Below are 57,671 nucleotides of genomic sequence, written 5' to 3'. Positions count from 1 at the left end.
AGGTATTCATGATCTTTACTTGGAGCCAGTTGATCTGCCAGAAGTGAAATCTAGTGATGTAGCTTTCTTACAATTATCAGGCGGAACGACAGGGTTATCTAAATTAATTCCAAGAACACATGATGACTATATTTATAGTTTAAGAGTGAGTGCTGAAATTTGTAAACTGGATCAAGAAAGTGTGTATCTTGCTGTCCTTCCAGTTGCACATAACTATCCACTTAGTTCGCCAGGGGTTCTCGGAACACTTTATGCTGGAGGTAGAGTTGTTCTATCCTCTGGAGGGAGTCCTGATGAAGCATTTTCTCTTATTGAGAAGGAACGTGTCACAATTACAGCTCTTGTTCCACCTCTTGCGCTGGTGTGGCTTGATGCCAAAGCATCACGTACTAATGATTTATCAAGTCTTGAAGTCATACAAGTAGGTGGCGCGAAATTTAGCGCTGAAGTTGCTAAACGTGTACGTCCTACATTCGGTTGTACACTGCAACAAGTATTTGGTATGGCAGAAGGACTTGTAAATTACACAAGACTTGATGATCCAGAAGAAATTATTATTCATACGCAAGGAAGACCAATGTCAGAGTTTGATGAAATTCGTGTCGTTGATGAAGATGATAATGATGTGGAGCCAGGACAAGTTGGAAGTTTATTAACTCGTGGGCCATATACAATCCGTGGATATTACAAAGCTGAAGAACATAATGCGAAATCCTTTACTTCGGATGGTTTTTACCGCACAGGTGATCTTGTCAAAATAAATGGGCAAGGATATTTAGTGGTTGAAGGACGCGATAAGGATCAGATTAATCGTGGTGGAGAGAAAGTTGCAGCTGAAGAAGTTGAAAATCATCTGTTAGCTCATGTAGCGGTACATGATGTAGCAATTGTATCTATGCCAGACGATTATTTAGGAGAGCGTACTTGTGCATTTGTAATCGCGCGCGGGCAAGCACCAACTGTTGGGGATTTGAAAATGTTTTTAAGAAATCGAGGAATTGCAGCATATAAAATCCCAGATCGTATTGAATTTATTGAATCGTTCCCACAGACCGGTGTTGGTAAAGTGAGCAAGAAAGAATTGCGGAAGGCAATTACTGAAAAACTTAAATCTATTATGAAGTAATGCATCATAAATAAATATTCTTAACAATTCGGAAGGAAGTGATTAGATGGCGATTCCAGCTATCTCAGTATATCCAATGCCATTAGAGGCAGATTTACCAAACAATAAAGTAACGTGGAAGCCTGATCCAAAGCGTGCAGTTCTTCTTATTCATGACATGCAGGAGTACTTTCTGGATGCATATCATGCAGAGGAATCACCAAGAGTAGAACTGGTTTCAAATATTCAATCTATCAGAAAAACATGTAAGGAACTCGGTGTTCCTGTCGTTTATACGGCACAACCGGGTGGACAAACGCTAGAGCAAAGAGGATTATTACAGGATTTCTGGGGATCGGGCATTCCTGAGGGGCCTCATAAGCAAAAAATTGTAGATGAGCTCACTCCTGATGAGAATGATATTTTTCTTACAAAATGGCGATACAGTGCTTTTAAGAAAACAAATCTTCTAGAAATTTTACAGGAACAAGGACGTGATCAGCTTATTATTTGCGGAGTGTATGCACATATCGGATGCCTCTTAACAGCATGTGAAGCATTTATGGATGGAATACAACCATTTTTCATTGCTGATGCAGTTGCTGATTTCTCACAAGAACATCATAAACAAGCTATGCAGTATGCATCGGATCGATGTGCAGTGACAACGATAACGAATATATTATTAAAAGATTTACAGCGTTTAAAAGAAAATGCTGCAGCAGAAGGGCCTGCAAGGTTCACATTACAATCAGTGCGTGAACAAGTTGCTGAATTGCTTCGTGAATCACCAGAGAATATCAGGGATGGTGAAGATTTATTAAATAGAGGGCTCGACTCAGTTAGAATTATGAGTTTAGTAGAGAAATGGCGCCAGGTAGGTGTAGAAGTTACATTCGCAGATTTGGCTGAGCGTCCAACAATTTATGATTGGTTTCATTTAGTGTCCTCTCAAGAGGAAAAAGAGCTGTCAAATATAGATAGATAAAGGGGTAAATGCGAATGTCTCATTGTCAAAAGGTTCGTCATTCATTGTCAGGTGCGCAAACGGGTATTTGGTTTGCGCAGCAACTTGATCCTGAAAATCCAATTTATAATACGGGTGAGTACATAGAAATACACGGTTCAGTTGATGTGAAAACATTTGAATCAGCTGTGCGTAAGGTTGTGATGGAAGCGGAATCTTTACATGTCCACTTTGAAGAAGATGAGAAAGGACCATGGCAAGTTATCGATGCTTCTCCTGAATTTTATATGCATTTTATCGATGTTAGTAAAGAAGAAAACCCTCAAAAATCCGCTGAAGCTTGGATGGAAGTAGACTTATCTACACCGGTTAATTTGAAAAAGGACAAGCTGTATACGGAGGCACTTTTTAAAATCGATGCGAATCGTTTCTTCTGGTATCAGCGCATTCACCATATTGTGATGGATGGCTACGGCTTTTCGTTACTTGCAGAGCGAGTAGCAAAAGTATATACGGCATATATGAATAATCAATCGTATGATGAGAGACCTTTTGGTTCTGTACATACCATTTTAGAGGAGGACGTTACATATCGAGCATCAGAGCAGTTTGAAAAAGATCGCAAATTTTGGTTAGAACGATTCCAAGATCAACCAGAAGTAGTAAGTTTGGCGGAACGTACTCCTAGAACATCGAAGGAATTTCTTCGCCAAACAGCACATTTGTCTCGTTTAAGTACAGAATCCTTAAAAAAGGTTGCACATGATTGTAAAGTGAATTGGCCGGATCTTATCATCGCTGCAACTGCTATCTATATACACAAGTTAACAAGTGCAAAGGATGTAATTTTAGGTTTACCAATGATGGGACGTTTAGGGTCGGTATCAATTCATACTCCTGGTATGGTTATGAATGTTGTTCCATTTAGATTGTCTATAAGCCCTAATATGAGTTTTGCTGAGGTTGTAAAGCAGGTTTCTAATGAAATTCGTGATATACGCCTTCATCATAAGTACCGTCATGAAGAACTACGCCGAGACCTTAAGTTATTGGGAGAAAATCAAAGGTTATTTGGCCCAATGATTAATGTCATGCCATTTGGTTATAGTCTGAGTTTTGCAGGAAATCATGGTGTGAAACATAATCTTTCAGCAGGTCCGGTTGATGATCTTTCGATAAATGTGTCAAACGAGTTTGGCGGAAATGGCTTAAGGGTTAATTTTGATGCAAACCCTGAAGTATATAGAGTAGAAGAGCTAATAAATCATAAAGATAGATTTATGAATCTTCTAGAAAATATATTAGATCTTCAGGTAGATTCACCGATTGGAAAGCTAGAACTCTTATTTCATGAAGAACGCAAGCATTTAATAGAGTGGAATCAAACTATGAAAGAAAGTTCATTCGTAAGTGTACCTGCTCTCATTGAAAAACAAGTAAGGAAATCTCCTGATACTATTGCTGTCGTATGTGATGGAATAGAACTTACTTATAAAGAATTAAATGAACGGGCAAATCAACTTGCTCACTTCTTGTTAGAACGGGGAGTTCAATCTCAACAATTTGTAGCGTTAGCATTTCCAAGATCTGTAGAGATGGTTATCGGTATGATTGCAGTTCTTAAGACAGGAGCAGCGTATTTACCAATTGATCCAGAATATCCAGAAGATCGAATTGCGTACATTTTAAACGATGCTCAGCCCGTTTGTATCTTAACACATTCTTCTATTTTGGCTAATCTACCGAATGAGAATCATACACAAAGGATTGTACTTGATGGTAAGAATACAAAAGAAGAGTTAAGGGAATATTCTAAAAATAATTTAGACTCATTTGATCATATCTCACTTTTAAATCCTGCATATACAATTTATACTTCGGGATCAACAGGTAAGCCCAAAGGTGTAGTTGTGCCGATGCAAAGTTTAAGTAACTTTTTATTGGCAATGCAAGATCAATTTTCATTACATGTGAATGACCGCTTGTTGGCTGTTACAACTTTTGCATTTGATATTTCTGCTTTAGAAATTTATTTACCACTTATTAGTGGAGCAAGTGTTCAAGTTGCACAAAAAGAAACGGTTCAAGATTCTTCAGCTTTAACAGAGATCATCCAAAAGAAAAATATTACAATTATGCAAGCTACGCCAACACTTTGGCACGCGCTTGTAACAGATTATCCAGAAAGATTAATTGGACTTAAAGTGCTTGTTGGTGGTGAGGCGCTTCCATCGAATTTAGCGTCTCGGTTAAAAGAATTAAATTGTTATGTTACAAATCTTTATGGCCCAACAGAAACAACAATTTGGTCAACTTTCATGGATATGAATGAAGAAGAGAGTGGTACACCTTCTATTGGAAGACCGATTTGGAATACAGAGGTGTATGTACTAGATGCAGGGTTACAACCAGTACCAACTGAAGTGGTGGGGGAATTATACATTGCTGGTACGGGGCTTGCTAATGGATATTTAGGAAAACCAGAATTAACAGCTGAACGATTTGTTGCAAACCCGTTTGGAAAACCTGGTACACGAATGTATCGTACAGGTGACCTTGTTAAATGGCGTCAAGATGGTTCGCTAGAATATGTGAGCCGCGCTGACCATCAAATTAAGATTCGTGGATTTCGTATCGAGTTATCTGAAGTGGAAACGGTATTATCTCAGCACCCTCATGTTGAGCAAGTCGTTGTAATTGTTCGAGAAGATCAACCTGGCGAAAAACGTTTAGTTGCTTACATTGTACCTGATGCTGAAAGCAATCTTGAACTTGCAGAAATTCGAGCATATGCAGCAGAGAGTCTACCAGGTTATATGATACCGTCAGTAATTATGATGATACCTGAATTGCCATTGACACCAAACGGAAAGATTAATCGGAAAGTGTTACCAGCACCTGACTTTAATTTACTTGTTAGTGAGCGCATAGCTAGAAATCCACAAGAAGAAATTTTATGTGATTTATTTGCGGAAGTGCTTAGCATAGCGCGGATTGGAATCGATGATAACTTCTTTGAAATAGGCGGACATTCTCTGTTAGCTGCTCGGTTAATGGGACGTATTCGTGAAACATTAGGTGTGGAATTAGGGATTGGAAAACTATTTGAATCACCTACAGTCGCTGAGCTCGCTAAACAATTAGATGGCACGCAGCGTGCAAGGCCAGCTATTCAGAAGGTAGAGCGTCCAAAAGAAGTACCGCTTTCTTTTGCACAGCGTCGTTTATGGTTCTTGAACTGCTTAGAAGGTCCAAGCCCAACTTACAATATTCCAGTAGTCATTCGAATGTCTGGTGAATTAAATCGAGAAGCTTTACAAGCTGCATTTTATGATATCGTCGATCGACATGAGACACTTCGAACGATTTTTCCTAACACGCTAGGTACGTCATATCAGCAAATTTTGGAGACGAATGAGGCAAATCCTACTTTAATTGTTACGCAGACTACTGATTCAGAATTACCTAAAGTACTTGCTGAAGCTGTAAGATATTGCTTTAATCTTGCAGAAGAGCCAGCTATCCGTATGGAACTTTTTGAAATAAATCCGGATGAACATGTGTTACTTGTATTGTTGCATCATATTGTAGGGGATGGATGGTCATTAAATCCATTGTCAAGAGACATAGCGGCTGCTTATCAAGCACATTGTAAATGTGAATCAGTTCAGTGGAAGTCGCTTCCAGTACAGTATGCCGATTATGCCCTTTGGCAACAAGAACTATTAGGAAATGAGAGTTTACAAGATAGTCTTATTTCACAACAAATTGAGTTTTGGAAAGAAGAGCTGAAGGGATTACCAGATCAACTGGAGTTACCTACAGATTATCAACGTCCTGTGGAAACGAGTTATCGTGGGGAAACGATAGATTTTCATGTGAATCCAGAGTTACATGAACGACTATTAGAGCTTGCTCGTAAAAATGGTGTTAGCTTGTTTATGGTGTTGCAATCCGGACTCGCTGCATTATTTACACGATTAGGAGCAGGAACGGATATTCCAATAGGCAGTCCAATTGCGGGGCGCAGTGATGATGCGCTTGGAGATATTGTTGGATTGTTTGTAAATACACTTGTATTACGTACAGATACATCTGGAGATCCTAGCTTTAGTGAACTATTAAGCAGGGTACGTAAAGTGAACCTTTCGGCATATGAAAATCAAGATGTTCCGTTTGAACGACTTGTTGAAGTATTAAACCCTGCGCGTTCGAGAAACAGTCATCCACTATTCCAAATTATGTTAGCCTATCAAAATACACCAGAGGCTACTCTTAATATACCGAATCTAGAAACGCATATTGAGATTAAGAGTGTTGGTTCTTCGAAGTTTGATATGACGATAGAAATAAGTGAACGTAGTACATCTGAAGGTCAGCCAAATGGGTTACATGGTTTACTTGAGTTTAGTACAGATTTATTTAAGCGTGAAACAGCTGGAAAATTTGTGAGTCGTTTCATTCGTTTATTAGATGATGCAGCAAAGAATCCAGAACAATCTATTGGATGTTTGGAAATTTTACAAGAAGAAGAGCGTCAAACAATACTTGAAAAATGGAATGGCGGCTTTCAAATTGCTCCTGAGATGACGTTGCCAGAATTGTTTGAGAAACAAGTTCGCTTAACGCCAGATGCAACCGCTGTCGTGTTTGAGGACACTGCGCTAACTTATGAAGAGTTAAATAAGAGATCGAATAAACTTGCACGTCTCTTAATTGAAAAAGGAGTAGGTCCAGAGCAATTGGTTGCTTTGGCGATGCCAAGATCTCTTGATATGATCGTAAGTTTATTAGCAGTTTTAAAAGCGGGAGCAGGATATTTACCGCTAGATCCTGATTATCCATCAGACCGAATTTCATTTATGTTAAGTGATGCTAAGCCTGTTTGTATGATTACGAACAGGGAAGTGACAATAGAGAGTGATGAGATCGAAGCGATTGTAGTAGATGATCCGAAAATAATTGAGACATTAAACAAATATAGTGAAGAGAATATAGAGAATGTGGAGCGAATACAGCCGCTATCACCTTTACACATTGCTTATGTAATTTACACATCAGGTTCAACAGGTAGACCAAAAGGTGTAATGATCCCTCATCAAAATGTTGTAAGGTTATTTGGAGCAACTGATCATTGGTTCCAATTTGATTCAAATGATATTTGGACAATGTTCCATTCTTACGCATTTGATTTCTCAGTTTGGGAAATTTGGGGACCGTTACTGTATGGAGGGCGTCTTGTTATTGTACCGCATACTGTGAGTCGTTCACCTAGGGAGTTTTTAAATCTGCTTGTTCAGGAGAAGGTAACAGTTTTAAATCAGACACCATCAGCGTTTTACCAACTTATGCAGGCGGATCGTGAAAATGCCCAATTAGGGCAGAAGCTTTCTTTACGATATGTCGTTTTTGGCGGAGAGGCACTGGAATTAAGTCGCCTAGAAGATTGGTATAGTCGTCATCCAGAAAACGCACCTAAGCTTATTAATATGTATGGTATTACTGAAACAACTGTACATGTAAGCTATATCGAGCTAGATCAAAATATCGTATCTTTACGAGCAAATAGCTTAATTGGATGTAGTATACCAGATCTTAAAGTATACGTATTAGATAACTACTTACAACCTGTACCACCGGGAGTAGTGGGGGAAATGTATGTGGCAGGAGCAGGACTTGCCCGTGGATATTTGGGTCGTGCGGGTTTAACTGCAGAACGATTTATAGCAGATCCATATGGGAAACCTGGCACTCGAATGTATCGTACAGGAGATTTAGCACGTTGGCGTCAAGATGGCACGTTAGATTATATGGGACGTGCAGATCATCAAATTAAAATTCGTGGTTTCCGAATTGAACTTGGTGAAATTGAAGCGGTTATAATGCAGCATCCTCATGTTGAACAAGTTGCTGTCATTGTACGTGAAGATCAGCCTGGTGATAAGCGCTTAGTCGCCTATATTGTTCCGTCAGAACATGTACACATTGATACAGCTGAAATGCGCCAATACGCGGGACTTAGCCTACCTGATTATATGGTGCCGTATGCTTTCGTTATGATAAGTGAATTACCTTTAACTCCAAATGGTAAGTTAGATCGTAAAGCATTACCAGCACCTGAATTCACGGCATCTACTATAAGCCGAGGACCAAGAACACCAAAAGAGGAAATTTTATGTGAATTATTTACAGAAGTTTTGAATTTGCCTCGAATTGGTATTGATGATGGTTTCTTTGATCTTGGCGGTCATTCCTTACTTGCTGTGCAGTTAATGAGCCGGATCAGAGAAGCGCTAGGAATTGAGTTAAGTATTGGTAGCTTATTTGCGGCACCGACAGTTGCAGGGCTTGCCGAAAGACTTGAGATGGGGACAAGCCAAAGTGCACTAGATGTAATCTTGCCATTAAGAACAAGTGGTGGTGAGCTACCTATGTTTTGTGTACATCCAGCAGGTGGGCTTAGTTGGTGTTATGCAGGATTAATGAAGTCTTTAGGAAGCGATCATCCAATTTATGGTGTACAGGCACGCGGTATTGCAAAAAGCGAAGAACTTCCAAAATCATTAGACGAAATGGCTGCTGACTATCTTGAGCACATTCGTGAAATACAGCCACATGGACCGTACAGATTGTTAGGTTGGTCTCTCGGAGGAAATGTTGTTCATGCAATGGCAACTCATTTGCAAAATCAAGGAGAAGAAGTTGAATTACTTGTCATGCTGGATTCTTATCCTGGTCATTTTTTACCAAATACAGAATCACCTACTGAGGAAGAAGCGCTTATTGCACTACTTGCATTAGGAGGATATGATCCAGATAACATGGACGGGAAACCACTTGATATGGCAAATGCTATTGATATACTTCGCAGGGATGGCAGTGCATTAGCGAGCCTGGAAGAGGAAACCATTTTGAATTTGAAAGAAACATACGTAAATTCTGTTGGTCTTTTAGGAAAGTATGTTCCAAAACAATTCCATGGAAACATTGTATTCTTTAGATCAACAATCATACCAGAATGGTTTGATCCAATTTCTCCAGATACATGGTTTAACTATATCGATGGAGAAATTGAACAATATGATATTGATTGTCGACATAAAGATTTATGTCAGCCAGGACCATTAACAGAAATCGGACAAGTATTAGCTAATAGATTGCAAGAGATGAAAGGGGTAAGTAAAGTATGACGAATCCATTTGAAAACGATAATTTTATGTATAAAGTGTTAGTAAATAAGGAAGGCCAGCACTCTGTCTGGCCAGCCTTTCTCGATGTACCAGCGGGGTGGGATGTTGTTCATGAACAAGATAGTAGACAATCTTGTCTTGCATATATCGAATTACATTGGAGTGATATGCAGCCAAAAAGTCTTCGTTCACTTGAATGCGTTTCAGTAGGGAAGTAGTAATGAATTTGAAGGTGAATCCGAAAATTGTTGTGAGTGTTGTATATGTAACTGCGATGTTTATGGCTGCTATGGATGCAACGATTGTAAATGTAGCACTGCAAACGATTAGTCATGAGCTACAAGTCCCAGCTTCAGCAATGGGGACAGTCAATGTTGGATACTTAGTAAGTCTGGCTGTATTTTTACCGATTTCTGGATGGCTCGGAGATCGATTTGGTACAAAGCGGGTATTCCTAATTGCACTTTCTGTATTTACAGCAGCTTCTGCATTATGCGGATTTGCTGATAATATTACCGCCCTAAATATATTCCGCGTTATACAAGGTGCTGGCGGAGGATTATTGACTCCCGTAGGAATGGCAATGTTATTTCGAACATTCTCACCACAAGAAAGACCGAAGATTTCTAGGTTTATTGTTTTGCCTATTGCTGTTGCGCCAGCAATAGGGCCAATTGTTAGTGGATTCTTTGTAGATTATATGTCTTGGCGCTGGGCATTTTATATTAATTTACCGTTTGGAATAGTAGCTTTATTAATTGGTACGTTATTTTTAGTAGAGCATATTGAAAAAAATGCTGGGCGGTTAGATTTACCTGGTTTTATACTTTCCGCACCAGGATTTGCAATGTTGATATATGCAATGAGTCAAGGGCCATCAAAAGGCTGGGGTTCCTTAGAAATAATAGGGACAGGATTGGGTGGACTTTCGCTTATTATTTTCTTTGTGTTTGTTGAACTTCGTGTGAAGCAGCCAATGTTAGATTTACGTTTGCTACAAGATCGTTTATTTCGGAATATGAGTCTCATTTCATTATTTTCGGCTGCTGGATTACTGGGCATGTTATTTATATTCCCACTTATGTATCAAAATGTGTTACATGCATCAGCACTGGAAACAGGGCTCACTACATTTCCAGAAGCAATTGGACTTATGATTTCTTCACAAATAGTGCCTTGGTCGTATAAAAGGCTTGGACCACGTAAGCTAATCTCTCTTGGATTGTTGTGCTCAGCAATCATATTTGTTGTATTAAGCTTCGTGAATCAGGAGACAAACCCTTGGGTGATTCGAATGTTACTATTCGGCATAGGATTTTTCTTAGGTCATTCTGTAGGAGCTGTGCAATTTTCAGCTTTTAACAATATTCATCCATCTTCAATGGGGAGAGCGACAACCATTTTTAATGTGCAAAATCGTTTAGGTTCTGCCATCGGTGTTGCGATTCTTGCGAGTCTTCTAGCTGCTTTTGGAAATCATAATGTCAGTGAAGCTGGAAATGAGAGTGCTAGTATTGTAGCGTATCAAATCGCTCTAATTGGTGCAGCTATATTTCTATGCATTGCATTATTGTTTGCATTACGTATTCGTGATGCGGATGCAATAGCTACATCAAAGAAAAAAACGGCAGTCCAATCAAATGAATCTCATTCAAAAGCAGTCGCGGGTAAATAGCGGAGGTATAATCTGCCCAGGTGTAATGATAAAACTGGATAGAATTCTCTATTACAATAGCAATGATCAAAAGCTAAAAGGGAACTTGTTAGTGGAGATGTTTGTTGAAAGACCGGAATAGATTTCATACTTTTCTTAGTATGAGTATTGGATATGAAAAGGGGAGAATTTTTATGAAGGATTGGGAGATTGTAGATTCAGTACCAAAGCTAAGAAGCCATCATTGCCAAATATGATGGGCTCGAATTTCAGACTTGCAACCTTGGCACTATGATTTACTAAATGACACCGAGCGTGAGAAAGCAAATTTGTTCCATCAGCCTGAGGACCGAGCAAGATTTATGATTGGATGTGCAATTAGTCGATTGGTACTGGGAAAACAACTCGCAATGTCCCCTCTTCAAGTACCCATCGATCGAACCTGTCCAGTTTGTAAGTTAGCACACGGACGCCCGCAATTACCTGTAGGTATGCCGCAATTATCTGTGTCACATTCAGGAGAACGAATTGCTGTTGCGTTTACAACGTCCGCAGCTGTCGGCATAGATGTGGAACAAATAAATTCTAATATTGATGTGCTTAAAATGGCAGTAGGAGTATTAACAGATATAGAAATTGCTCAGCTAGAAAAACTGCCGATTGAAAGTAAAGTTGAAGGGTTTTTAACATATTGGACGCGGAAAGAAGCGATACTCAAGGCGACTGAAGAAGGATTAATGATATCACCTTCTAATCTGACTGTATCAACTCCAGATTATTTACCAGAACTACTTGTTTTTCAGGATAAGCCAGAGTTTGTTGGAACTACAAATTTGATGGATTTGCGACCTGGTTCAGGCTATGTTGCTTCAATAGCTTTATTAAACAAAGATGTAACAGAAATAAGGCAGTTTGATGCAGGGACACTTTTGCAAAGTAGTAGATTTCTTACACATAAATGAGCAGTAACTGATTAGTTGATGGAAGTTTGTAACGATAATAGAATCGATACCTACCATAGTCGTTTTCATATGAGGTAACTTTAAGAATATGTTCCGTCTGAGTTAATACTAGATTATATAAATATAGAAGAGGTGTTAGTCATGTTAGTAGTGGAAAATAAAAAAAGAGAATTGGCTGATGCTGCAGCAGGAAAAGTGGTTAAAGATCTATTGTTTTCTAAAGAAACGCTATCTATCGCATCTTTAGAAAATATTGTGAAAGATACAGTCCAGTTCAATATTGTGGAACAAGAAATGCTAGATCGAAAATATATTCCCAAGGAAGCGAAAAGCTTTTTTGATAAAAATGGAGCATTTCTTTACAGAGTTTCGTCTGTTAGTTATAAGGAGAAGGTGTTATCTGAAAATCTAATTTTTGCCGATACTTCACTTTTACCAATTGAAATGGTTAAAGAATTAGAAACTGGAGACGTACCAATTGAAAAACTAATTGAGGAAATGGACATAAGAAAAAATATGTTATATCAAGGGTATCAACCTTCTGGAAACATTATTGAACTGTTTGATGGCTGCTTATTACAATCTAGTATATATCCTACGAGAAAATATCAAATCGTAAGTAACTGTAGGTGTTTATTTTATATTTGTGAAGTATATCATGCAGATAATATATACGCGGTTATGAAATAAAATAAGAAACCAGCCTAATTGGCTGGTTTCTTATTATTTTACAGCTTCTTTTAATTCTTTTCCTGCTTTAAAGGCTGGAACCTTCCCGGCTGCAATTTGAATTTCTTCACCTGTTTGAGGATTGCGACCTGTACGCGCAGTTCTTTCGCGTACCTCAAATGTTCCAAAACCAATAAGTTGTACTTTGTCACCAGTCTGTAAAGCGTTTGTAATTGCATCAAATACAGATTGAACAGCTAATGAAGCCTCTTTTTGTGAGATATCGGCTGTTTGAGCCACATTTTTAATTAATTCAGTTTTGTTCATTTTTTTCACCTCATATAAATATTTTTGTCTAGGTTTGTTTTTGTAATAAGTGATAGCATGTAGCAATATTGTTGAAAGCATTGATAGAATCACATTGTTATCTTAAGTTCGGTGAAAGAAGCGGAATCCCTGCAAAGTATTGATGAATTTATTTTTATCCCGTAAAAGCCCGATTGGTGAGGGTTGATAATCAGTAGGGGATGAAGAAAACCCCCACTGATTAAAGTTTCACTTTATTGCCTCTTTAGAAAGAAGGGTTTATATAGAAAATAATAAATTTACTTTATAAAATAGAAGAAAGGAGGAATACAATTATGTTATCTTTAGTAATTATTGTCTAAAAAGAAATATGTAGTAAAAGTATGAATAATAGCAGTATTACCAAGTAATAGAGGGAAGAATACAGTAAGTAGTTATAGAGGGCGAAACAGCTAGTCTTAGAAGCCCTCTTCTCGCAAGGCAATTGTCATACGAAGATAGCCATATTTTTTGTGTTTTATGTGAATCGCTTGAATTTGTTCACGCAATGTATCATCCTGTGAAAAACGTAATTTTCTTTGCGTACGTGTTGAACGCCTCTTATAGTAGCTAGAACAATTTAACTGAGCAATGACGACAAGCCAGATTACCTTGTATCGAGAACGTAGTTCTTCAATAATCTCGTACTTAGTCGTTTGAGCAAGGACACCTCCTACAGATTTGGATACTGTTTTTTTAGTACGCCACCTGTGCCTTGTAGTATTCCAATTCTTCTTCCATACTATCGAATTTCGTACGAGGATGACCTTTCAAGGGGTTTTTGAAGTCCCCCTATTACCACTACTTTTCCCCCGTGAGTCTGAAATACCGCCTGTTTCTTGATATTTCCTAACCCAATCTATTAGTTGCGTTCTACTTTTAAGTCCATATTTCTTCGCTATAGCTGATTGACTATCCTCACCATTTAAAAAACTTTCTACGGCTTGTATCTTTAATTCATCTGAATAAGTTTGAAATGTAGCCCCTTTTTTAGCCATAATAAAATCCCCTCCAAGTAGAAGTGTAACATCCATGTTTGTTCATGGTCTTTTTACACTGTCTACCTTAAGGGGATAATATCATTTTTAGGTGTCTTTTTTCTATTTTAAATACGATATGTTGACAACGCACTTGTACGTAATAGAATGTTACAGTTATACATTAACTTCTAAAGAAAAGTTGTAAACTCTTTTCTTAATTCATATGTAATAAACCTTATTTCAAAGTTTTATTGGTATAACAAATAAAACTTTCTCAATATTATTTTGTTTAATAACTATATTCATCTGCTTTCCAATCCATTACAATAATTTCACATTGAAAATACATGAATATTCTCAATGTTTTAAATGGTTTATATTTTATAGGATTACTAAGGAAAAGGATGTGAAATGCCCAATAAAAAATAGTGTTTTATGATGAAATAAAAGATTTTAAAGAAAAAAAGTTATTTTATTATCCTCAGGCGGTCTTAAAGTACATGCATTCATAGTTGCTATGGGACAAGGAATACAATCTAAAATTTTGTGGATTGGAAGTAAAATAAGTTAATCATTTATGGAGGGGAATATGAGCGAGCAAATTTATTACTGGTCTCCTATTAAGCATTGGGAGAAGTTGCATAATGAAGTTTTGATAGGAGAAACGAAATTTCCAGGTGTTCTGTCTGATTGGTTTCCTGAGCTTTATTTTTTGACTCAAAAAGGTGTGACGATTAGTGAGCTAGTAGAGCGCTTTTCGTTAGGAAATGAGGGAGAGACACAAAAAATAGTAGAACTTATGATAAAGAATCGGGTGTTAGTAAGTAACATATTACATCCAAGAGAAGTATTTTCCACACAAGAAAAAATTTTTCCGAATCCATATAGCAATCAGATTCGCTTCTCTAAAGAGGAACTAGATAAGTATATTAGTGAACAATTAAATCGAACGCACCCTGCTGCGCGGTCAACCGGAATTCAACTTGAAAAAACAAATGAGCTGCCCGCCATAATCAGGGAGCGTAGATCTTGCCGCCAATTTGATATGAACAAACCTATTGCTTTTTCTGAATTTTCTAAGTTTATTTCTACTCTTAAACAGGTTAAGGAAGAAAAAACATACTATCATTACGCAAGTGCGGGTGGACTCTATCCCATTGATATCTTTGTCTATATAAAACCAAAACGTATAGAGGGTATGAAAGCTGGTTTTTATTATTATAGTCCATCAGAGAATAGTCTTTTAATTGTAAATAATATTGACCAAGTAATCAAAAGTGATCATGAGCTAATTAACCAGGAGTTATTTAACCAGTCTGCCTTTTCGGTTTATTTAGTCTATAATGCGAACGCTTCCATTCCGAAATACGGTTCAGATGGATATTTATTTGCTTGTATTGAATCAGGTATCATCACTGCTACCTTAAATATGGTAGCTGAGACATTAAATTTAGGAGTTTGTTCCGTTGGTCATATGAAATTTGAAGAGATTCAGCACTTTTTAAGTTTGGATAACCATCAAGTATTTCTCCATGGGCTTGAAGTTGGCTTGAAAATTAACAAATAGATGAAATGAATATTAGGGGGCTAAAGATAAAAATGCACATTAAAGATCGAAGTTCGATTCATGAGAATAAAGTGGTAGAAGCATTTTGGAAGGAGCAATTATCTTCCGAGGTTCTCGATTTTTCTTTATTTAATAGCGGTTATCAATTTAATAAAGATAATCCATGCGACCATATTCAAGTCATTATGGATTCAGAGCTTAGTCAAATTATACAAAAAGTAAGTAAGTCTCAGGATATACTTTTATTTAGCTGGTTACAGGCCGCATTAAGGGTTTGCTTGGCACATTATACAGATCAAGAAAAGATTACAATTGGGGTTCCTGTAATTGAAAAAAATGATGAACAGAGGAAGAATCGTAATGATTTGCTTCCTATAGGAAGTGAAATCTATCCGCATCAATCCTTTAAGAAAGTGGTAGATCAAGTTGAACAAACGACTTTATTCGGGTATGACAATCAGAGTTATCCGCTCCCTGAATTATTAGCGAAACACCATTCAACTCCTTTTCAAATCGTTTTTGGGATGGAAAGATTACATAATAAAAGTTTGATAGAAGAATGCTCAGAGAATAATTTAGCTATCTGGATACGAAGAAAATGGAATGAAATACATAATGAATTTGAATTTCAAATTTCTTTCAAGTCTCATTCTCTTTCTTCGTTGCAACAGTTTGCCAAATCTTATCTTTATGTTTTAAAGCAAGTGTTAAAAAATCCGAATCTGGCTGTGAAAGATATCTGTATTATTTCGGAAGAAGACAAAGAGTTGCTAGGAGGGTTTAATCAAGTTCAGACAGGCATAGACTTGTCTCAAACATTTCAGGATTTGTTTGAGGAGCAAGTGTTGAAAACCCCAGATCAAATTGCTGTTATTTGTAATGATCAATCTTTGACATATAGAGAATTAAATAAGAAAGCAAATCAATTGGCTTCTATTCTCCAAAGTAAAGGTGCATCGAAAGAAAGCATTATTGGAGTTATGGTAGATCGTTCATTGGAAATGATCATTGGCATGATGGGGATTTTAAAAGCAGGAGCAGCATATTTACCAATCGATCCTCACTATCCAAGTGAACGAATTGAATATATGTTACAAGATAGTCAAGCCAAATGTTTGCTGAGCAAGCGAACAGAGGTAGAATTTCCACAATTTGCTGGTGAAGTGCTGTATCTTGATGAGGAACATCTCTTCCAAGGTGAAGAAAGCAATTTAGTTCGAGAAAGTGATCCTAATGATTTGGCTTATGTTATTTACACATCAGGATCAACAGGAAATCCAAAAGGCGTAATGGTGGAACAGAAATCTCTTGTCCATTTTTTAAGCGTTATGAGAGAAAAAGTAAAAGATAATCAGTCGTTCTTGTTTCTTGCTAGTGTTTCTTTTGATATTTCTTTGTTAGAAATATGTCTTCCTTTAACTCAAGGTTCGAAAGTAGTCATAGTTACAGAGGACCAGTTTGCAACAAAAGAATTGGCTCATTTGGTTAAAGAACATAAGGTGGATTTATGGGAATCAACCCCATCAAGAATGGAAGTGATTTTGAGTGATCCAGAAGGGGCAGATTTTCTACAAGATTTAAAGTCCATTTTGTTAGCAGGAGAAGCATTTTCAATTGATTTAGTTGAAAAAATTAGAAGCATCAGTGAAGCGAAAGTTTTAAATATCTATGGTCCCACAGAAACAACCATTTGTGCAGCAGTAAAAGATTTGAGCACGGCCAAAGAAGTGACGATTGGAAAACCTAATCCCAATTATCGTTCCTATATATTGAATAAGTATGGTCAATTGAAACCTTTTGGAATACCGGGCGAGCTCTGTATTGCTGGCGTGGCAGTAGCCCGGGGGTATCTTGGTAAATCTAAACTGACAGATGAAAAATTTGTCCTGAATCCTTTTGTAGCAGGAGAAATGATGTATCATACGGGTGATTTCGTTCGTTGGTTGCCTAATGGAGAATTTGAATATCTCGGTCGAATGGATCATCAAGTGAAAATTCGGGGGTATCGGATTGAATTAAGGGAAATCGAAGCTCAGTTAAGGAAATATCCAAAGATAAGCCAAGCTATTGTTGTTGATCAGGTATATGGAAACAGGAAATTATTAGCCGCTTACTATGTATCGGATAATAAGGTCCCTTTTGAAGAGCTCAGAAAATATTTAAGCAATAAATTACCTGAGTTTATGATTCCTGAAAAAATAATTCAGGTAGAAGAGATTCCATTGAATCCAAATGGGAAAGTAGATCGAAAAAGGTTATTGGATGTAACTCAAATAGATTACGTATCTATTCCATACGTTGCCCCACGAAATGAAATTGAAGAGAAATTGGTACAAGCATGGGGAAAAGTGATGGAAATCGAGCGGATCGGTATTCATGATAACTTTTTTACTTTAAGAGGAGAATCGATTAAAGCACTACAGATTATCAATTTATTAAGAAAAGACCATTTGAAAGTAAGTACAACGGATTTTTTCAAACATCCCACGATTGCTCAACTAAGTTCTTATGTAGAGGTGGAGCATAAAGAAGAATGCTTAGATAATATGCCAACTCGTGTTAAAGATTTGTCCAAGCCATTTCCCTTAACGGAAGTTCAGACAGCCTACATGTTAGGACGGAATTCACAGTTTGAATTAAGCGGTATTTCACCTCAAACGTATTTTGAATATGAAACAAAATTGGATATCAATCGTCTTTCGCAAAGTTTTCAAAAAGTAATTCATCGTCATCCAATGTTACGAGCTGTAATCTTGCCAGAGGGAAAACAACAAATTTTACAAAACGTTCCTAATTATCAGATTGAAATAGAAAGTCTCATTGGTTTAGATGATAGGAAACAAAGTGTTCGCTTGCAAGAAGAACGTTCTCGAATGACTAACCATGTATTTCCTTTGGGGCAATGGCCTTTGTTTGAATTGAAAGCCTTTCTTTTAAAAGAAGACACTTATTTGTTATGTTTTCGATATGATGCTTTATTGATGGACGGGGCAAGCATGAACATCGTTGGACATGATTTGTTTCATTATTATTACAAACCAGATCAAAGTTTGGATTCTCTTTCTTTTGATTTTCAAGATTACATGTTTATCTATGATGAAATGGAACAAAGCAAAGAATATAAAACAGCAAAAGATTATTGGACAAGTAAGCTTCCTGACTTTCCGTTTGCTCCTTCTTTGCTGTTAAAAAAGGATCCGGTAGAGATTGCTACTCCTACATTCCAATCACTTACTAAGATCCTGGACAATGAAAAATGGACAAAGTTACGAAAGTTAGCACAAGAGAAAGAAGTAACTCCTTCCGCTCTACTTTGTACGATATATGGTGATGTGTTGGCATATTGGAGTAATCAACGTCGATTGGCAATTAATTTGACTGTATTTAATCGTTATCCTGTTCATGAAGAAGTAGAGCAGATTGTGGGAGATTTTACTTCACTCATTTTATTGGATGTTGATGTGAATCCAGAGCAATCTTTCTTTACTAGAGTAAAACAAACTCAATCTACTTTATTAGATGGCCTTGAACATCGGCATTACGATGGAGTTAACTTTATTCGAGATTTTACTCGATATCACCAAATGACGCCAAAAGCAGTTATGCCAATTGTTTTCACCTCGATGCTAGCAGGTGTGGGTGCTTTTGCTTGGGAACAGCTTGGTTCTCTTCGCCATATTCACGCTCGGACTCCACAAGTGTATTTGGATAATGTGGTAATTGAAAAAAATGGAGAGTTATTAATTAGCTGGAACTATGTAGAAGAATTGTTTGATGCTGATGTGATAGAAGCAATGTTTTCCCAATTTGTCGACTTGTTGGAACAATTGGTGAAACAAAGTGACGTAACCTATTTGCAAATGAAAGAATCGGATCAAACTTTAATTGAGCAATACAATCAGACAACAGAAAAAATACCTTCTACTACTCTGTATCAATTATTCACAGACCAAGTAAAGCGTACACCGGATGAAGTAGCAGTAGTCTTTGAGCAAGAATGGTTAACTTACTCAGAGCTTCATAAGCGCTCCAATCAAGTTGCGCACTACTTGCAAGAACAAGGGGTTGGTTTAGGGGACAAAGTTGGCCTTTTGGCACAGAGGCGAGTTGATACGATTGCTAATATGATGGGGATTTTAAAAGCAGGTGCTGCTTACGTACCCATCGATCCTGATCATCCACTAGATCGACAAACATATATCTTAGAAAATAGCGCATGCAAACTTTTATTAGAACCTAGTCTTTATGAAGAGAAACATTTGTCATTATATACAAATGAAGACCTACCTACTATTGCTAATCCGGAAGATCTTGCCTATATTATCTATACTTCAGGAAGTACTGGAAAGCCAAAAGGAGTAATCATTACTCACCAAGCGGTTGCAAATACCATTCAAGATATCAATGAAAAATACCAGGTAAATGAAGAAGATCGTATTATTGGTATCTCTTCTATGTGCTTTGACCTGTCTGTATACGATATTTTTGGAACGTTAAGCACGGGTGCAATGTTGGTAATGATTCGTGATCCGAGAGACATGCAAGAACTAATCCGTACGGTCGAACGCAGAGGAATTACAATTTGGAATACAGTACCTGCAATCATGGATTTGGCATTGGATCAAGTAGGTACTCATTTTAAAAATTCTTCTTTACGTTTAGTTTTACATAGTGGGGATTGGATTCCACTCTCTTTACCAGAAAAAATAAAACGACATTTCCCGATTGCGGAAGTAATTTCACTGGGAGGAGCAACAGAAGCATCAATTTGGTCAATTTATTATCCAGTCAAACAGGTGGCATCACATTGGAACAGTATTCCATATGGGATGCCTTTGGCAAACCAAACGTATTATGTGTTGAACTATGAAAAGAAAATGTGCCCTGTTAGTGTAATTGGTGATTTATATATTGGGGGAGTGGGTCTTGCTAAAGGATATTTAAATGATGAACAAAAAACGAACGAAGTATTTGTGTCACATCCGGAGCTTGGTCTCATTTACAAGACGGGAGACTGTGGCAGAATGCATCCCGAGGGGTATATTGAATTTTTAGGCCGCCAAGATTATCAAGTCAAAATTCAAGGATATCGTGTGGAATTAGAAGAAATTGTCCATTGTCTTCTCACTTACAAACAAGTCGAACAAGCTGTAGTAATTGATCAGGCAGATGAGAATGGGATGAAATTTTTAGTTGCATATGTGGTAACTGAGCAAAATATAAGCACAACAGAACTACGACAGCATTTGCGAGACCGCTTGCCAGAGTACATGATACCTTCTTATTTTGTTTATCTAGAACGACTACCCTTAACTCCTAATGGGAAATTAGATCGAAAAGGGCTTCCTGCTCCAGAGAAACAAAAAAATGATGTGTTTATTGCTCCAAAAACTGAAATGGAAAAAATATTGACTAGTGTATGGCAAGAGGTACTCAAAGTAGATCAAATCGGAGTAAATGATCATTTCTTTGCCTTAGGTGGAGATTCGATAAAAGCGATTCAAGTTTCTGTCAGACTGTATAGACAAGGATTTGAGTTAGAGCCAAAAAATCTATTTTCGTTTCCTATATTAGGAGACATGGTTCATTTTGTTAAAAAGCTAGACCATTTTTCAAGTTCACAAACAGACGATATAAACAAAAAGAAAGAAAATAAAGTTACATCACTAAATCAACATACACTTAACAAAATAAAAGAAAAAATGCCAGATTTAAAAATAGAACGAATTTACCCATTGGCACCTTTCCAACAAGTTATTTATGAATATGCTGTAGCTGAGCCTGATACCAATGCTTATTTCGAACAAACAATTTGGACGCTTGAGGGGCAATTAGATGTAGATCTCTTTATTCAGTGTTTTCAACAATTAGTTGATCGTCACGATTCTCTAAGAACAATCATCGTGCAAGATGAACAAGAACAACCTTGGCAAGCTGTGCTACATGATGTTCAAATAATTTCAGAGGTAAAAAGCTTGATTGAGATGGCAAAACAAGAACAACAGGAATTCATAGATCAGTGGATGAATGAAAATTTAATTCGAGGATTCAAAAATGATGAACTCATGACCCGTCTCTGTATATTTCTACTAGGGAATGACGAGTATAAGGTAGTTTGGAGTTCCCATCATCTATTGTGCGATGGTTGGAGCGTCAGCATTTTGTTAGACGAATTATTCCAACTCTATGAAACAATAAATGCGGGAACTACAGTAGAGTTACCTACGGTAAAACCTTTTCAAACATTCATAGACTGGACTTTAGCACAAGACCATGAGAAAGCACGTCATTTTTGGCGGGATTATTTATCAGGATACAATCGAAAAATCAGTATTCCTAAGAAGAAAGTACCAACTCAAAGTGAAGGGTTAAATTTCACATTTATGGATTTAACGTTAGATAGGGATTTGACTAATCAGTTACAGACATTTGTAACCAAAAACAATATAACTGTGAATTCGGCATTACTAGCTGTATGGGGAATATTGCTTGGCAAATACAACGGAATGAAAGAAGTAGTATTACCTAATCTAGTATCAGTCAGACCTCCCGAAGTAGAAGGGATTGAAAATATGTTTGGTCTGTTCACAAATGTTTTGCCTATCCGGCTAGCATGGACAGAAACACAATCTTTTGTGGACTTCTTGCAAAAAGTACAACTAGAAACATTGAAATGTAATGAGTATGCATACTATTCATTTGTTGAGATACAAAAACAAAGTGAGTTGATCAATCAGTTAACCGACCATCTTTGGGTTTTTGAAAACTATCCAACGAACCCAGAAATCTATTCTTCAAATGAGAATAGAAATTTTGCCATCACAGATTACCAAGTTGTTGATGAGCCGCATGTAAAGTATGGAATTATGTGCTTCCCTGAAGAGAAACTTACAATAAAATTTGGATATGATCAAACTGTATATGAAGCGGAGAAAATACAGGAAATATTGAATCATATCCATCAGTTAATCAACAGGATCCTTCAAAATCCAACACAGACAATCGGTGATTACAAATTATAAAAAATGAAAAGGCGAGCAAGAACTCGCCTTTTTAAATGGAATAGGAGTGAACCAAATGACCAAAAACCTGCAATTATCAGCCGAAGAGATGCGTCAGTTAGGATATCAAGCGGTTGATTTAATTGTTGACCATATGAATCATTTAAAAAGTAAACCAGTATCTGAAACGATTGATGGTGATATTTTTAGAGACAAGCTAACTGAATCAATTCCAGAAAACGGATCCAATCCGAAAGAGCTCCTTCATTTTCTTAATAGCAATGTGTTTAATCAGATTACCCATGTGGATCATCCGCATTTTATGGCTTTTGTGCCGGGTCCTAATAATTATGTAGGAGTAGTAGCAGATTTTTTAACAAGTGGGTTTAATGTATTTCCCACAGCTTGGATTGTAGGCGCAGGTGCTGAGCAAATCGAATTAACGACAATCAACTGGTTAAAATCAATGTTAGGATTTCCTGATTCGGCTGAAGGGCTATTTGTAAGTGGGGGTTCCATGGCTAATTTGACTGCGCTTACTGTAGCGAGACAGGTCACGCTTAATAACGATATAGAAAATGCGGTTGTGTATTTTTCCGACCAAACTCATTTTTCTGTGGATCGGGCACTTAAAGTATTAGGGTTCAAACATCATCAAATTTGCCGAATTGAAACAGATGAATATTTACGAATTTCAGTTAGTACTTTAAAAAAGCAAATAAAAGAAGATCGACTAAAAGGGAAAAACCCATTCTGTGTTGTTGCTAATGCAGGGACAACTAATTGTGGAGCGGTTGACTCCCTCAATGAATTGGCTGATCTGTGTAATGAAGAAGATGTATGGCTACATGCGGATGGGGCCTATGGCGCTCCAGCAATTATCAGTGAAAAAGGAAGTGTTTTACTTCAAGGAATTCATCGAGTCGATTCCTTAACACTGGACCCTCACAAATGGCTTTTTCAGCCTTATGATGTGGGCTGTGTACTCATTAGAAACAGCCAATACTTAAGTGAAACATTCCGTATGATTCCGGAGTATATTAAGGATACGGAAACTAATATAGAAGAAAAAGTTAATTTTGGAGAACGTGGAATTGAACTATCTCGTAGATTTAGGGCGTTAAAGGTATGGCTTTCTTTTAAAGTGTTTGGAGTCGCAGCTTTTCGAAAGGCAATTGATCATGGCATTATGTTGACTGAACAAGTTGAAGAGTTTTTAAGGAAAGAAAAAGATTGGGAAGTGGTAACATCTGCCCAATTAGGAATTGTTACTTTTCGCTATACCCCTTGTGGACTAGCATCTATAGATAAAATTAATGAACTAAACAAAAAACTGGTGGAAGAAATTAATCATAGAGGATTCGCTATGCTAAGTACGACCAAATTGAAAGGAAAAGTGGTAATTCGACTTTGTTCCATCAACCCAAGGACGACAACAGAAGAAATGCTTCAAATTATGATGAAAATCAAAGCACTTGCAGAGGAAATAAACATATCGTCTAAACATCTTATTTCAATTCCGCAACTTTAATATTCTTACATAAAACGGAATGAAAACACTAAAGAAATGTACAACAACAAACACACTCTCTTTTTAATAAGAGAGTGTGTTTGTTGTTAAGATAATAGAATATGTAAAGAGATTAAGCCTCTACCTTAGCTACTCTTTCGAAACCAGTCTTTACTGCTTGTATCATTTCATTCACAGCGTAAATAGATACGTCGGCATTTGGATTTAATCCTTCGAACCAGTGATAGGCCCTAGGATATAAATGAAATTCGACATCAACACCAGCTTGCGCAAGTTTGGTTACATAGGTCAATGTTTCGCTGCGGAATGGATCTAATTGACCAACAAATGTGTAGGTGTATGGCAAATTACTATAATCCTCTGCTCGAGCAGGGGCTGCATAGGCAGGAATATTATCCGTTCCATATATTTCTCCTAAATACATTTTCCATCCAGCTTCATTTGTCTTTTGATTCCAAACAAATCCTTCTTTAATTTCATTCGTAGAAGGTGTATTATTTCGGTCATCAATCATTGGATAGAGTGGCATTTGAAAACAAATAGAAGGATATTTTCGATCGCGAGCTAATAATGTCAATGCTGCTGTTAGTCCACCGCCAGCGCTCGCTCCTGCAACACCAATTCGATTCGAATCAATGTTTAATGCCTCTGCGTTATCAGCAATCCATTTTAATGCTGCATAACAATCCTCAATTGGTGCTGGATAAGGATGCTCTGGAGCTAAACGGTAGTCTACAGACACGACCACACAGCCAGCTTCTTTTGCAAACCTCATACAAGTATCATCATTATCATCTATAGACCCTAAGATATAACCACCACCATGTATCCATAACAGGACAGGTAAGGATCCATTATTTAATTTTGGACGATAAATTCTTAATGGTAATGGATTAGCGTCAGGTCCAACAATGACTTCATCTGTTAATGAAAGGGATTCATCAACAACCGTAGGTGGTCTCATTTGCGATATTCCTTCTCTGATTGTTTGCAAGTTCTCTGGGCGTAAATCGAGATCAGGAAACATTTCTAAACCTGGTAATAAATCTGCATTTACTCGGTTCTTCATTTTAACACCTCTATTTTTAATTGTTTTTAAATATGTAAAGTGGATTCATTCTAAGTAGTTTAATTGTGATAAAATCATCACAATTAAATTGTAAAGTGGATATGTTATAATAGTCAACAGAATATTCAAAAAATAAATCTTCTTTTAGGAGAAAGTTTCATGCAAATAATTATACAAGAAGGTGATTTAAGACCAAAGTGGTTTTATGTCGCTGTATTTATTTACACTTGGTTTTCCAATTGAAGCAATTGATGATCCGTTTTATTTTCATGATACATTGCAAGGGGTACCTGTTCGAATTCATGCTCGGAAAGGATTAACATGTTTGTATTCCTTAAAAGAATTTTGGCATATAATTCAAGGAAATGCTCATGCGCAGGCATTAATATAAGAGAACAGTACAAATATTATGTTAACAGGGTATCGGTCCAAAGGCCTCTGAATTTATTTCACGTGGTGTGCTTGATATATTACAAGAAACATTTGGTTTAAAACTTATTACAACTACGGCACATGGAAAAAAGCTCTTTACTATTTTTGCAGGAATTTCTCAATTTGAAAGGGATTTAACCTCTGAACGAACAAAAGAAGTAATCATAGATGCAAAAAAGCGCGGGAAACATCCTAGAAGACCAAAAACTGATGAGGAAAAAGTGAACTATGCCTTATATCTTATAGATCAAGGAATGAATCGTACAGATGCAGCAGAAAAAGCTGGTATATCTCGTATGACACTGTATCGTAAGATACAACAAAAAGATAAATAGTAAGACATATGACTGGAACAGAGTAGAAATAATATATCATTATTTGTTATTTGGCTCCTGGTTACAGCAACGCTGGTACTGGGCCTTTTAATCAAACATTCTTCTAAATCAACAAATAACGTATTAGACGATTAAAAACGTATAATACGAAAGGGGGATAGATTTAGTAAGGGTTTTGTCCATATGAGACACCCCCTTACTAAAGATAAATTATGATTATTCGTACAAATCCAGACGAAATCATCTTAATTCGACAGCATGACCATGGTTTTTTGGCGGGAGAATTTGCAAAAAACTTTAGAAAAGATGTATTTGAAGACAAAACATATTTAAAAGGGTGTATTGATGCGATTTATGAACATGATAGAGGATGGATTGGCTTAGATAAAACGCCAATTTGGAATGACGTAAAAGGTATACCATATACGTTTATGGATTGTCCAAGTTCATTAAGGTTTGTTTTTTATACGTTAGGACTTAATGAGATTGAAAATGAAAACCCTTATGGTGCTATATTGTGTAGTAAACATTTTATATCATTTCCTCTTAATCAAGAAGATAAGGAAATGGTGAATTTCTATAAGCAGGAATTAGATCGCCAAAAGAAATTTTTGAAAACGTTAACAAAAGAGCGGCACGCCATGTTTGATAAGCATTATAAACTTTTGAAGTTTTGTGATGAGTTATCTTTATATGCTTGTATGAATGAACCTGGTGTAACGAAAAAAGAAGAAATTGATTTATTTAAAGAAGGATTTGAAGGCACTGAAATTTTTAACGCTGTTACAAATAAACCGTTAACCGCTGAGTGGATAGATAAAGAAAAGATCCGAATTACGCCGTTTCTCTTTGAATCAGAATGTAAGACACATGTAAGATATAAATCTATACAAAAAAAGAGAATAGAGGAAATTGGTATTGTTAAAGCGGATGCGGAAGCCGAATTTCAAAGACAAGAATTACATTTTGTACGGTAATATGTAGGTTTACATAAAAAATTAAGGGAAGAGAAGGGGATCTGGTATGACACATTGCATAATAAAACAATTTGATTACCATATATGGGCAAATAAAAGAATATTTGAACGACTCAAGGAGCTTCCAAAGGATGTTTATAATCAAGAAGTTCAAAGCGTATTTCCTTCCATCGCAAAGGCACTGATTCATATTTATGTGGTTGATTGTGTATGGCTAAATGTTTTAAGTGGCAAAAGTATGACTGAAGCGATACAAATAGGAGAACACCTACAAGAACAAGTAGAAACTAAAACAATGAATGAATTGGAAAATATGTTCCACAATGTAACGCAGCAATATAAAGTGTTTTTGGATAAACAAAAAGATATCAATGAAGTAGTTATACTTGATAATCCATACGCTGGAAAATTGGAAACATCTGTTTCCGAATTAGTGCAGCATGTTATCAATCATGGAATATATCATAGAGGAAATATAACAGCTATGTTGAGGCAGCTAGGTTATCCATCTACTATGACGGACTTTGTATTATATTTACATGAAAAACAAAAAGATTCATCGTGTACATAAAAGTATTTGTAAAAACAAGAAATCTAACTGAGAAAATGGAAGTTTAGTATTTAAACGCATTAAGAATAGAAGGAAGTATATGTATAAAGAAATTATATAAGAATGATACAAGCAAAGGGCACCTCATTTCTGTATGGGATACCCTTTGCTTATAAATTTGATTAACTTGCAATTTTTTTATTTGAGTTTTTTAATTTCTCTACTTGTAAAAATCGATTTGTTTCTGCTACCACAACACCACTTAATCCAATTAAACCAATTAAGTTTGGAATGGCCATAAGTCCGTTTGCGATATCAGCAAATGTCCATACGATTCCGAGTTTTAAGTTGGCGCCGATTGCAATCATTACAATGAAGATAGCTTTATAGTATTGCACAGCACCTTGTCCGAATAAATAAGCTACACATTTTTCACCATAATAAGACCATCCTAAAATAGTGGAGTAGGCAAATAATATGATTGCAATACCGAGAATCATGCTACCAGTATTACCAAATACTGATTGGAAAGCAAGTGTTGTTGCTTCAACACCAGTTTTTCCAGATTTCCAGGCACCTGTTGTAATTAATACTAAACCAGTAATTGTACAAACAATAAATGTATCGAGGAAAGTTCCTGTCATTGACACAAGCGCTTGTTTAGCTGGTGAATCTGTTTTTGCAGCAGCTGCAGCAATTGGGGCGCTTCCTAATCCAGCTTCATTGGCAAACACTCCGCGTGCCATCCCGATTTGAATAGCGGAAGCAACCGTTGCACCAATAAAACCACCAGCAGCTGCAGTGCCTTGAAATGCACCAGAAAAAATAAGTGAAAATGCTTCTGGAACTTGATCAAAGTGATAAAAAATAATAATGAGACCAGAAATTACATAAAAGAAAGCTTTAAGTGGAACGAAAAATCCAGTGACTTTCCCGATTTTTTTCACCCCACCTAAAATAACAATCGCAATTAAGAAAGCCATTAATATACCAGTTAAAGCAGGGGGAAACGAAAAGTTTATTCTCATGGCCTCTGCAACGGAATTCGATTGGACCATATTTCCGATTCCAAAAGAAGCTGTTGTTCCAAAAATAGCAAATAAAATAGCGAGCCATTTTTTCCCTAAACCACGTTCTAAGTAATACATTGGCCCCCCAGAAAATTCGCCGTTTTCATTACTTACACGATACTTTACTGCGAGGATTGCTTCTGCATATTTCGTTGCCATACCAAACAAGGCAGTAATCCACATCCAAAATATTGCCCCTGGGCCACCGATTGTAACAGCTGTTGCGACACCAGCTATATTTCCCATACCAATGGTCGCGGCCATTGCTGTCATTAGCGCTTGGAAATGACTGATATCTCCTGCAGAAGATGTGTCTTCTGATTTTCGAAATGCTAGTTTGTGAGCGTATAATAGTTTACTAAACTGTAAACCTTTTAGACGCACTGTGAGAATGATTCCAGTCCAGACTAGAAGGAATAAGGTTGGTAATCCCCATACGTAGTGATTGATTTGTTCTAATACTTTACTTACTGTCTCCATCTTTATTCTCCTTTTAGAAAAAATAAAAAACCACTTCACATAAATGAAATGGTCTCTGGAGAAACAAGGAATAGAAAAATAAACCGATGCAAATCGGCGTTTTCTTTCGCTTGTCTCTGTCCTTTTACCTGAGAGATTATCCGCTAGTATAAGCGGATTTGCTCCTTCGGTGCTCTGTTTCCTCTGCACTATATGATAGGCGAGAGGGAGTCTCTCCAGAGATTCGTCCCCATGCAGTTCTACTTGTAACCAAGACCTGAGAGTTTCAAAGCTGAATCATCAACTTTTTGCCCCGTCGGTAGATCAAGTGATCTTCTCCTGAATGGTTCATCCGAATTATGTGATTAAAAGCTTAATTATATTGATATGAAATAGTTTATACATAATCAATAAACAACATTATAGGCTCCTTATAAATGAATTGCAATTATTTTTTATTGGAAAATAATTTTAAAGAAAAGATTTTTTATTTTACTACTTAAAATGAAAGGAATAAAATAATGGGTTATTTCTTTGTAATTCTTAATATTTCTTCCATTTCATTTAAAGTGGATAACGCAATTACAATATGTTGATCAGCAAGTCCTAAAGATTCCTTTGCGTTATGTATACTGTCGTCTAACGGTGTACCATCGTTATAACTTTGTATAACAGATAAAGCAGCGTTTCCCATATAATTTGAAGCAGCAATAAATTCTTTTCTAAAGCTATTCATCTTCTTTTTTAAATTAGGATCATTCATATTGTTTTCAGCTTGAAAAGCATCCATTTTGGTAGCTAGCTCTTTGTAATGATTCGCTATATTGTTCATTTTATCTAGTGATTCAACTGTATTTATATGATTTGGGTTTGAATTTAGCTCAGTCCATGCCGGGAGCCATTCTTGCTCGACAATATTATCGTATTCTGTAGTAAGAAAATCGATTTGGGATTTTAATTCTTGTTGATAGATTTTTTTATCGATAGGTTCTTTTGTAGTTTTTATTTTTGTTTCTTTCGTGTAGTTCAAGAAAACAATGATCCCAATGCTTGTGATAATCAGTATGCTAAAAAGCCAAAACCACCATTTTTTATAGAACGATTTTTTCATTTGGTATTTCCTCCTAATATACAAAACATAAGATGTACCAATCTATAATAACAAGTTACATAGTTGAAAATTGTTGTATTTTGTCGAAAAAAGGAAGGAGTTGGAGAAATAAATAATAATAGGATTATACAGTAAGAATTAGTAAAATATTAAATGATACTACTTTTAATAATATATAAGGATGGAATTTTCGATGGAGAAAAAAAGACGGAAAATATACTCTAATATTATTATGATAGGAGTTTTAGGAGGGCTATTCGCGCTAATATTCATGACGAAAGAATCAAAGATTAAAGATTTTCCAGTTCCTATGTCAGCTATTCATATTGAAGATGACAATCAAGCAGATTATCAATACATAAGTCTAATGCCTATTTCAAAAGTAAAGGGATGGGAGAACCTTGGAGAAGATGGACATACTGTAGTATTTCAAAAAGGAGATAGGAAGGTGATTGTATTACATTATCCAGGGGAAAATACGTACTATTTATTTGAAAAATAGATTCAGGTATCAGTGAAATAGGACATAAACAGGATGATTCCTTTGTTTGTGTCCTATTTATTATTTAAGATAACAATCCGAGTTCCTTTGCATGTATTGGGGAAAGACTTAATTTCTGAACAAAAAATGCATGAAGTGAGATTTGTTCTTTGATTTCAACCCATTCTTGATAACAAGAAAATAATGCTTGAATATCGTTATTAAAATATTGTTCTACTAGTATACGAATCAATTTTGTACTTCGCCAATAATCATAAAAGGCCCCTGCATATGAACCATTCTCTTCAGACCTTCCAAATTCATTTAAAGTGTAATTACTAAATTCAGCTTGATATGTGCTAATTAATTCATCTTCTACCTGCGTAATTGCGTTAAATTGTTCAGGAGGCATTATTAGTTTTCTTGGCAAATAAAAACATACACCTTCTTCAAACCACATCGATTCTTCATCAATTTCATCAAAATCACTATGGAATTCTTCAGCGTGATGTACAAATTCATGTGCAGCAATTGTTGCGATATCCAGTATATTAAGCTGCTTATAATATCGCTGCGCTTTCTCAAGTACTTTTCCTTCAGTTACAGATAAAAAAGATATTTTTCCATACATCTACCAGTGGCATAATGTGAATCAAATCACGGGAAGTATAAGCTGGCATAGGGATATTTGAATAAACTTGTGTTGCAGATTTTAAATCGTGAAATACAATCCCTTTTGGTGGTGAGAGAATTGTAACCTTTTCTTGCAATAAAGGTATGAAGCTTTGTAATTCATTTAGTAGTTTCAAACCTTCTGCTTCAATCTCCTGAATATGAGTTGAGTCAGTTACTGAGAATGCTAGTTTCAGTATCAACATACTCCTTTTATCCAGTTATTTAGTGAATATGTTACAAATGTACCATGATAAGGTGGGTTTTTTGTTTTTATTCTGATTTTTTTGATTTATAATCAATTTGTATATAACACTTTATATAGAAACGAGTTGATAGATTGTCAATGATTAAGAAAATAGGTCGTTTTTGTCCTGTAGATGATAAAGGATACATTATTAATGATTCACATATCCATAATATTCAACCAGCCTTTCTGAAAGTTATACAGGAAGTAAAGGATATATGTTTTCATTTGCTACAGGATGATCTTCATAGCATTTACATTAGAGGATCTGTTCCAAGAGGGATTGGAATAGAGGGGATTGCAGATATAGATACGATTATATTAGTTCGAAAAGCGCCCGAAGAAATAGATTTGGAATGGAGTGAAAATATAGAGCAACAATTGCTTCAAAAATTTGGTTGTATATCTGGGGTGGAATTAAGTTTTTATGCTGTTGAAGACGTGTTACATCCCAGTCGTTTTTCTTTTATAAGTTTTATGATTCAAACACATGGAGTATGTATATTCGGTGAAGATATAAGATCTCAGCTGCCTAAATATAAAGTAGGTCAAGAATTAGCTCAGGAACATCTTACACATTTACAGCTACAAATCGAACAAGCTTGTGAAGAGTTAATTCATAATAAAGGCAGTGATGATATAACCGATTGTTGTCGCTGGATTATGAAGATAGTAGTTAGAGCAGGATTAGCATTAACAATTGATAAAGAGGGGCTTTATTCTAGAGATCTATATCCAGCGTATGAGTTGTTCAGTAAGCATTTTCCAGAGCAAGAACAAAATATGAGGAAAGCACTGCAATATGCAGTGAATCCTATAGATGACATAATAGAAATTTTAGCGTTTTTAGATAATTTTGGAGGTTGGATGTTAAAAGAAGTGGATCAGTATATAAATAATAGCGAATGGAACAAAACATAATTTTATTATGTAAACAAAAGGGTTTCATTTTTTTAGTTATAGATAAGGGGAAAATGAGAGAGATGGATTTTTATATTGTTGATGTCTTTTCACAGGGGAAGTATACAGGTAATCAACTTGCAGTATTTGTAGATGCTCATCAAATTTCAAGTAAGGAAATGCAGTTAATAGCAAAGGAAATAAACTATGCTGAAACAACATTTATTCTTTCAAAAGAGCAGAAGAATGAAGGGTATGATGTACGTATTTTTACACCAAATGAAGAAATACCTTTTGCTGGGCACCCTGCATTAGGAACTGCTTTTGTACTTAGAAAAGAAATTCTTCAAAATGATACGCTTGAAAATATTCTATTACGTTTTCAAGGTGGTTCTATACAAGTTACTTTTCATGATGAAAAAAATGTAGTATGGATGCATCAAAATGAACCTAGATTTGGAGGAGAATTGGATAGAGATATGATTGCAGAGGTACTAAATATTGAGATTTCTCAAATAGATCTTCGATATCCAATTCAAGAAGTATCAACAGGTTTACCAGTTATTCTTGTGCCGTTAAAATCGTTAGCTGCTGTAAAAGAAGTTCAGATCAATACGGAAAAATATTTTAAGCTAATCGAAAAAAGAGAAGCAAAAGGAATTATGGTATTTACCTCTGAAACGTATGAAGAAATAAATGATCTGAATGTCCGTGATTTTGCAGAGTATTATGGTATTCCGGAAGATGCAGCAACTGGTAGCTCGAATGGATGTTTAGCAGCATATGTAATAAAACATCGGTATTTTGACAAAAAGAAAATAAATTTGCGTGTTGAACAAGGATATGAGGTAAAACGAACTTCATTATTACATATTCGAGCAGAAGAAATAGAAGATGTAATTGATGTTTTTGTAGGTGGAGAAGTAACAAGCATTGCAAAAGGGATATGGAATATATAGTAAGGGGGAGCGGCATGTTATTAAAAACGATATTTTGTCAGGTAGAAAAAGAGAAAAAGGGTTTGTTTTCAGAGGCGCAAGAGAAATGGAGAGTTTTACAAAATCTAAAGGGATTTCATGGACAATTTGGAGGCTGGCACGAAGAGGAGGCCTGTGTATTTACTGTATGGGAAAACATGAATACATATCAAAAATTTATGAATGAAATGCATGATCCAATTTTTTATAATAGCAATCAAAAGGATACGTATGTATCTTGTGAAATAGAGTTATTTCAAACGTTATTTGATATAAAAGCTACTCCATTTACGAATGCACTTGCAAAAACTCCATTTGTCAGAGCAGCAGTTTGTGATGTGAAAAGAGGCAGGGAAGAGAACTTTTTACATATACAAGAGACAATTTGGAATAAAGGAATGGAAAAATCAGAAGGAATGTTAGGCGGCGTTGTGGGAAGATCTCTTAAAAACTCCAATCGTTATGTCGTCCTTTCTTTTTGGGGAAATGAAATGTCGCATCAGCGTTATGTGAAAGAGATTTTTCCTGGATTATATGAATTAGCTAATGTAACCGAGGATGTTGAAAATATAAATGGAAAGCAAGCTGCGTGTCTAAAAGAATGGTCTGTATATTAAGTATGAATAGTTAGTTTGAAAGTAGAAGACGTACAGTGAATGTATTATTGGTATGTCGTTCAACAAGACGAATTCTTTTCTTTTAAACATGAAATTAATAGAAGACGCCATATACTCTTTCATGTTAATATATTTAAGTTATAATAGGAGGCTTACCCTTTTGTATTGTACGGTAGAAGCAGTGTGAGCTTGAAATTTTTAAAGAAAAGGATGTGCCAACTTGCGAATTAATAAATTTATTAGTGAATCTGGAAAAGCATCTAGACGCGGAGCAGATAAGTTAATTAATGAAAAAAGAGTAAAAATTAACGGTAAGGTTGCGAAAATAGGTGACCAAGTACAACCAGGTGATGACGTGCGAGTAAATGGAGAGCAGCTTCGAATTGCTAGAGACCATGTGTATATCGCTTTAAATAAACCAGTAGGTATTACATGTACAAGTGAAAAGGCAGTTAAAGGTAATATTATCGATTTAGTGAATCATCCTTTACGAATTAATCACGTTGGACGTCTTGATAAAGATTCGGACGGTTTAATTTTGTTAACGAATGATGGCGATATTATTAATGAAATTTTACGTGCTGAAAATAAACATGAAAAAGAATATATTGTTTCAGTAGATAAACCGATTACGCCTGAATTTTTAAAACAAATGGCGGCGGGGGTTAAAATTTTAGGAACAAAAACACTTCCTTGTGAAATAACACAGTTATCAAAATATGAATTCCAAATTATTTTAACACAAGGATTGAATCGCCAAATTCGTCGTATGTGTGAAGCTTTAGGTTATCAAGTTTACACATTAAAACGCACGCGAATTATGAATATCCATTTAAATAATTTACCAGTTGGACAGTGGAGAGATTTAACGAAGAAAGAGAAAAAAAGATTATTTGCAGACTTAAACTATGAACCACAAGATTGGTAAAAAAGATAGGGGAAATCAAAAAGCATGAAAATTGTTTTTGGTTTCCCTTTTTTTATTGAACAAAAACTTTTTTTGACACTTGCAAAAATAAAAGGAATAAGATATATTAAATAACAATTAATGGATTTATTATAAAAGCAAAGAAAAGGACACGAGTTATTTTAAACGGTTGTACAGAGAGGGAAGGAATGCTGAGAACTTCCCAACGCAGGGAAATAACTTACCACCTTAGAGCTGCACTGGGGAAAATCAAAGTATCTAGTGCCGTGTAAGCGACGTTACCGCAAAAGAAGCCATTGTACGATGATGTATGATGGGAATCTGGGTGGAACCACGAATATAAGCATATTCGTCCCTTTTATTAGGGATGAGTATGCTTTTTTATTTTTAATTTCATAATAAGCGAAGAAGAGGACACGAGTTATTTTAAACGGTTGTACAGAGAGGGAAGAAATGCTGAGAACTTCCCAACGCAGGGAAATAACTTACCACCTTAGAGCTGCACTGGGGAAAATCAAAGTATCTAGTGCCGTGTAAGCGGCGTTACCGCAAAAGAAGCCATTGTACGATGATGTATGATGGGAATCTGGGTGGAACCACGGGTAAAAGCACGCTCGTCCCTATTATTAGGGATGAGTGTGCTTTTTTATTATGAAATGGAGCGATAAAAATGAGAGAACAGATGATTGAAATTATTTTTCCAGATGGTAGTACTAAAGATTTTGTAAAAGGGATTACTCTAGAAGAAATTGCAGATTCAATTAGTACTAGTTTAAAAAAGAAAGCAGTAGCCGGAAAGGTAAATGACCAATTACTTGATTTACACCGAAATATTGAAGAAGATGCAGAAATTCAAATTATAACTCTTGATTCAGAGGAAGGAATAGAAGTTGCAAGACATACTGCTGCACATATATTAGCTCAAGCTGTTAAGAGAATATATGGTGATGTAAAACTTGGCGTAGGACCTATTATTGAAAATGGATTTTATTATGATATGGATCTTCCAAGTAGCATCGCTGTAGAGGACCTACCTAAAATTGAAAATGAAATGCAAAATATTATTAACGAAAACTTGGAAATAGAACGAGTTGAAATCACTAGGGATGAAGCGGAAAAACTGTTTCAAGATGTAAATGATCACTTAAAGCTGGAACTTTTAGAAGCAATTCCAGAGAATGAAGTTGTGACAATTTATAAACAAGGAGAATTTATAGATTTATGCCGCGGTTCGCATTTACCGTCAACTGGTTATTTAAAAGCATTTCGATTAACTCATGTTTCTGGTGCATATTGGCGCGGAGATAGTAATAATCAAGTACTTCAGCGTGTATACGGTGTTGCATTTTCTTCTCAAAAAGAATTAGAAAGCTATTTGCAGTTTGTAGAAGAAGCAGCAAAGAGGAATCATCGCAAGCTAGGGAATGAACTTGAATTATTTATGTTCTCGGAAGAAGCACCAGGAATGCCTTTTTATTTACCAAAAGGACAAATCGTTCGAAATGAATTAGAGTCTTTTTTAAGAGAAATACAACAAAAATACGATTATCAAGAAGTTCGTACTCCTCTCATGATGAATCAAGGGTTGTGGGAAGAATCGGGGCACTGGGATCATTATAAAGATAATATGTATTTCTCAGAAGTAGACAATAAAAGTTTCGCATTAAAGCCGATGAATTGTCCTGGACATATGTTAATATTTAAAAATAAACTACGTTCATACCGTGATTTACCAATCAGAATGTGTGAATTTGGTCAAGTACATCGCCATGAGTTTAGCGGCGCACTAAACGGACTATTAAGAGTACGTACATTCTGTCAGGATGATGCACATTTATTTGTAACATCTGAACAAATAGAAAGTGAAATAAAGTCAGTGTTAAGACAAATTGACCATGTTTATAAAACATTCGGTTTTGAATATGAAATTGAGCTTTCGACAAGACCTGAAGATTCAATGGGGGATGATGAACTATGGAATCAAGCTGAATCGTCTCTCGAGAATGTGCTGAAATCATTAAATTATAATTATAGAGTAAATGAAGGAGATGGCGCATTTTACGGACCAAAAATTGATTTCCATATTAAAGATGCTTTGCAAAGAAGCCATCAATGTGGAACAGTTCAACTTGATTTCCAAATGCCAGAGAAATTTGATTTGAATTATATTGATGAGAGAAATGAGAAAAGAAGACCAGTTGTGATTCACCGGGCTGTTTTAGGTTCTTTCGATCGATTCTTAGGAATATTAATAGAACATTTTGGAGGAGCATTCCCAACATGGTTAGCTCCAGTTCAGGTAAAGGTAATTCCTGTTTCTAATCTAGTACATGAACAATATACAAAAGAAATTGAAGAAAAATTACAGAGCGTTGGTCTTCGCGTCGAACGAGATGTTCGTAGTGAAAAACTAGGTTATAAAATCCGAGAAGCTCAGATTCAAAAGATACCATACGTTCTTGTTATAGGGGATAAAGAAATGGAGAATGGGTCAATAAATGTGCGTAAATATGGAGAAGAAAGATCTGAAGTGATTTCACTAGATAAATTCATAGAAAGCTTACAAGCGGAAATTTACAATAGAAAAGATAGAGTATAAAAAGTAAATGCTGAAGTACACCACCTTTTATAAGTGGTGTGCTTTTTTATTTCGGTAAAGAAATTATTCACAGCTGTTTTCATAAAGAAACATCATATATCCAAACCTTGCAGTTATAAGTAACATAAGGAATAAACCAGCAATCATGATTTGTCGCAGACGTTTATTCATTATATTTTCGGAACGCTTCATTGAATTAATCCTCACCATTCTTACTTATTTTACATTATGTTTGGCCTAATCTATTTAGAAGTGCTCGTCTCTAAGGGAAGGAGAGGTGGTAGGATTGTATTTTGTTATTTTTCTACCTTACAAAAATGTAAGGTGAATGTAAGATAAATCGTAGGAAGATTGTAGATAAAAGTGAGAATATTAAAAATGAAGTTCGAAAAATTAAGAAATATTAAGAATTTCCGTAGGGGAATTCTAAGAAATGTATGGGAAAGTAATGATATACAAAATGGGATGGAGTGATGGGAATGGCAACAAATGTAGTGACTGTAGAAAGTGTGGAGAAAACATATGGTAAAAGAAATGAAAGTCAGTCAAAAGCATTAAGAGGGGTATCGCTTACGATACAAGAAGGGGAGTTCGTTGGAATTATGGGGCCTTCTGGATCGGGGAAAACAACACTACTTAATGTAATTAGTACACTCGATCATGCGACAGGAGGAAGTGTGACGATAGCAGGTACAGATATTACTTCCATGAAGGGGAATGCTTTATCTGATTTTCGTTCTCAAAAACTAGGATTCATTTTCCAAGATTTTAATTTGCTTGAAAATCTCTCGATTTATGAAAATATTGCATTACCACTTTCATTACAAGGAGTTCCTTCAAGTGAGATAAGCAGGGAAGTAAATGAGGTTGCACAGAAATTAGATATTGTTGAAATTTTAACAAAGTATCCATCAGCTGTTTCTGGTGGACAAAAACAGAGAACAGCTGCAGCGCGGGCTTTAGTACATAATCCTGCTATTGTATTAGCGGATGAACCAACAGGTGCACTTGATAGCAAAAATGCAAAAAGTTTATTAGAAGCGATGCAAGATTTACATGAAAATCATGGAGTAAGTATATTAATGGTGACGCATGATGCATTTAGTGCGAGTTATTGTCAGCGGATTCTGTTTATACAAGATGGGCTACTTTATAAAGAATTGAAACGCCAAGGAACACGTGAGGATTTTTATCAAGAAATTTTAGGTGTGCTTGCTCATATGGGCTCAGCGGCTGAATCCAAGTAGGGGGTGAGAGCATGTTATTAAAATTGTCACGTCATAGTATGAAAAAAATGCTAAAGGATTATCTTGTTTTACTTGTTGGTCTTGTTATTAGTATAAGTATCTTTTATATGTTTCAAACGATGGCGATTAACAGCCAATTTACAAAAGATAATAGTATGATTAACAGTATTCGACTTGTCTTTTGGGTTGGTGCCGTCTTACTCTCTTTCATTACTGTCTTTTATATTGTATATGCCAATTCTTTTTTACTCACATTGCGCAGGAAAGAACTTGGTATGTATATGATGCTCGGTGCAAAGAAGAAAAAAGTAGCTCAGTTATTATTTATTGAAACATTTGGAATGGGGATTGTCAGCATTATCATTGGAATTATTGTAGGGATATTACTTGCAAGTGCAGCAGGGAATTTTTTAATGAATGGTTTAGAAATTTCTGCGAAAGGCTATGCACCATTTTATATGCCAGCAGTTTTTGTTACATGTGGATTCTTTTTGATCTTATTTATAATTACTGGATTTATCAATAGTATACGGTTATTTCGGAAAACGGAACTTGAGTTACTTCGTGAAGATGAAACACAAGACGCAATAGAAAAGAGTAGACGCCGTGTTATTATTTTTACTGTAATGGGAGTGTTACTGTTAGGAACAGGATATTATTCTATATTGAACATAGATAAGTTACGTGAAATAGGTTTTATACTAGCAACGGGTGCTACAACGATAGGAACATATTTTATTTTTAGTTCATTGTTACCGTTGTTTGTGACACGGTTAAAAAGTAACAAAAAACGAAATGAAACCGGTTTGAATAGTTTTACATATGCTCAGCTTCGTTTTCGAATCAATAGTTTAGCGCGGGTGCTTGGGACTGTCGCGATGCTGATTGCACTTGGTGCCGGGGCGATGACAGCTGGAATGGCCTTTCAAAAAAATGTTGGTATTATGACGGATTTTTCTCGAGTTTACGATGCGACAATTCATGACCCGAATGAAAAAGATGCAGCCGCATTAAAGGAAATGAATATTGTAGAGCAACGAACTTATAAGTATAAAGTGGATGGAGAAGCAGTCTATTATTTACGAGAAGATTTAACCGCAAAACCGCCGCTCATTTCTGATCATCAAGATACAAAAAATGTAAAAGAGCCTGTGCGTAAACGTGTAAAAGAACCTTTAACGGAACCTCTATACACATCTATGGAAGCACCTGAGGGAGCAAGTAAAATTCCACATGTGCCAAGTGATTGGAGTGACGCAATTATAAGAGAAGTCCAAGTGACACATAATCAATTCAACGGGAAGCCTGTTCGAATTGCAGATGAGGAACATTATCAAAAAGTTCAAGGAACAGAGCATAGTGTGACGCTCGTACAAGTAGACGATTTACAAAAATATAAACCGTTGTTAGTAGAAATTGATCAACGACAAAAAGAGTTAGTAGAAAAAGCAACAGGTGGAAAAATAGAATTATATACGAAAATGACAACTTACCAATTTATGAATAGTTTCATGAGCGGTACGATGTTTATGGGATTCTTCCTTGGAATTGCCTTTTTAGCAATGATGGCAAGCTCTCTTATGTTTAAAATTTTAACAGGAGCTTCTCGTGATGTACGTCGGTATGAAATGCTTCGAAAAATTGGAGTACGCCGTAGTATGTTGTCACGCAGTATTTATAAGGAAATTTCATATCTCTTTATCTTTCCAGCTATCATTGGTATTTCACATATTTTAGTAGGACTTAACTTATTCCGTCTCTTCTTAGTTGATCCGTTTGTAAAAGTATGGATGCCAATTGGAATCTTTCTTTTTATTTATGTTGTCTATTACTGGATTACGGTTCAATTGTATAAGAATATGGTTATGCCAAAGGAACAAATAATAAAGTAGATGTTATTACTTTAAAGACAAATAGTATTTAATTCTAAGCAATAATAAATGAACGTGTATTTCTTTTATTAAAAGTGAGTTATAAGCAGGTGTTCTTTTATTTTACAAAGATAAACATAAAATGTTATACATTATATTAAAACAAAAGAGAAGGATAGGTATTAGCACATGTATGTACTTTTACCTATCCTTTTTGTACTACAAATGACCACATTTACTACAACAAAATATACAGGGTTTACTGCGATATATTATGAATTTTATTTGAGCTGTTTGATATCTCGTTTCTTAAAAAATATGTTTTTGCTCCATTAATTTAAAGATTATAATAAACCATTAGGATTCCTTATTGTTGTAAAGAGCAAACGTAACTTCCGCTTCACAAACAACCTCTCCATCTACCGTGGCAACAGCATTTGCTTTTGCAATTAAACCACGAACCCTTGTCATTTCTACTTCTAAACGCAACTGATCTCCAGGGTGAACTTGTTTCTTGAAACGACAACGATCAATGCCAGCAAATAATCCAATTTTCCCTCGATTTTCATCTTTCATTAACATAATAACTGCACTTACTTGTGCCAACGCTTCTACAATTAGAACACCTGGCATTACTGGATATTCTGGAAAGTGACTATTAAAGAACCCTTCATTAGCAGTAACATTTTTAATTCCAACTGCGCGTTTTCCCTCCTCTATTTCAAGAATACGATCAACTAATAAAAACGGATAACGATGTGGAATAATTTCTTTAATTTGTTGAGTATTGAACATAAATCCCTCTCCTTTTTTATATTTTCACAAGTGGATATTCAATTACCAGTATTTTCATTTTAAATTATTGACAAAACTTATTACCTGGTACTAATATTAGATTATAATACTGGATATAATTATAGTAAAGGGGGAGAAACAAATGATATCAAAAGCAAGAATTACAGCTATTGGTACCTATGTACCTGAAAAGAAATTAACGAATTTTGAACTTGAGCAAATGGTTGAAACAAATAATGATTGGATTATTCAAAGGACAGGAATTCATGAACGTAGAATAACTCGTCCTGATGAATTTACCAGTGATTTATGTGTATCTGCTGTAAAAGATTTAATGCACAGATATAATAAAAAAGTCGAAGATGTAGATTTGATTATTGTGGCAACTAGCACACCAGATTTCCCATTCCCATCTGTTTCCAGCATAATACAGGATCAATTACATATAACCCAAACAGGTGCTATAGACTTAAGTGCAGCGTGTGCAGGATTTGTTTATGCATTACATACAGCAAACGGTTTAATTTCTTCTGGACTCCACAAAAAGGTATTAGTTATTGGAGCAGACACAATCTCAAAAATTACGGATTATACCGATAGAAGCACATGTATTCTATTTGGTGATGGTGCTGGTGCAGTATTAGTTGAAAGGGATGAACAATCAAACGGTTTCATTGGATTTCATTTAGGAAGTGATGGAAGAGGAGCACAACATGTATATCGTTCTGGACTATCCAAAAAGGTCAATGATATTGAGTTAATCGATACTCAATGTCTTGTACAAAATGGTAGAGAAGTTTTTCGATGGGTTGTAAGAAATATTCCAGATAGCATACGAAAGATTTTAGAAAAAACACAAACGAGTTTAGATCAAGTTGATTGGTTTATACCCCATAGTGCTAACTTAAGATTGATAGAACCAATTTGCGAAAAATTAGAATACCCATTGGAAAAGACACTTTATAGCTTAGTCAATTATGGAAATACCTCTGCTGCTACAATTCCTTTAGCTCTTGACCTTGGAATCCGTGAGGGAAAAGTCAAAAATGGAGACCGAGTTCTTATGTACGGTTTTGGAAGTGGTTTGGTTCACGCAGGACAACTTTTAGAAATAAATTTTGACCAACTAATTAATGCTCCAACTCCGTTGTGATAAATTTTTGCACAATGATTAACAAAGAAATGAATTTGATTTTAAAAACTGGTTGCGAATTGACAAATCAGTTTTTCTTGTCTTCAATTAACGAGCGCGATAGTTGAAGATGACGTTTTTTGGTAAACTAAAAGTTTGAAGGTGCAAACTAGGGCATTATTTATATAATGCGAGAAAGGTTGTGAAGTTATTTGAAAGGTTGTGAAGTTATTTGAAAGGTTATAAAGCAATGCTATTTGATTTAGATGATACCTTACTTAATAGGGATAAAGCAGTAGATAAAATGTTTTTAATGATTTTAGAAAAGTGTTATGAGGATGTTGAATTTTCAGAAAAAAATGAAATGTTACAAAAATTCAAAGGGTACGATAAAAGAAGCTATGGCTATAGTGATAAAACAAAAGTTTTGGAATCATTTTTCGATGAATTTCCACCAAAATATAGATTGCCACGCAATTACATTCAAGATTTTTGGAATAATAATTTCCCTAATTGTTTTTCTATAAACCAAAATACTATTAATATCTTAAATACTATAAAGATGCAAGTTAAAGTTGCAATTATAACAAATGGTACAACTCAGAGACAAAAAGCTAAAATAATTAACACTAATTTAAATAGTTGTTTTGATATAATAATTATTTCTGAAGAAGTGGGATTTAGTAAACCTGATAAACGCATATTTGAATTAGCATTAAATAAGCTTAATGTGCCACCCGAAGCTACATTATTCGTTGGAGATGACATAGAAAAGGATATTAGTGGTTGTCAAAATGCAAATATAAAGGGCATATGGTTCAATCCTCATATGATCAAGAATGATACCGAAATAAAACCATATGCCGAAATCAATTCTTTTAATAGATTATTAAGTTGTTTAATATAGTAAACATAATCAGAAATTGTTTTACTTTATAATATTTTTATAATGAGTAAAAACAATAATAATGATTATCGACAAGAAGAAAAGATAGAACTTAATAATATTGAAAAGATGTTTAATGACTAAATCGTTGTTGGACTAACGAGTACTTTAGTTTAAGATTACGTTATTGGGAAATTAAAACCCTGATTCTTCTGCTTAACGTAGAAAAATCAAGGTTTTTAATTCCCAAAAATGTCTTAGTATACGAAATTCCCGAAATGTGGGTACCCTAATCACTATTGATATAAAGTGTTTTTTACTTAAATTTTTCAAAGTGTCGAGTTACCCATGTTTTGTTATTTTCGGCAATGTATTGTTCTGCCTGGATTAAACGTTGCACAAGTTCTTTTTTAGATAACTTCATATACTTCACTTTTACATTCTTTAGATTACGTTCTGTGCTGATACGTCGATGATCAATAGTGTTAACTTCAATGTAGCTCTTTTGAATAGACTTGTTGGCATGTAATTTTTGCTTGTACGTTATACTATGTTGTTTATAATAGTCATTCAATTCTTGATTAGTGGTAATTGTATTAGGGTGAATCCCTTTTCCTTCTACATCAATTTCTTTAGATTTCTCTGATATAGTTTTGAGTGTAACAGGGAGGTTCTCATGTACCAATATATCAATTGCTCTTTTTCCTAACTTGACCGAACGATTTTTTCGAATTTGGTGAACATCTTTGAGCCAATCTCGTTTACTTGTCGAATCGAATGTTTGGTTCATACTTTTGTTCCTCCTGATATTGTTCAATGAGTTCGATTTCTTTCAATTCATTTCTTGCATATTTTCTCATAGTTCTTGCTTTTTTTACTTCTATATCTAATCCCAATGAACCATATCGTTTCTCCATATCTTTAGATAGTTCAATGACTTCTTGTAATTCATTCTTTTTTTCGGGTTGAGGGATTTTCGCTCGACATCCTAGACATTGCATTTTTATAGGACATACAGCATCTTCGACACAAGTCCCTCCCAATACATTGTTAAACACTCCTACTTTCTCCTTGTATTCCTCAAGTTGTTTTTGAAGTTCCTCTGGACTACGAAGGATAGCTTCATCTACACATCTACATCAACATAATCAGCAATAATATCATGCAAATCAGAAACAGATTGAGCAATTTGACTGGATGTAGGTTCAGAATAATACCCTGTTACCTTTATATCTCGTTGGTGTAATAGCTTTGCGACAATATCAATCGGCATTTTTTGGCGCTGCACAGCTTCTGTAGCAAACGCATGACGTAGTAAGTGTGTTTTTACAACAACTGGATTTCCTTCTTGTGTTTCAAATCGTAATCCGTGAAGTAAGAAACGAATGCATGAGTTAATGGCATTTTCCTTCAATGCTTTATAGTTGTATTGAAAAAAGTATGGTTTTGGTTCTGGAAAAAGGTGATTTCTATGATAACGATATTTCACACTTGGAATCTTATTATTGTTGTAATGTTCTCGAAGCATCATGCCGACAGTTTGTATGAGTTTCGCAGTTTGATTACTAATATAAAAAGGTTCTGGTGTATCTCGTCCTTTAGGAACAGCATAAAAAGAAACACGTTTTTGTTCGTTTACTTTAATTTTTCGTATACATTGTTTTGTATTACTGAGTTGTAATAACTCATTTAATCTTGCACCTAATTTATCTAAGAGAAAGACACCACTTGTATCTTGCAAATGAAGAATTTTTTTATCAACTTTATCTAATAATTCCGTATAAAACGGAGAGGTGGGAGCCACCTTTGCAGTTGTTTTCATTTTTTCACTCCAATCCATTCAATAAATCTTGTATATTTTCATCTAATTCCATTTCTTTTTCTGTTTCCAACAATGTAAGCTTCGGCTTTCTTGAACGTTTAGTTTTTTGATGTTCTTTGTATTCTTTTTCTCGATTTGCCATATTTTCTAACATTTGATCATGTGATTCTCGATGTTTTTCTTCATCGAAATAATGCTCATATACCTTGATGGTGTCCTCTTGTTTCCATTTCATATATTTGATAAGTTCATTTTTACGTTGAGAAATTTCTGCGCCTGTTTTAGAAATATTATAAATCTCACGCATTCTTGTTGTAACAAACCAGTGTCTTGTTTTGTGGGGATTTAATTTTATATCCATCATTTTAATCGCTTTGTTCCAATGATAATACCACGCTTCATAAGTCAAAGGTGTTCCTTGTTCTGTAAGGAACATGGGTGCTTCATCGGATAAAGAATCAAAATTTTGTTGGAAAGAATCAAAGTTTTTGCGTTCTTGATTGATATAACGCTCAAGGAGTTTTACTGTATCTTTACTAAAACGAAGAAACTTCACTCTACGACCATAACTCCCTTTATTAAACGTTCTCACTTCTTGAAAAGAGTTTCGAGAACGGTAGTCCCCAATTGTTAATTCTATGACTTCTGACGCTCTTGCTCCTGTTTCAAATAACATACGAGCAATGACTGTTTCCCGTAATGACCAATTCGCCTTTTTTCCTGCTTGGTATACTTGATGAGGAAGGTATGGGTCATCAATAATTTCAGGCTTCCATTCTTCATTAATGAGTTTAAAATAAGAATCTGTTAATCTTCGATGTGGGATAGGGTCTTCTGTTCCTGCTTCTTGTGGCATACGAGGTTTATCTTTTCTCACACCATCATCATTACTTCTTTTATGTTCGTTTAAAATGGCTTGATAATCAATTAATGGATTGGAGTAATCATATTGTTTGAGACGGATAAGAGATTTATAGAATGATTTTAGGGCGGATAGAAAACGATTTACAGTATTTAGACTTTTCTTTGTTCGATTCACAATTTGAAAAGAATCTTTCTCTCTTATCTTACATGCCATTTCATTCATTAAATAATCTTCAACAGCAATTCTTATTGCTTCTGAAGGGTCATTCCACATTACAGATTTCCCTTGATAACTACTGTGCTTCTCCAACCAATAAAAGAACGATAAAAGACATTGTAAATAAGACAACGCTGAACTTTCTGATATTCTTCCACTACAATCTTGATAAAAGTTTGTTAAAGGTAAGAATGGCTCATTATTACTATCAAATACCAACAGCTTGTACCGACTCTCAACACCTTTTGGACGGTACATATAATAAAATCCCTGTCTCATTATACAAACCACCTTTCGGCAATTTTATATATAATTAATCTTCTAACCAGTTATAAAGTGGAATCTTGGGTTGATATGTGTTTTCTTCTTTACTTTGCATTGTATTGTAATCTTGTTGCGTAAGCTCTGATAAACGTTTGCTTTGTTTTTTAGGTAATTTAACAGGAAGAGAAGTTGGAGTCCAATTTTTACGAATCGCTTTTCTAATAAACCCATCAGGATTTTTAACCTTTGTAGCAGATTGCTGCATAATGAGCAGTATTTCTAAAGTGCGTTTAATTCCAACAACGGAAAGGATAGAATGAATTTCGTTCGTAGGTGAAGTTAGTGTAACTGCTTCATATGCTAATTTTACTAACATATCTTCTTCATTTATAAATGAGTTTGTGTGGGGTTCTTGGTGAGATCTTTCTTTTGTAAGAATGTTCTGTGTAATATGCGGTAAATCACTTTCTAGGATTCGCCAACCTTCTTTATCGCTATTGCGATATGAATTAGGTAGCTTTCCAGAACGTATCCACCGTTTAATCGTCTCTTCATGTTTACCTAAGAGAGATGATACTTCTTTTACTGTGTATATTTTCATAAATACACCTCATATAATTTTTTTATTTCCGGAATATTCTATTTTAATTAGACGAAAAATGAATGCTGTAGTAAATCTATTTTTTGTTGTGGTAGTACATGAGGTCATGTAAAAGGTCTTTTAAAGCAAAAAAGTACACCACTCTCTAACAAGTGATGTACTAATAATTATATGATGTGTAACATTTTATAAAAATATTGACGTTATAACTATCATGGTTAAAAACACTTATTTAGTTTTACAGATTAACGTTCATTTATTATGTTGGTGAAAATATTTTGAAAAACTTCCTTTCAAATCTACAAAATACATTTTGAACTTTTTAAATATTTCGTAAAATTAAACTAAGGATTAGGGAAGGAGAAATGTTATGTTGTTTCGAGTTGGAAAGTGGTGGGGGATTACTTTTTTGCAACTATTTGCTGCAATGGTATGTATTCTTTGAAAATGGTACTATTCCAGCTCCTTTCACAATACGAGTTCTGTTTCAAATTAGTATTCTCACATGTTTGGCTGTTCCGACTGTTATGCTGTATACAGCGCAAGAGGTGCAGCGTGTAAAACGAGAAGAGTTTATGATGGCAGCAACTGTTCTTGGGGGAGTAAATGGCATCGATTATGTCGCCATGTTTGGCCTCATCTTGTACCATCTTTTTTCTTACTTGTTGCCCAGCAATTTGTTAGTATGTTGCTGCTTCTTATGCACCTTGGTTTACTTCAATTGTTCTTTGGAGGAACGATATCATATAGCGGAGATGTAGATAGTGTAACGAAGGAGTGGACAGGGTTAATTGGAAAAAATTTTCGTCATTTGACCACGCATACTTGGATCGTTCTTATACCGATGTTTTTCTATAGCCTGACGATTTTGACAGGAAATCTTATTAGTAATAGTCTGCAAGGGTCGATTGGAATAGGAAATCTGAGAAGAAAGAAAGTGGAAAAGAAAGAAGAAAAAGTTGAAAAGCAGATGAAAAGTGAAAGAGAAGATTTTTCCTTCTATCAAGAAGTATCTAAATAAAAAAGATAGATGAGAACAATCTGTTTTCATCTATCTTTTTTTGATTTTACAAAGGTGGTAAATCAATTTTTCCTTCTTCAAATAACTCTTTTAACATATGTTTCGTATAACCTGCTGCCTGCCCAAATGTAATTTTGGCAGGCATAGGTGCTTCATTTACATCTACTACAACATCAATAATGCAAGCCTTATCTTGCTTAACTGCATTTTCAAAAGCAGGAAGTAATTCATCGATATGTTCAACACGGTAACCAACTCCACCGCATATTTCTGCATATTTTGCAAAGTTAGGGTTTGTTAAGTCTGTACCAAACTCAACATTTCCCATTACTTCTTGTTCAAACTTAATCATGGCGATTTTATGGTTATTTAATACAACAACGATAATTGGTAATTTATATTTAACAGCAGTAACAAAATCATTCATCGTCATCCCAAATCCACCATCACCACAAATTGCAAAGACTTGTTTATCTGGATAAGCAAGTTGTCCAGCAATTGCGCCAGGTAGACCACATCCGAGTGTAGCTAGCCAACTAGAGATGATAAATTGTTGATTCGTCATCCGAAAATGACGGGCAGCCCATACTGTGACATTCCCAACGTCTACTGATAAAATGGCATCATCATGAGCAACATGTTGCAGAGCATGCATAACTCTTTGTGGTTTAATTGGAATAGAAGAGTCTTCTTCTTGGTTATGTAATTTTTCTTCCCATTTTTTCATCAGTTCTTGATGATGTTCTAGGAATGAATGATCCTCATGTTTTTCTACATTTGCTAAAAACCACTTCAATGTTTTATTTGCATCACCAGCTAGGCCGATATCTGTCGCATAACGCTTTCCGATTTGTGCAGGGTCCGTATCAATGTGAAGCGTTTTTGCTTTTTCGGGTAAAAAACCAGTGAACGGATAAGAAGTACCAACCATGATTAATGTATCTGCATGCTTCATTGCTTCGTAAGACGGTTTTGTCCCAATTAATCCTAATCCACCGAGACAAAGAGGGTGTTCATCGGGAATAATCCCTTTTGCTGGAAGTGTTAAAACGATTGGAGCACCAATATGTTCTGCAAATGCAAGTAAAGATTCCTTCGCATGTTTTGCTCCTTTTCCAGCTAAAATAACAGGTTTTTTCGCTTCATTTAGCGCTCGTTTTGCCAGCTTTAGATCCTCTTCTTGCGGAAAGAGTTCGGGTAATGTAAAAGAAGAGCTTGTTATACGTGCACCGGCCTCCACTTCAAACTTCGGAATATCATCTGGTATAGTAAGAACGGATACACCTTTCTTTGTATACGCCATACGAATGGCTTGGTTTACAACCGCAGGGAGTTGTTCAGCTGACATAATTCGTTGATTATACACAGCCACATCATCAAACATTCTTTCTAAGTTTATTTCTTGGAAGAATCCAGTTCCGAGTAAATCTGATTCCACTTGTCCTGTAATTGCGAGAACGGGTGCTTGATCTAGTTTCGCGTCATATAATCCATTTAATAAGTGAATCGCCCCAGGTCCAGCAATCGCCATACAAACACCGAGTTTACCAGTTAATTTTGCATAGGAAGCGGCCGCTAAAGCACCAGCTTCTTCATGGCGAACTTGAATGAATTTAATTTTGTCTTGTTTTTTTCGAAGCGGTTCAATAATAGAATTGATTGAATCCCCAGGCATACCGTAAATGTGATCAACACCCCATTCGATAAGCAAATCAACAAGGGCTTCACCTGCTGTTTTACGAAACATAATAGATCCTCCTTGTGCATTGAGATACTCTTATGTTTTGGATAAATAGGAAAAATATACAAAAAATGAGGCCCTATTTTAATGATGGTCAGTGAAAAGAGTAAAAACGGTTATGAGTAAAAAACCACTAATAGACCAAGAAAGGAAGGGGAAAGGAGAAAGGTGTTTTTTCGCTTTCCATAACATCTCATGTATTGTCACATATCCTAAAGAACCGATTGCACTCCCCATTATGAGTCCTTGCAAGTGAATTGCTTTCCCGTTCATCATAATTCCAAAGAGTGTACCAGTGCCGAGGATAATTGATAATAGCAAAATCGTTAATAGAAATGAAATATATTTATGTTGTGTAAAGAGAAAAGGAATGATTAAAGCTAATCCTTCTGGAATATGGTGTATAACAATCGCAAATAAGAAAGGAATAGCAGTTTCGTTATGACTTGTAAAGGCAGCTCCTAATGCAAATCCGCTCGGCATATTGTGAATAAAAATAGCGAAGGAAAGAAATAAAAAAGTTTGCCATGCTTGCTGGTCTTTTTTATGTATGATAGGGTGATGGCAATGATTATCTAGTAAACTCATAATTAATATACCAAGAGTAATTCCAAGTATAGGACCAATAACTTCATAGCTTGAAAAAGTTTCTGGAATGATTTCTAATGATAATAATCCAAATAAAATGCCGCCACATAGCGCGTATAAACGGTGCATTTTTTCCTCAATAAGTTGGCGCGTAGCAAGTCCAACAGCACCACCTAATAATAACCCACCAAATGAAAAAAACGTAACGATCATCGGGATCCATAACCGTTCCATATTACCACACTCCATTTTTATAACCTTTATTTCCAGCTTACTATGATAAGAAAGGGATTAGTCCAATTTGTTAGAAGGTAAGTTGAAGGAGCAAGGAGCTTTTATATTGTTGGTGTATATCTATTTTCGGAATAGAAATTTATGTAGCATAAAGTATATCGGTAAAAAGATGATTAAAAAAATTATAAAATCCAATGTGAATAATGAGAAGTCAAATTTATCAATAAACAGGTTATAGTTAAGATCGATAAGGAAATATATTAGGTCGGAAAGCATACTTGCTATCAAAATAGAACTGAAAATTATTATGAAGTGCTTCATCGGGATCACTCCTATAAAATAATAGCTCTTACTTAAAAAAGTATATGCTAGTCAAGGTTTAAAATTCGAATTACATATATTGAATAGATGAAAACTTTTGCTTCATTAGGATAAGCCAGAGGTTGTAATAGAAGAAATAAGAAAGTGTTGGTCACATTCTTATTAAACAAACTATTATGTAGCTAACAATAAGGATAACATCTTGATGAAGGGAATCACTAGTAGATAAAATGATTTATTTTTTGGTGAGTACCCTTGATACAGTTATGTTTAAGGATAGAATCTTAGCCATTAATAAGGACATCCTATTACAAGGAGGAATGATTAATGGCAATTAGGATTTTATTATTAATGATATTGATTATTTTTAAAATTCCAATAGGTGCTTCTGCTGAAATTCCACTTAAAGCTGCTTTTATACGAAATCATCAGCTATGGATGAAAGAAGGCAATCAAGAAATACAACTTACAACAGGTTTGAATGTTTACTCTCCAAAGTGGTCAAAAGATGGTCGGTTTATTGCCTATTTAGTTGGTGACAAGGTTGGCGAAAAAACATATTTGTATATATATGATTCAAAGAAAAAGGAAAATTATCAGCCGTATGAAACAATTGAAACAAGAAATTTTAAATGGTCACCTATAGCAAATCAACTAGCTTACAATGCTGGTGGGGTCCTAAACGTTACAAAAACAAAGAATGGACAGCCAAAAGGTTTTGAAAATGTTTCTCTAGGTGTTAGTGATTTTGAATGGTTTCTCAATGGAAAAGAGTTTATCGTTTCATCACAATCTAATTTGCTTCCTACTGGATGGGAACCAGTTCGTCTTTTTAAAGTGCCAGTAGATGCCAAACTTAATTCTAATAAAATAAAGCTTTTTTATACCATTCAAACAAATACAACGAACTTATTTGCTATTGATGCCGAACATTTTAAGTGGAGTGTTGATGGGAAATGGGTTAGCTTTTTAGCAACACCCACTGCTTCTTGGTCCAATGATAGCAATACACTATGTGTACTTTCATCAGCAGGAGACCACTTTCAAGTTATAGGAAAAATGCTCTGGTATGAGAAATGGATAAAATGGGTTCCTACAAAAAATCAACTAGCTTTCATATCTGGAGAAGGAAGATTTTTCGTTGAAAATAAAAATACAACTGTTACTGACATTCCTACCTTGAACAAACGAAAGGAATACACACCTAAAGGATATGTTGATCTTGATTTGGAATGGCTCTCTCTAGATAAAGTGATTGTTGCTCGTGCAAAAGAAAACAAGGAGTGGAAAGAGGGACCAGTTCCAACTATGTTTACAGTGTTATACGTAATTAATATAAAATCAGGAGAACAAAAGCAAATTACTTTTCCAAAGAAGAAGGAATTAGATAATGCACCTCAAGTGGTTGGATCAAATATTACTTGGTATCGAAAGACTGAAAAGGAAAAGCAGGGGGATGTATGGGTGAAAGATGGAATAAATGGTTTAGAATATCGGTGGTTAAAAAATATTGACTCTGCACCGATTTTTTTGAATAAAAAGTAAATGAAACATCCATAATTCCTATATTTTCTTATTCATCTAAAGGGTACGATTGTACAATAACACTTAGATTTAAACGACTTTTTTTAGTGCAGTGAAAAATTAAATAACTGTATTGTCACGTTATCAAAAAAGATTCCTTTTAAATTCAAGGAATCTTTTTTGTTTTTGCAATGAAATGTTATGTATTTGTTTAAAAAAAGATATTATTATTTGTTATATCTTTTTTACATATTGAAAATAAGAATAGAGATCTTTAGTTGTTTAAGCTAAAGATGGCGTTAATACAAATAAAATATGATTTGTTTCACCACTTTTGTTTGAAAATCGGTGTTTCACATTTGGCGGAATACGCACTACATCACCTTCGTCTAAAAAATATTCAGTTCCTTCTAGTTCAACATACGCTTGTCCTTTCATGACAACAGCGATTTCTTCTTTATCTTCGTGTGAATAATGGCTTTCCGTAGTGATTGCATGTGCATTTAAGTCCATCATTAAGAGTTCAATACGTGCTTTCATGAAATCTGGTGTTAACACATCATAGACAATATGATCGTTATTTTCACGATATACTTTCTTACGGTCTTTTTTTCTCGAAATGAGTGAATCCGTATCAATATCATTAATGAAAAGTGTAAACAATGGTACATTTAATGCTTTGGCGATTAATTCTAGTACACTTAATGAAGGATTCGCTTGTCCTCTTTCAATTTGGCTAATAAGCGAAGTACTGATTCCTGCATAATCGGCAAACTCACGAATTGTCATATTGTTTTTCTTACGATAGCTTAATACGGTTTGGCCAAGGCGATGGTTGATCATGATAAAAACTCCTTTCCATCATAATGTATGTTTTAATCCTTTTGTGCTGACATACTGAACATAAGCAATTCGTACTGTATTTCATTACAGAATCGTTTTATACTTACTCTTGTACATTATAATGTATATATTTTATTATTATAAACGAAGTATCGGAGGATATAAAATTGAAATCACCAATTCTTTCTTACGCAATTTTATTTTTTGGTGTATTTGCTTTGTCAACTTCAGCAATCTTTGTAAAGTTAGCAGATGCACCGGCGGCAATCGTAGCATTTTATCGATTATTTTTTGCAACAATTATGCTTGAACCATTTTTATTAATCAGTAAAAAGAATCGAAATGAATTATATTCGTTGTCAAAAAAACAATGGGGAATCGGATTATTATCGGGTATATTTCTAGCAGCACATTATGTTTTGTGGTTTGAATCACTACATTACACTTCTGTAGCAAGTTCAACGGTTATCGTTACATTACAGCCACTGTTTTCGATGATTGGAGGCTATTTTCTATTTAAAGAAAGATTCAGTAAAGGTGCTGTAGTAGGTTGTCTTATAGCGATTGTTGGAAGTATAGTTATTGGGTGGCAAGATTTTCAAATTAGTGGTCAGGCTTTATTTGGCGACATATTAGCTTTTATTGCTGCTGGCATCATAACTGCTTATTTCTTCGTAGGTCAACATGTTCGTAAAAAGCTATCTCTTGTTCCATATTCAGTTATTAGTTATGGGAGTAGTAGTTTGTTTTTAGGGATATTTGCCTACAGTCAAAAAACATCCTTCTTCAATTATTCTGCGCAAACATGGTGGTCATTTATTGGATTAGCACTGATTGCAACGATTTTAGGGCAAACCATTTTCAATTGGTTGTTGAAATGGCTAAGTACTTCAGTGATTTCAATGAGTATATTAGGAGAGACAATTGGAACGTGTATCCTTGCATATTACATTTTTGATGAAGTCATTTCTTTACAACAAGGTATAGGTATTGTACTCATCTTAATGGGTCTGGCTATATTTCTGCTACAACCAAAGAAATAATGAATTATAGAATTCAATAAACAAGACGCTGAAGAGATTATTAATTTGTTCTATGAGACAGTTCATTCAGTGAATGCAAAAGATTATTCAAAAATCCAATTAGATGTGTGGGCGCCTAAAGAAGCGAAATGCAATAAGATTGAAATTTGGAGAGAGTCTTTCATTCAAAATATCACGTATGTGGCCAAAATAAATGATACGATTGTGGGCTTTAGTGATATGACACATAAAGGCTATCTCGATCGACTTTATGTTCATAAAAATTATCAAGGAAAAGGAATAGCTTCGGCTTTAATTAATAAAATTGAAGCTGAAGCTAGAAAGTTAAAGTTACAAGAAATCAATACGAATGCAAGTATTACTGCTAAACCTTTTTTTCAGCGACGTGGTTACAGTATAGTTGGTGTACAAGATATAGAACGTAAAGGTGTTACTCTGACGAATTATCATATGAGAAAAGTAGTAGACTAAAACTGGTAACAACACAAGTAAGTAATGAGGTAGCTCGTTCTCTATATAAAAAACTAAATTAGATTAATATCCTGGAACCATTCCGTTCAAGTAAAGATGGTGTTTCCTATGTGATAAGGTGGAGAGATTTAAGCACTATATAATTTGTAATCAACTAAAAAACCAAAAAGAAGACCTTAGTAAGAGGTCTTCTTTTTGGTTGGAATTGTAAGCAGTTAATCTAAGTGTACCGTGCAATTATATAATTCTGAATCCCATCCGTTCTCTAGCTTTCTAATTTTAGTAATGGATGTATTTTTGGGAGAATCATTCATACTCAAATGCGGTACTAGTTCTTTAAGAAGATGCTTAATAAATGCGCCATGACTAACGATTAAGATATTTTTGTTAGGGTATTTATATGTAATTTCTTCAATAAAAGGTATAGCTCTGGCTATGACACTATCGGTACTTTCGATTCCTAAATCGAGCTCTCTCCAATCCTTTCCCCATTTTGAAATTCGTTCTTCTTCAGTTGTTCCCTCAATTTGACCACCACCTGCTTCACGAAGTCTAGGATCAAAATGGATTTCTATATTTTTAATGTTTTTTCCTATTGTTTCGGCAGTTTGCTTTGCTCTTAGTAAATCACTAGAGTAAATTAAATCCCAATTTTCTGTAGCTAAACGTTCTGCTAGTTTATAAGCATCATTGAATCCGTCTTGATCAAGTGGGATATTAGAATTTCCTTGCGCTCTACCTTCTTTATTCCAATGTGTGCTGCCATGGCGAATGATGCCTAGTGTTGTCATTTTGTATCCCCCTAATAAATAATAGATTCATCTCAACAATTATATAACAATTCAGGAAAAAAATGTTGTCATTCTATGGGATTAATTATGTGGACATGAGACAAAAAACAACTTCAAGTAGGAATTTTGCGCCGTAGTAAGGAATCTTTAAGGTGTATGAGTTTGGAAATGGGGGGGATTATGATGGAAGTTACAATTCGAGCAGTAGAAATACAAGATGCTAGAGCGATTCATCGTATATGCATACAAAATGAAGTGTTACCTTATATGGTTTTCTTACCTAGTATGCGGGTAGATGCAATGGAAAATAGAATTAGAAATTTAGCACCGAATCAATTTGAATTTGTGGCGGAGTATGATGGAAAAGTTATTGGATTTGTTGGTTTAACGCAAGGACAAGGACGAAGAGCACATTCGGGAGATTTATTCATTGGTGTAGATAGTGAATTTCATAATAAAGGGATTGGAAAAGCTCTGCTGATGAAAATGTTGGATCTTGCAGACAATTGGTTAATGCTAGAGAGGATAGAACTTGGTGTTTTGGAAATAAATCCTGGGGCAAAAGCATTATATGAAAAATTTGGATTTAGAGAAGAAGGGATAAAAAGGGGAAGTTTAAAAGCTCACGGTAAGTTTATTGATGAAATTATGATGAGTCGCTTTCGGCCAAATGGTTCAATTGTACATAATTAAAAGTTGGATGATTTTAAGAAAAGTGTAGAATTTATAGTGTAGTTACGGAATCTATAAAGAAGTTGTATAATAAAAAACAAAAAGTATGATATAAAATTGTCATGCTTTTTTGTTATGGTGAGATTGTTAAGGTAAGACCGTTTATATAATTTAATAATAATTGTAAAAAGAATATTGTATTTTAAAAAGGAATTCTGGGCATAAAGATTCAACAATAGAGAATTTCCACTGCATTATCAGTTATTAGCAAGGAAGCTATACGGATGTTTTCGTATCATCTTATAAAGAGACTTAGGAAATGATCCTTCTAAGTCTCTTTTTTTCTTTGATATAGCATGTTTAGTAATTCATATATCCTATATGAATTAGGGCATATTCACCCATTTGTGCTTAAAGGTGCCCGATTGACTTAAAATTGGTTCTTTTACTTATTATGTAAATACTTTATACTAAAGTACATACATTTTAAATTGGAGCGATTAAATACGGTATGGAGATGAGAAAATTAGAGCAAATCATTGAAGTGAAAAAAGAAGAATTATTTACACTAGTATCGAATTATGGATTTCAACATGAAAAGGTGCTTACAGTTAGCCAAGAACTAGACAAATTAATTAACTATATAATGTTATTGAAAGCATAAGTAGAAATAGTATGTACATTTTACGAACTTTGTCAGCTGTTAGCCGAGAAAGCTAATTTTTGGTTATAATAATAAGGGAATGAATTATAACCGTAAAAAATGGCACGATTTCATCAATACATGCATGGCAAATGAGATAGGTACAATTGTGATTACGTATAAAGATAGATTGGGGCCTATCTTTAAGTCGTAAATATGAATATTTAAAAAAGAGAGGTGAAAAATCTGCCACTAAAAAGAATATCAATAGACAAATCCTAGTGATACAAAAACTTCATAATCACCTTGCGAACATCCGCGAGGAATATATTAGATATGTTGTAAATACTTTAGTGAAAGTCAAACCGAAGTATATAACAATTGAAGATTTGCATGTTAAAGGGATGATGAAAAATCGTCATTTGTCACGTGCAGTATTTGTGCAGAAATTCTATCGCTTTAGAGAATGGTTGACGTATAAATGCAATGAATATGGTATCGAATTAAGAATGGTACATCGTTTTTATCCTAGTTCGAAAACATGTTCTTGTTGTGGATATAAAAAAGTTGACTTACGTTTATCTGATAGAATTTTTAAATGTGATAACTGCGATGTTGAAATGGATAGAGACTTTAACGCAAGTCTAAATTTGAAATATGCAACAGAATATACGATCATCACATC

43 protein-coding genes, 6 pseudogenes, 1 riboswitch and 2 other annotated features (2 of these 52 running past the window's edge) are annotated in these 57,671 nt (G+C 35.1%); of the genes and pseudogenes, 32 read left to right on the top strand and 17 right to left on the bottom strand.

All coding sequences use genetic code 11. The features are described from left to right. From AC1M36_RS07920 to AC1M36_RS07890, 7 genes and pseudogenes are all read left to right on the top strand, one after another. Positions 1-1,126, top strand: the 3' portion of a protein-coding gene (locus AC1M36_RS07920) for a (2,3-dihydroxybenzoyl)adenylate synthase (RefSeq protein ID WP_336452502.1). It extends 491 nt beyond the left edge of the window; 1,126 of the gene's 1,617 nt are visible here — the last part of the coding sequence; its start codon lies off the left edge, out of view; its stop codon occupies positions 1,124-1,126. Positions 1,127-1,172: 46 nt separating this feature from the next. Further along, complete coding sequence (locus AC1M36_RS07915) at positions 1,173-2,093, top strand: isochorismatase family protein (RefSeq protein WP_336452501.1); 921 nt, start codon at positions 1,173-1,175, stop codon at positions 2,091-2,093. A gap of 14 nt (positions 2,094-2,107) precedes the next feature. Beyond that, the gene (locus AC1M36_RS07910) at positions 2,108-9,262 is read left to right on the top strand and encodes an amino acid adenylation domain-containing protein (RefSeq protein ID WP_479845723.1); all 7,155 of its coding nucleotides are present in this window, start codon (positions 2,108-2,110) and stop codon (positions 9,260-9,262) included. Next, complete coding sequence (locus AC1M36_RS07905) at positions 9,259-9,480, top strand: MbtH family protein (protein ID WP_336452499.1); 222 nt, start codon at positions 9,259-9,261, stop codon at positions 9,478-9,480. The genes AC1M36_RS07910 and AC1M36_RS07905 overlap by 4 nt, the downstream gene beginning before the upstream one ends. A gap of 2 nt (positions 9,481-9,482) precedes the next feature. Further along, positions 9,483-10,937: an MDR family MFS transporter gene (locus AC1M36_RS07900; protein WP_336452498.1), complete on the top strand. Its 1,455-nt coding sequence runs from the start codon at positions 9,483-9,485 to the stop codon at positions 10,935-10,937. A gap of 173 nt (positions 10,938-11,110) precedes the next feature. Beyond that, positions 11,111-11,878, top strand: a pseudogene (locus AC1M36_RS07895) (4'-phosphopantetheinyl transferase family protein). 141 nt (positions 11,879-12,019) lie between these two features. Further along, on the top strand, positions 12,020-12,568 hold the full coding sequence (locus tag AC1M36_RS07890; RefSeq protein WP_336452496.1) for a cold-shock protein: 549 nt from the start codon (positions 12,020-12,022) through the stop codon (positions 12,566-12,568). Positions 12,569-12,601: 33 nt separating this feature from the next. Here AC1M36_RS07890 and AC1M36_RS07885 read toward each other — a convergent pair whose 3' ends face one another. Together AC1M36_RS07885 and AC1M36_RS07880 are read right to left on the bottom strand one after the other, a co-directional pair. Beyond that, positions 12,602-12,874, bottom strand: coding sequence for an HU family DNA-binding protein (locus AC1M36_RS07885; RefSeq protein ID WP_479845722.1), 273 nt, complete (start codon positions 12,872-12,874; stop codon positions 12,602-12,604). Between the two features lie 788 nt (positions 12,875-13,662). Then, entirely contained in the window at positions 13,663-13,890 is a 228-nt protein-coding gene (locus AC1M36_RS07880; RefSeq protein WP_336452494.1) for a transposase, read from the bottom strand. 571 nt (positions 13,891-14,461) lie between these two features. Here AC1M36_RS07880 and AC1M36_RS07875 point away from each other — a divergent pair. The 3 genes from AC1M36_RS07875 to AC1M36_RS07865 are packed head-to-tail and all read left to right on the top strand — an operon-like array spanning position 14,462 to position 23,971. Beyond that, the gene (locus AC1M36_RS07875; protein ID WP_479845721.1) at positions 14,462-15,439 is read left to right on the top strand and encodes a SagB/ThcOx family dehydrogenase; all 978 of its coding nucleotides are present in this window, start codon (positions 14,462-14,464) and stop codon (positions 15,437-15,439) included. 32 nt (positions 15,440-15,471) lie between these two features. Beyond that, positions 15,472-22,461, top strand: coding sequence for an amino acid adenylation domain-containing protein (locus AC1M36_RS07870; RefSeq protein WP_479845720.1), 6,990 nt, complete (start codon positions 15,472-15,474; stop codon positions 22,459-22,461). Positions 22,462-22,516: 55 nt separating this feature from the next. After that, a complete protein-coding gene (locus tag AC1M36_RS07865) occupies positions 22,517-23,971 on the top strand; it encodes a pyridoxal phosphate-dependent decarboxylase family protein (RefSeq protein ID WP_479845719.1) in 1,455 nt (484 codons plus the stop codon). Positions 23,972-24,083: 112 nt separating this feature from the next. Here AC1M36_RS07865 and AC1M36_RS07860 read toward each other — a convergent pair whose 3' ends face one another. Continuing rightward, complete coding sequence (locus AC1M36_RS07860; protein WP_336452490.1) at positions 24,084-25,040, bottom strand: alpha/beta hydrolase; 957 nt, start codon at positions 25,038-25,040, stop codon at positions 24,084-24,086. A gap of 205 nt (positions 25,041-25,245) precedes the next feature. On the opposite strand from AC1M36_RS07860, the pseudogene AC1M36_RS07855 reads away from it, so the two are divergent. The 5 genes and pseudogenes from AC1M36_RS07855 to AC1M36_RS07835 all read left to right on the top strand — a co-directional run. Beyond that, positions 25,246-25,431 (top strand): annotated as a pseudogene (locus tag AC1M36_RS07855) (hypothetical protein); the annotation flags it as partial. A 31-nt stretch (positions 25,432-25,462) separates the two neighbouring features. Then, positions 25,463-25,651: pseudogene (locus tag AC1M36_RS07850) on the top strand (recombinase family protein); the annotation flags it as partial. Continuing rightward, the gene (locus tag AC1M36_RS07845; protein ID WP_431612851.1) at positions 25,634-25,807 is read left to right on the top strand and encodes a helix-turn-helix domain-containing protein; all 174 of its coding nucleotides are present in this window, start codon (positions 25,634-25,636) and stop codon (positions 25,805-25,807) included. The pseudogene AC1M36_RS07850 and the gene AC1M36_RS07845, both read left to right, overlap by 18 nt. Before the next feature lie 212 nt (positions 25,808-26,019). Beyond that, complete coding sequence (locus AC1M36_RS07840) at positions 26,020-26,784, top strand: DUF3891 family protein (RefSeq protein WP_336452489.1); 765 nt, start codon at positions 26,020-26,022, stop codon at positions 26,782-26,784. Positions 26,785-26,830: 46 nt separating this feature from the next. Then, a complete protein-coding gene (locus AC1M36_RS07835; RefSeq protein WP_336452488.1) occupies positions 26,831-27,355 on the top strand; it encodes a DinB family protein in 525 nt (174 codons plus the stop codon). A 161-nt stretch (positions 27,356-27,516) separates the two neighbouring features. Here AC1M36_RS07835 and AC1M36_RS07830 read toward each other — a convergent pair whose 3' ends face one another. Further along, positions 27,517-28,884, bottom strand: coding sequence for an alanine/glycine:cation symporter family protein (locus AC1M36_RS07830; protein WP_479845718.1), 1,368 nt, complete (start codon positions 28,882-28,884; stop codon positions 27,517-27,519). Positions 28,885-28,990: 106 nt separating this feature from the next. Next, a riboswitch (glycine riboswitch) is annotated at positions 28,991-29,113 on the bottom strand. A 276-nt stretch (positions 29,114-29,389) separates the two neighbouring features. Then, positions 29,390-29,974: a hypothetical protein gene (locus AC1M36_RS07825; RefSeq protein ID WP_336452486.1), complete on the bottom strand. Its 585-nt coding sequence runs from the start codon at positions 29,972-29,974 to the stop codon at positions 29,390-29,392. Between the two features lie 193 nt (positions 29,975-30,167). Between AC1M36_RS07825 and AC1M36_RS07820 the strand changes: the two genes are divergently transcribed. Continuing rightward, positions 30,168-30,476, top strand: a complete 309-nt coding sequence (locus AC1M36_RS07820; protein WP_336452485.1) for a hypothetical protein — start codon at positions 30,168-30,170, stop codon at positions 30,474-30,476. Positions 30,477-30,540: 64 nt separating this feature from the next. Here the strand turns inward: AC1M36_RS07820 and AC1M36_RS07815 are convergent, their stop codons facing one another. Beyond that, positions 30,541-31,086 carry a hypothetical protein gene (locus tag AC1M36_RS07815; RefSeq protein WP_336452484.1) on the bottom strand — a complete coding sequence of 182 codons (546 nt, stop codon included), beginning with the start codon at positions 31,084-31,086 and terminating at the stop codon, positions 30,541-30,543. Further along, a complete protein-coding gene (locus AC1M36_RS07810; protein ID WP_336452483.1) occupies positions 31,052-31,333 on the bottom strand; it encodes a hypothetical protein in 282 nt (93 codons plus the stop codon). Before AC1M36_RS07810 ends, AC1M36_RS07815 begins: the two co-directional genes overlap by 35 nt. 140 nt (positions 31,334-31,473) lie before the next feature. Here AC1M36_RS07810 and AC1M36_RS07805 point away from each other — a divergent pair, with 140 nt between their 5' ends. The 5 genes from AC1M36_RS07805 to thrS all read left to right on the top strand — a co-directional run bounded on the left by AC1M36_RS07805 (position 31,474) and on the right by thrS (position 37,395). After that, the gene (locus AC1M36_RS07805) at positions 31,474-32,295 is read left to right on the top strand and encodes a nucleotidyltransferase family protein (protein WP_420792357.1); all 822 of its coding nucleotides are present in this window, start codon (positions 31,474-31,476) and stop codon (positions 32,293-32,295) included. A 53-nt stretch (positions 32,296-32,348) separates the two neighbouring features. Beyond that, complete coding sequence (locus AC1M36_RS07800) at positions 32,349-33,233, top strand: PhzF family phenazine biosynthesis protein (RefSeq protein WP_479845717.1); 885 nt, start codon at positions 32,349-32,351, stop codon at positions 33,231-33,233. 14 nt (positions 33,234-33,247) lie between these two features. Then, positions 33,248-33,868, top strand: coding sequence for a YdbC family protein (locus tag AC1M36_RS07795; protein WP_336452480.1), 621 nt, complete (start codon positions 33,248-33,250; stop codon positions 33,866-33,868). A 220-nt stretch (positions 33,869-34,088) separates the two neighbouring features. Then, on the top strand, positions 34,089-34,796 hold the full coding sequence (gene rluF, locus AC1M36_RS07790; RefSeq protein WP_336452479.1) for a 23S rRNA pseudouridine(2604) synthase RluF: 708 nt from the start codon (positions 34,089-34,091) through the stop codon (positions 34,794-34,796). Between the two features lie 131 nt (positions 34,797-34,927). Further along, positions 34,928-35,156 (top strand) — a binding site (T-box leader). 36 nt (positions 35,157-35,192) lie between these two features. Beyond that, positions 35,193-35,421: a binding site (T-box leader), on the top strand. 45 nt (positions 35,422-35,466) lie between these two features. Continuing rightward, positions 35,467-37,395, top strand: a complete 1,929-nt coding sequence (gene thrS, locus AC1M36_RS07785; RefSeq protein ID WP_336452478.1) for a threonine--tRNA ligase — start codon at positions 35,467-35,469, stop codon at positions 37,393-37,395. Between the two features lie 63 nt (positions 37,396-37,458). Here the strand turns inward: thrS and AC1M36_RS07780 are convergent, their stop codons facing one another. Then, a complete protein-coding gene (locus tag AC1M36_RS07780; RefSeq protein WP_336452477.1) occupies positions 37,459-37,587 on the bottom strand; it encodes a hypothetical protein in 129 nt (42 codons plus the stop codon). Positions 37,588-37,874: 287 nt separating this feature from the next. Here AC1M36_RS07780 and AC1M36_RS07775 point away from each other — a divergent pair, with 287 nt between their 5' ends. Both AC1M36_RS07775 and AC1M36_RS07770 read left to right on the top strand, forming a co-directional pair. Beyond that, a complete protein-coding gene (locus AC1M36_RS07775; protein ID WP_336452476.1) occupies positions 37,875-38,642 on the top strand; it encodes an ABC transporter ATP-binding protein in 768 nt (255 codons plus the stop codon). Positions 38,643-38,653: 11 nt separating this feature from the next. After that, positions 38,654-40,534 (top strand): FtsX-like permease family protein, encoded by a 1,881-nt coding sequence (locus AC1M36_RS07770; protein ID WP_479845716.1) that lies wholly within the window; start codon positions 38,654-38,656, stop codon positions 40,532-40,534. 336 nt (positions 40,535-40,870) lie between these two features. Here the strand turns inward: AC1M36_RS07770 and fabZ are convergent, their stop codons facing one another. Then, positions 40,871-41,308, bottom strand: coding sequence for a 3-hydroxyacyl-ACP dehydratase FabZ (gene fabZ / locus AC1M36_RS07765; RefSeq protein ID WP_336452474.1), 438 nt, complete (start codon positions 41,306-41,308; stop codon positions 40,871-40,873). A 142-nt stretch (positions 41,309-41,450) separates the two neighbouring features. Here fabZ and AC1M36_RS07760 point away from each other — a divergent pair, with 142 nt between their 5' ends. Together AC1M36_RS07760 and AC1M36_RS07755 are read left to right on the top strand one after the other, a co-directional pair. Beyond that, positions 41,451-42,461, top strand: a complete 1,011-nt coding sequence (locus AC1M36_RS07760; RefSeq protein WP_336452473.1) for a ketoacyl-ACP synthase III — start codon at positions 41,451-41,453, stop codon at positions 42,459-42,461. A 229-nt stretch (positions 42,462-42,690) separates the two neighbouring features. Then, the gene (locus tag AC1M36_RS07755; RefSeq protein ID WP_336452644.1) at positions 42,691-43,347 is read left to right on the top strand and encodes an HAD family hydrolase; all 657 of its coding nucleotides are present in this window, start codon (positions 42,691-42,693) and stop codon (positions 43,345-43,347) included. A 295-nt stretch (positions 43,348-43,642) separates the two neighbouring features. Here AC1M36_RS07755 and AC1M36_RS07750 read toward each other — a convergent pair whose 3' ends face one another. From AC1M36_RS07750 to AC1M36_RS07735, 4 genes and pseudogenes are all read right to left on the bottom strand, one after another. Continuing rightward, positions 43,643-44,116, bottom strand: coding sequence for a hypothetical protein (locus AC1M36_RS07750; protein ID WP_336452472.1), 474 nt, complete (start codon positions 44,114-44,116; stop codon positions 43,643-43,645). Next, a pseudogene (locus tag AC1M36_RS07745) lies at positions 44,088-45,031 on the bottom strand (site-specific integrase); the annotation flags it as partial. The gene AC1M36_RS07750 and the pseudogene AC1M36_RS07745, both read right to left, overlap by 29 nt. 121 nt (positions 45,032-45,152) lie before the next feature. Continuing rightward, the gene (locus tag AC1M36_RS07740) at positions 45,153-46,508 is read right to left on the bottom strand and encodes a tyrosine-type recombinase/integrase (RefSeq protein WP_336452471.1); all 1,356 of its coding nucleotides are present in this window, start codon (positions 46,506-46,508) and stop codon (positions 45,153-45,155) included. Between the two features lie 34 nt (positions 46,509-46,542). Further along, a complete protein-coding gene (locus tag AC1M36_RS07735; protein WP_336452470.1) occupies positions 46,543-47,094 on the bottom strand; it encodes a helix-turn-helix domain-containing protein in 552 nt (183 codons plus the stop codon). 440 nt (positions 47,095-47,534) lie between these two features. Between AC1M36_RS07735 and AC1M36_RS07730 the strand changes: the two are divergent. Next, positions 47,535-48,115 (top strand): annotated as a pseudogene (locus AC1M36_RS07730) (ABC transporter permease subunit); the annotation flags it as partial. 46 nt (positions 48,116-48,161) lie between these two features. Here AC1M36_RS07730 and AC1M36_RS07725 read toward each other — a convergent pair. Together AC1M36_RS07725 and AC1M36_RS07720 are read right to left on the bottom strand one after the other, a co-directional pair. Next, on the bottom strand, positions 48,162-49,862 hold the full coding sequence (locus tag AC1M36_RS07725; protein ID WP_336452469.1) for a pyruvate oxidase: 1,701 nt from the start codon (positions 49,860-49,862) through the stop codon (positions 48,162-48,164). Between the two features lie 78 nt (positions 49,863-49,940). After that, complete coding sequence (locus AC1M36_RS07720; protein ID WP_336452468.1) at positions 49,941-50,678, bottom strand: ZIP family metal transporter; 738 nt, start codon at positions 50,676-50,678, stop codon at positions 49,941-49,943. A gap of 648 nt (positions 50,679-51,326) precedes the next feature. Between AC1M36_RS07720 and AC1M36_RS07715 the strand changes: the two genes are divergently transcribed. Then, positions 51,327-52,544 (top strand): translocation protein TolB, encoded by a 1,218-nt coding sequence (locus AC1M36_RS07715; RefSeq protein WP_336452467.1) that lies wholly within the window; start codon positions 51,327-51,329, stop codon positions 52,542-52,544. Between the two features lie 261 nt (positions 52,545-52,805). Here AC1M36_RS07715 and AC1M36_RS07710 read toward each other — a convergent pair whose 3' ends face one another. Then, a complete protein-coding gene (locus AC1M36_RS07710; RefSeq protein ID WP_174102021.1) occupies positions 52,806-53,366 on the bottom strand; it encodes a helix-turn-helix domain-containing protein in 561 nt (186 codons plus the stop codon). A gap of 167 nt (positions 53,367-53,533) precedes the next feature. Between AC1M36_RS07710 and AC1M36_RS07705 the strand changes: the two genes are divergently transcribed. Then, positions 53,534-54,409 carry a DMT family transporter gene (locus tag AC1M36_RS07705; RefSeq protein WP_479845715.1) on the top strand — a complete coding sequence of 292 codons (876 nt, stop codon included), beginning with the start codon at positions 53,534-53,536 and terminating at the stop codon, positions 54,407-54,409. Between the two features lie 45 nt (positions 54,410-54,454). Next, positions 54,455-54,880, top strand: coding sequence for a GNAT family N-acetyltransferase (locus AC1M36_RS07700; protein WP_336452465.1), 426 nt, complete (start codon positions 54,455-54,457; stop codon positions 54,878-54,880). A gap of 215 nt (positions 54,881-55,095) precedes the next feature. Here AC1M36_RS07700 and AC1M36_RS07695 read toward each other — a convergent pair whose 3' ends face one another. Beyond that, positions 55,096-55,671, bottom strand: coding sequence for a histidine phosphatase family protein (locus AC1M36_RS07695; protein ID WP_479845714.1), 576 nt, complete (start codon positions 55,669-55,671; stop codon positions 55,096-55,098). 183 nt (positions 55,672-55,854) lie between these two features. Here AC1M36_RS07695 and AC1M36_RS07690 point away from each other — a divergent pair, with 183 nt between their 5' ends. The 3 genes and pseudogenes from AC1M36_RS07690 to AC1M36_RS07680 all read left to right on the top strand — a co-directional run. Beyond that, on the top strand, positions 55,855-56,364 hold the full coding sequence (locus tag AC1M36_RS07690) for a GNAT family N-acetyltransferase (protein ID WP_336452463.1): 510 nt from the start codon (positions 55,855-55,857) through the stop codon (positions 56,362-56,364). A 490-nt stretch (positions 56,365-56,854) separates the two neighbouring features. Next, on the top strand, positions 56,855-57,007 hold the full coding sequence (locus tag AC1M36_RS07685) for an aspartyl-phosphate phosphatase Spo0E family protein (protein WP_174103696.1): 153 nt from the start codon (positions 56,855-56,857) through the stop codon (positions 57,005-57,007). A gap of 179 nt (positions 57,008-57,186) precedes the next feature. Then, positions 57,187-57,671, top strand: a pseudogene (locus AC1M36_RS07680) (RNA-guided endonuclease InsQ/TnpB family protein); its annotated part runs 7 nt beyond the window's last position; the annotation flags it as partial.

The sequence above is a fragment of the Bacillus sp. Medicinal_06 genome (genome assembly GCF_056711665.1).
The sequence above is the reverse complement of the archived record's forward strand: the minus strand, read 5'-3'. Positions and strand labels throughout refer to the sequence as shown.

Bases quoted from the DNA above. Each gene is read 5' to 3' on its own strand.
- AC1M36_RS07915 (WP_336452501.1), top strand. From the start codon at position 1,173: ATGGCGATTCCAGCTATCTCAGTATATCCAATGCCATTAGAGGCAGAT.
- AC1M36_RS07910 (WP_479845723.1), top strand. From the start codon at position 2,108: ATGTCTCATTGTCAAAAGGTTCGTCATTCATTGTCAGGTGCGCAAACG.
- AC1M36_RS07905 (WP_336452499.1), top strand. From the start codon at position 9,259: ATGACGAATCCATTTGAAAACGATAATTTTATGTATAAAGTGTTAGTA.
- AC1M36_RS07900 (WP_336452498.1), top strand. From the start codon at position 9,483: ATGAATTTGAAGGTGAATCCGAAAATTGTTGTGAGTGTTGTATATGTA.
- AC1M36_RS07890 (WP_336452496.1), top strand. From the start codon at position 12,020: ATGTTAGTAGTGGAAAATAAAAAAAGAGAATTGGCTGATGCTGCAGCA.
- AC1M36_RS07885 (WP_479845722.1), bottom strand. From the start codon at position 12,874: ATGAACAAAACTGAATTAATTAAAAATGTGGCTCAAACAGCCGATATC.
- AC1M36_RS07880 (WP_336452494.1), bottom strand. From the start codon at position 13,890: ATGGCTAAAAAAGGGGCTACATTTCAAACTTATTCAGATGAATTAAAG.
- AC1M36_RS07875 (WP_479845721.1), top strand. From the start codon at position 14,462: ATGAGCGAGCAAATTTATTACTGGTCTCCTATTAAGCATTGGGAGAAG.
- AC1M36_RS07870 (WP_479845720.1), top strand. From the start codon at position 15,472: ATGCACATTAAAGATCGAAGTTCGATTCATGAGAATAAAGTGGTAGAA.
- AC1M36_RS07865 (WP_479845719.1), top strand. From the start codon at position 22,517: ATGACCAAAAACCTGCAATTATCAGCCGAAGAGATGCGTCAGTTAGGA.
- AC1M36_RS07860 (WP_336452490.1), bottom strand. From the start codon at position 25,040: ATGAAGAACCGAGTAAATGCAGATTTATTACCAGGTTTAGAAATGTTT.
- AC1M36_RS07840 (WP_336452489.1), top strand. From the start codon at position 26,020: ATGATTATTCGTACAAATCCAGACGAAATCATCTTAATTCGACAGCAT.
- AC1M36_RS07835 (WP_336452488.1), top strand. From the start codon at position 26,831: ATGACACATTGCATAATAAAACAATTTGATTACCATATATGGGCAAAT.
- AC1M36_RS07830 (WP_479845718.1), bottom strand. From the start codon at position 28,884: ATGGAGACAGTAAGTAAAGTATTAGAACAAATCAATCACTACGTATGG.
- AC1M36_RS07825 (WP_336452486.1), bottom strand. From the start codon at position 29,974: ATGAAAAAATCGTTCTATAAAAAATGGTGGTTTTGGCTTTTTAGCATA.
- AC1M36_RS07820 (WP_336452485.1), top strand. From the start codon at position 30,168: ATGGAGAAAAAAAGACGGAAAATATACTCTAATATTATTATGATAGGA.
- AC1M36_RS07815 (WP_336452484.1), bottom strand. From the start codon at position 31,086: ATGTATGGAAAAATATCTTTTTTATCTGTAACTGAAGGAAAAGTACTT.
- AC1M36_RS07810 (WP_336452483.1), bottom strand. From the start codon at position 31,333: ATGTTGATACTGAAACTAGCATTCTCAGTAACTGACTCAACTCATATT.
- AC1M36_RS07805 (WP_420792357.1), top strand. From the start codon at position 31,474: ATGATTAAGAAAATAGGTCGTTTTTGTCCTGTAGATGATAAAGGATAC.
- AC1M36_RS07800 (WP_479845717.1), top strand. From the start codon at position 32,349: ATGAGAGAGATGGATTTTTATATTGTTGATGTCTTTTCACAGGGGAAG.
- AC1M36_RS07795 (WP_336452480.1), top strand. From the start codon at position 33,248: ATGTTATTAAAAACGATATTTTGTCAGGTAGAAAAAGAGAAAAAGGGT.
- thrS (WP_336452478.1), top strand. From the start codon at position 35,467: ATGAGAGAACAGATGATTGAAATTATTTTTCCAGATGGTAGTACTAAA.
- AC1M36_RS07780 (WP_336452477.1), bottom strand. From the start codon at position 37,587: ATGAAGCGTTCCGAAAATATAATGAATAAACGTCTGCGACAAATCATG.
- AC1M36_RS07775 (WP_336452476.1), top strand. From the start codon at position 37,875: ATGGCAACAAATGTAGTGACTGTAGAAAGTGTGGAGAAAACATATGGT.
- AC1M36_RS07770 (WP_479845716.1), top strand. From the start codon at position 38,654: ATGTTATTAAAATTGTCACGTCATAGTATGAAAAAAATGCTAAAGGAT.
- fabZ (WP_336452474.1), bottom strand. From the start codon at position 41,308: ATGTTCAATACTCAACAAATTAAAGAAATTATTCCACATCGTTATCCG.
- AC1M36_RS07760 (WP_336452473.1), top strand. From the start codon at position 41,451: ATGATATCAAAAGCAAGAATTACAGCTATTGGTACCTATGTACCTGAA.
- AC1M36_RS07755 (WP_336452644.1), top strand. From the start codon at position 42,691: ATGCTATTTGATTTAGATGATACCTTACTTAATAGGGATAAAGCAGTA.
- AC1M36_RS07750 (WP_336452472.1), bottom strand. From the start codon at position 44,116: ATGAACCAAACATTCGATTCGACAAGTAAACGAGATTGGCTCAAAGAT.
- AC1M36_RS07740 (WP_336452471.1), bottom strand. From the start codon at position 46,508: ATGAGACAGGGATTTTATTATATGTACCGTCCAAAAGGTGTTGAGAGT.
- AC1M36_RS07735 (WP_336452470.1), bottom strand. From the start codon at position 47,094: ATGAAAATATACACAGTAAAAGAAGTATCATCTCTCTTAGGTAAACAT.
- AC1M36_RS07725 (WP_336452469.1), bottom strand. From the start codon at position 49,862: ATGTTTCGTAAAACAGCAGGTGAAGCCCTTGTTGATTTGCTTATCGAA.
- AC1M36_RS07720 (WP_336452468.1), bottom strand. From the start codon at position 50,678: ATGGAACGGTTATGGATCCCGATGATCGTTACGTTTTTTTCATTTGGT.
- AC1M36_RS07715 (WP_336452467.1), top strand. From the start codon at position 51,327: ATGGCAATTAGGATTTTATTATTAATGATATTGATTATTTTTAAAATT.
- AC1M36_RS07710 (WP_174102021.1), bottom strand. From the start codon at position 53,366: ATGATCAACCATCGCCTTGGCCAAACCGTATTAAGCTATCGTAAGAAA.
- AC1M36_RS07695 (WP_479845714.1), bottom strand. From the start codon at position 55,671: ATGACAACACTAGGCATCATTCGCCATGGCAGCACACATTGGAATAAA.
- AC1M36_RS07690 (WP_336452463.1), top strand. From the start codon at position 55,855: ATGGAAGTTACAATTCGAGCAGTAGAAATACAAGATGCTAGAGCGATT.
- AC1M36_RS07685 (WP_174103696.1), top strand. From the start codon at position 56,855: ATGGAGATGAGAAAATTAGAGCAAATCATTGAAGTGAAAAAAGAAGAA.